This window comes from Pseudomonas californiensis, assembly GCF_021147775.1.
Lineage (GTDB): Bacteria > Pseudomonadota > Gammaproteobacteria > Pseudomonadales > Pseudomonadaceae > Aquipseudomonas > Aquipseudomonas californiensis.
In genome coordinates this window covers 1-57671 of record NZ_JAGTPK010000026.1, presented here as the reverse complement: position 1 = coordinate 57671, position 57671 = coordinate 1, and the positions used below count along the sequence as shown (strand labels likewise).

At 59.6% G+C, this 57671-nt stretch carries 50 protein-coding genes and 2 pseudogenes (1 of these 52 running past the window's edge); 23 read left to right on the top strand and 29 right to left on the bottom strand.

From position 1 onward, the window contains the following. The 12 genes from KDX37_RS21330 to KDX37_RS21275 form a co-directional block, all read right to left on the bottom strand. Window positions 1-220 carry the beginning of an amino acid ABC transporter permease gene (locus tag KDX37_RS21330; protein ID WP_231655007.1) on the bottom strand. 446 nt of this gene lie to the left of the window's left edge, so only the first 220 of its 666 coding nucleotides appear in the window; its start codon is at window positions 218-220; its stop codon lies beyond the left edge, outside the window. Next, window positions 213-2012, bottom strand: a complete 1800-nt coding sequence (lhpI, locus tag KDX37_RS21325; RefSeq protein ID WP_231655006.1) for a cis-3-hydroxy-L-proline dehydratase — start codon at window positions 2010-2012, stop codon at window positions 213-215. Before lhpI ends, KDX37_RS21330 begins: the two co-directional genes overlap by 8 nt. A gap of 10 nt (window positions 2013-2022) precedes the next feature. Further along, window positions 2023-2841, bottom strand: coding sequence for an ABC transporter substrate-binding protein (locus tag KDX37_RS21320; protein ID WP_231655005.1), 819 nt, complete (start codon window positions 2839-2841; stop codon window positions 2023-2025). Between the two features lie 256 nt (window positions 2842-3097). Further along, window positions 3098-3847 (bottom strand): AraC family transcriptional regulator, encoded by a 750-nt coding sequence (locus KDX37_RS21315; protein WP_231655004.1) that lies wholly within the window; start codon window positions 3845-3847, stop codon window positions 3098-3100. 74 nt (window positions 3848-3921) lie between these two features. Continuing rightward, window positions 3922-5178 carry an NAD(P)/FAD-dependent oxidoreductase gene (locus KDX37_RS21310; RefSeq protein WP_231655024.1) on the bottom strand — a complete coding sequence of 419 codons (1257 nt, stop codon included), beginning with the start codon at window positions 5176-5178 and terminating at the stop codon, window positions 3922-3924. Window positions 5179-5186: 8 nt separating this feature from the next. Then, the gene (locus KDX37_RS21305; RefSeq protein ID WP_231655003.1) at window positions 5187-5426 is read right to left on the bottom strand and encodes a (2Fe-2S)-binding protein; all 240 of its coding nucleotides are present in this window, start codon (window positions 5424-5426) and stop codon (window positions 5187-5189) included. Next, entirely contained in the window at window positions 5419-6537 is a 1119-nt protein-coding gene (locus tag KDX37_RS21300) for an NAD(P)/FAD-dependent oxidoreductase (protein ID WP_231655002.1), read from the bottom strand. Before KDX37_RS21300 ends, KDX37_RS21305 begins: the two co-directional genes overlap by 8 nt. Next, window positions 6534-7466, bottom strand: a complete 933-nt coding sequence (locus KDX37_RS21295) for a 4-hydroxyproline epimerase (RefSeq protein WP_231655001.1) — start codon at window positions 7464-7466, stop codon at window positions 6534-6536. Before KDX37_RS21295 ends, KDX37_RS21300 begins: the two co-directional genes overlap by 4 nt. Window positions 7467-7576: 110 nt before the next feature. Further along, window positions 7577-8248: a GntR family transcriptional regulator gene (locus KDX37_RS21290; protein WP_231655000.1), complete on the bottom strand. Its 672-nt coding sequence runs from the start codon at window positions 8246-8248 to the stop codon at window positions 7577-7579. Between the two features lie 122 nt (window positions 8249-8370). Then, complete coding sequence (locus tag KDX37_RS21285; protein WP_231654999.1) at window positions 8371-8532, bottom strand: DUF2986 domain-containing protein; 162 nt, start codon at window positions 8530-8532, stop codon at window positions 8371-8373. 73 nt (window positions 8533-8605) lie between these two features. Further along, complete coding sequence (locus tag KDX37_RS21280; protein ID WP_231654998.1) at window positions 8606-9502, bottom strand: EamA family transporter; 897 nt, start codon at window positions 9500-9502, stop codon at window positions 8606-8608. Between the two features lie 57 nt (window positions 9503-9559). Then, window positions 9560-10774 (bottom strand): MFS transporter, encoded by a 1215-nt coding sequence (locus tag KDX37_RS21275; RefSeq protein WP_231654997.1) that lies wholly within the window; start codon window positions 10772-10774, stop codon window positions 9560-9562. A 131-nt stretch (window positions 10775-10905) separates the two neighbouring features. On the opposite strand from KDX37_RS21275, the gene KDX37_RS21270 reads away from it, so the two are divergent. Then, window positions 10906-11364: a winged helix-turn-helix transcriptional regulator gene (locus tag KDX37_RS21270; RefSeq protein ID WP_231654996.1), complete on the top strand. Its 459-nt coding sequence runs from the start codon at window positions 10906-10908 to the stop codon at window positions 11362-11364. 196 nt (window positions 11365-11560) lie between these two features. Beyond that, complete coding sequence (locus KDX37_RS21265; RefSeq protein WP_231654995.1) at window positions 11561-12703, top strand: aminotransferase class V-fold PLP-dependent enzyme; 1143 nt, start codon at window positions 11561-11563, stop codon at window positions 12701-12703. 41 nt (window positions 12704-12744) lie between these two features. Here KDX37_RS21265 and KDX37_RS21260 read toward each other — a convergent pair whose 3' ends face one another. After that, window positions 12745-14832: a hybrid sensor histidine kinase/response regulator gene (locus KDX37_RS21260; RefSeq protein WP_231654994.1), complete on the bottom strand. Its 2088-nt coding sequence runs from the start codon at window positions 14830-14832 to the stop codon at window positions 12745-12747. 362 nt (window positions 14833-15194) lie between these two features. Then, entirely contained in the window at window positions 15195-16646 is a 1452-nt protein-coding gene (locus KDX37_RS21255) for an NCS1 family nucleobase:cation symporter-1 (RefSeq protein ID WP_231654993.1), read from the bottom strand. Between the two features lie 359 nt (window positions 16647-17005). Here KDX37_RS21255 and KDX37_RS21250 point away from each other — a divergent pair, with 359 nt between their 5' ends. Together KDX37_RS21250 and KDX37_RS21245 are read left to right on the top strand one after the other, a co-directional pair. After that, the gene (locus tag KDX37_RS21250) at window positions 17006-17725 is read left to right on the top strand and encodes a GntR family transcriptional regulator (protein WP_231655023.1); all 720 of its coding nucleotides are present in this window, start codon (window positions 17006-17008) and stop codon (window positions 17723-17725) included. A 12-nt stretch (window positions 17726-17737) separates the two neighbouring features. Continuing rightward, window positions 17738-18469 carry an aspartate/glutamate racemase family protein gene (locus tag KDX37_RS21245; protein WP_231654992.1) on the top strand — a complete coding sequence of 244 codons (732 nt, stop codon included), beginning with the start codon at window positions 17738-17740 and terminating at the stop codon, window positions 18467-18469. A 48-nt stretch (window positions 18470-18517) separates the two neighbouring features. On the opposite strand, the gene KDX37_RS21240 is transcribed toward KDX37_RS21245, so the two are convergent. The 3 genes from KDX37_RS21240 to KDX37_RS21230 form a co-directional block, all read right to left on the bottom strand. Continuing rightward, the gene (locus KDX37_RS21240; RefSeq protein WP_231654991.1) at window positions 18518-18742 is read right to left on the bottom strand and encodes a PLD nuclease N-terminal domain-containing protein; all 225 of its coding nucleotides are present in this window, start codon (window positions 18740-18742) and stop codon (window positions 18518-18520) included. A gap of 17 nt (window positions 18743-18759) precedes the next feature. After that, window positions 18760-19989: a zinc-dependent alcohol dehydrogenase gene (locus KDX37_RS21235; protein WP_231654990.1), complete on the bottom strand. Its 1230-nt coding sequence runs from the start codon at window positions 19987-19989 to the stop codon at window positions 18760-18762. Between the two features lie 284 nt (window positions 19990-20273). Beyond that, window positions 20274-21179, bottom strand: a complete 906-nt coding sequence (locus KDX37_RS21230; RefSeq protein WP_231654989.1) for a LysR family transcriptional regulator — start codon at window positions 21177-21179, stop codon at window positions 20274-20276. Between the two features lie 106 nt (window positions 21180-21285). Between KDX37_RS21230 and epsC the strand changes: the two genes are divergently transcribed. From epsC to KDX37_RS21205, 5 genes are read left to right on the top strand one after another with little or no spacing between them, the layout of a single operon-like run. After that, window positions 21286-22050 (top strand): serine O-acetyltransferase EpsC, encoded by a 765-nt coding sequence (epsC, locus tag KDX37_RS21225; protein ID WP_231654988.1) that lies wholly within the window; start codon window positions 21286-21288, stop codon window positions 22048-22050. Window positions 22051-22067: 17 nt separating this feature from the next. Further along, a complete protein-coding gene (locus KDX37_RS21220) occupies window positions 22068-22958 on the top strand; it encodes a VOC family protein (protein WP_231654987.1) in 891 nt (296 codons plus the stop codon). A 14-nt stretch (window positions 22959-22972) separates the two neighbouring features. After that, entirely contained in the window at window positions 22973-23866 is an 894-nt protein-coding gene (locus KDX37_RS21215; RefSeq protein ID WP_231654986.1) for an NAD(P)-dependent oxidoreductase, read from the top strand. Further along, window positions 23866-25383: an aldehyde dehydrogenase family protein gene (locus KDX37_RS21210; protein ID WP_231654985.1), complete on the top strand. Its 1518-nt coding sequence runs from the start codon at window positions 23866-23868 to the stop codon at window positions 25381-25383. Before KDX37_RS21215 ends, KDX37_RS21210 begins: the two co-directional genes overlap by 1 nt. A gap of 5 nt (window positions 25384-25388) precedes the next feature. Continuing rightward, window positions 25389-26546, top strand: a complete 1158-nt coding sequence (locus KDX37_RS21205; RefSeq protein WP_231654984.1) for a M20 aminoacylase family protein — start codon at window positions 25389-25391, stop codon at window positions 26544-26546. Between the two features lie 352 nt (window positions 26547-26898). Here KDX37_RS21205 and KDX37_RS21200 read toward each other — a convergent pair whose 3' ends face one another. Further along, complete coding sequence (locus KDX37_RS21200) at window positions 26899-27825, bottom strand: LysR family transcriptional regulator (RefSeq protein ID WP_231654983.1); 927 nt, start codon at window positions 27823-27825, stop codon at window positions 26899-26901. 151 nt (window positions 27826-27976) lie between these two features. Between KDX37_RS21200 and KDX37_RS21195 the strand changes: the two genes are divergently transcribed. Further along, window positions 27977-28759: a YqcI/YcgG family protein gene (locus tag KDX37_RS21195; protein WP_231654982.1), complete on the top strand. Its 783-nt coding sequence runs from the start codon at window positions 27977-27979 to the stop codon at window positions 28757-28759. A 5-nt stretch (window positions 28760-28764) separates the two neighbouring features. Further along, on the top strand, window positions 28765-29397 hold the full coding sequence (locus KDX37_RS21190) for a LysE family translocator (protein WP_231654981.1): 633 nt from the start codon (window positions 28765-28767) through the stop codon (window positions 29395-29397). Window positions 29398-29443: 46 nt separating this feature from the next. Here KDX37_RS21190 and KDX37_RS21185 read toward each other — a convergent pair whose 3' ends face one another. After that, the gene (locus tag KDX37_RS21185) at window positions 29444-30820 is read right to left on the bottom strand and encodes an L-serine ammonia-lyase (RefSeq protein WP_231654980.1); all 1377 of its coding nucleotides are present in this window, start codon (window positions 30818-30820) and stop codon (window positions 29444-29446) included. 127 nt (window positions 30821-30947) lie between these two features. On the opposite strand from KDX37_RS21185, the gene KDX37_RS21180 reads away from it, so the two are divergent. Next, entirely contained in the window at window positions 30948-31853 is a 906-nt protein-coding gene (locus KDX37_RS21180) for a LysR substrate-binding domain-containing protein (RefSeq protein ID WP_231654979.1), read from the top strand. 492 nt (window positions 31854-32345) lie between these two features. Here KDX37_RS21180 and KDX37_RS21175 read toward each other — a convergent pair whose 3' ends face one another. The 3 genes and pseudogenes from KDX37_RS21175 to KDX37_RS21165 all read right to left on the bottom strand — a co-directional run bounded on the left by KDX37_RS21175 (window position 32346) and on the right by KDX37_RS21165 (window position 36778). Then, complete coding sequence (locus KDX37_RS21175; RefSeq protein ID WP_231654978.1) at window positions 32346-33674, bottom strand: DUF3100 domain-containing protein; 1329 nt, start codon at window positions 33672-33674, stop codon at window positions 32346-32348. 404 nt (window positions 33675-34078) lie between these two features. Then, window positions 34079-35482 (bottom strand): 2-oxoadipate dioxygenase/decarboxylase HglS, encoded by a 1404-nt coding sequence (gene hglS / locus KDX37_RS21170; protein WP_231654977.1) that lies wholly within the window; start codon window positions 35480-35482, stop codon window positions 34079-34081. Between the two features lie 49 nt (window positions 35483-35531). After that, a pseudogene (locus tag KDX37_RS21165) lies at window positions 35532-36778 on the bottom strand (2-aminoadipate transaminase). 317 nt (window positions 36779-37095) lie between these two features. Here KDX37_RS21165 and amaB point away from each other — a divergent pair. Further along, window positions 37096-38586: an L-piperidine-6-carboxylate dehydrogenase gene (gene amaB, locus KDX37_RS21160; protein ID WP_231654976.1), complete on the top strand. Its 1491-nt coding sequence runs from the start codon at window positions 37096-37098 to the stop codon at window positions 38584-38586. Window positions 38587-38651: 65 nt separating this feature from the next. Next, window positions 38652-39938: an L-pipecolate oxidase gene (gene amaA, locus KDX37_RS21155; protein ID WP_231654975.1), complete on the top strand. Its 1287-nt coding sequence runs from the start codon at window positions 38652-38654 to the stop codon at window positions 39936-39938. A gap of 10 nt (window positions 39939-39948) precedes the next feature. On the opposite strand, the gene KDX37_RS21150 is transcribed toward amaA, so the two are convergent. Beyond that, window positions 39949-41322 (bottom strand): ATP-binding protein, encoded by a 1374-nt coding sequence (locus KDX37_RS21150; protein WP_231654974.1) that lies wholly within the window; start codon window positions 41320-41322, stop codon window positions 39949-39951. Then, entirely contained in the window at window positions 41319-41981 is a 663-nt protein-coding gene (locus tag KDX37_RS21145; RefSeq protein ID WP_231654973.1) for a response regulator, read from the bottom strand. Before KDX37_RS21145 ends, KDX37_RS21150 begins: the two co-directional genes overlap by 4 nt. Window positions 41982-42151: 170 nt before the next feature. Here KDX37_RS21145 and KDX37_RS21140 point away from each other — a divergent pair, with 170 nt between their 5' ends. The 9 genes from KDX37_RS21140 to KDX37_RS21100 all read left to right on the top strand — a co-directional run bounded on the left by KDX37_RS21140 (window position 42152) and on the right by KDX37_RS21100 (window position 51369). After that, complete coding sequence (locus tag KDX37_RS21140) at window positions 42152-42418, top strand: PepSY domain-containing protein (protein ID WP_231654972.1); 267 nt, start codon at window positions 42152-42154, stop codon at window positions 42416-42418. Then, window positions 42418-42966, top strand: a complete 549-nt coding sequence (locus KDX37_RS21135) for a cytochrome b/b6 domain-containing protein (RefSeq protein WP_231654971.1) — start codon at window positions 42418-42420, stop codon at window positions 42964-42966. Before KDX37_RS21140 ends, KDX37_RS21135 begins: the two co-directional genes overlap by 1 nt. Window positions 42967-43012: 46 nt before the next feature. Then, window positions 43013-44311, top strand: a complete 1299-nt coding sequence (locus tag KDX37_RS21130; protein ID WP_231654970.1) for a sialidase family protein — start codon at window positions 43013-43015, stop codon at window positions 44309-44311. Then, on the top strand, window positions 44308-44928 hold the full coding sequence (locus tag KDX37_RS21125; protein WP_231654969.1) for a hypothetical protein: 621 nt from the start codon (window positions 44308-44310) through the stop codon (window positions 44926-44928). Before KDX37_RS21130 ends, KDX37_RS21125 begins: the two co-directional genes overlap by 4 nt. Window positions 44929-44938: 10 nt before the next feature. Continuing rightward, entirely contained in the window at window positions 44939-46972 is a 2034-nt protein-coding gene (locus KDX37_RS21120; RefSeq protein ID WP_231654968.1) for an LTA synthase family protein, read from the top strand. A gap of 72 nt (window positions 46973-47044) precedes the next feature. Continuing rightward, on the top strand, window positions 47045-47320 hold the full coding sequence (locus KDX37_RS21115; protein ID WP_231654967.1) for a metal/formaldehyde-sensitive transcriptional repressor: 276 nt from the start codon (window positions 47045-47047) through the stop codon (window positions 47318-47320). A gap of 11 nt (window positions 47321-47331) precedes the next feature. After that, window positions 47332-48285, top strand: a complete 954-nt coding sequence (gene dmeF, locus KDX37_RS21110) for a CDF family Co(II)/Ni(II) efflux transporter DmeF (RefSeq protein ID WP_231654966.1) — start codon at window positions 47332-47334, stop codon at window positions 48283-48285. A 235-nt stretch (window positions 48286-48520) separates the two neighbouring features. Further along, window positions 48521-49135 (top strand): biliverdin-producing heme oxygenase, encoded by a 615-nt coding sequence (locus KDX37_RS21105; RefSeq protein WP_231655022.1) that lies wholly within the window; start codon window positions 48521-48523, stop codon window positions 49133-49135. Continuing rightward, window positions 49132-51369: an ATP-binding protein gene (locus tag KDX37_RS21100; protein WP_231654961.1), complete on the top strand. Its 2238-nt coding sequence runs from the start codon at window positions 49132-49134 to the stop codon at window positions 51367-51369. The genes KDX37_RS21105 and KDX37_RS21100 overlap by 4 nt, the downstream gene beginning before the upstream one ends. Before the next feature lie 39 nt (window positions 51370-51408). On the opposite strand, the gene KDX37_RS21095 is transcribed toward KDX37_RS21100, so the two are convergent. From KDX37_RS21095 to KDX37_RS21075, 5 genes and pseudogenes are all read right to left on the bottom strand, one after another. Then, window positions 51409-52212: a hypothetical protein gene (locus KDX37_RS21095; RefSeq protein ID WP_231654951.1), complete on the bottom strand. Its 804-nt coding sequence runs from the start codon at window positions 52210-52212 to the stop codon at window positions 51409-51411. A gap of 437 nt (window positions 52213-52649) precedes the next feature. Continuing rightward, window positions 52650-53894, bottom strand: a complete 1245-nt coding sequence (locus KDX37_RS21090; RefSeq protein ID WP_231654949.1) for a hypothetical protein — start codon at window positions 53892-53894, stop codon at window positions 52650-52652. Next, window positions 53891-54511, bottom strand: a complete 621-nt coding sequence (locus KDX37_RS21085; protein WP_231654946.1) for a hypothetical protein — start codon at window positions 54509-54511, stop codon at window positions 53891-53893. Before KDX37_RS21085 ends, KDX37_RS21090 begins: the two co-directional genes overlap by 4 nt. 64 nt (window positions 54512-54575) lie before the next feature. After that, the gene (locus KDX37_RS21080; protein WP_231654944.1) at window positions 54576-56882 is read right to left on the bottom strand and encodes a hypothetical protein; all 2307 of its coding nucleotides are present in this window, start codon (window positions 56880-56882) and stop codon (window positions 54576-54578) included. A gap of 269 nt (window positions 56883-57151) precedes the next feature. After that, window positions 57152-57671: pseudogene (locus tag KDX37_RS21075) on the bottom strand (type VI secretion system tip protein VgrG); the annotation flags it as partial.

The window sequence follows — 57671 nt, the reverse complement described above, 5'->3', positions numbered from 1 at the left end:
TCTGAAACAACGACGGTGTGTTACGGGCAATCGACACCCAGCCGTCGCCGATGCCGCGCAGCACGGGGCTTGGGGCTGAGCGCATCACGGTCAGTGCCAGCGCAATCAGCACGCCAAAAATCATCGACAGGGCGGCGGTCTCGAACGTCACCCACGCGCCCTGCAACATGTCCGGCAAGGCGCGCAACGCTGCTCGCCACTGGAAGGTGTAATCAAACATGGGCGGGATTCTCCGGAAGGGAAGCTGCGGTCAGCCAGGCAGGCAACCGACCACTGACGGTGGCGGAGCAGGCACTTTCGACGCATTCGGCGAGGCTGGCGAAGTGCACGCTGCGCCCCACCAGACCGGGTGCGTAGTGGGCGTATTTGCCTGAGTTGGTCATCAAGCTGTGGACGTCTGTCGGGATTACCGGCTCACCGAGCATGCACCAGCAAGTGTCGGTGACCAGGGTTGCGCCGAACGTTTCGAGCACGGCGATGTGGCCTGCCGCCCGAGCCAGTTCCAGCACCGCGCGGCCGCAGGTGATTGCCAGTACGACGTCAGGGTGTTTGTCGCGGCCCTGGCATAGCTGAGCCAGACGCGCGAATTCAGTCAGCGAGAAATGCGGGTTGCCCAGCGAGATCATTCTCACGGCTGGGTCACGCGCGCTGTTCAACAGCAGCCAACTGCCCATCAGCTCCACCGGCGCGATCCGGATGCCGGTGAGCATGCCGCGCAACGCAGCCACTTGGCTGTCGTCCCTGGCTTCCGGGGTCACGCCGGCGATGTGAAACAAAGGCGCAGCGCTGGTGGTGGCAAAAGCCGCACCGAAGGCTTTCAGGTCGTCCAGACTCGGACGATGCTCTTGCAGGCCGGTAATCAACGGGATACGTGTGCCGCACATTGCGCCAATGTGATAACCCAGCAGCGGGTAGAAGCTGTCGTCGATGCCCTGCATGGTGGGCACTTCGAGCAACAGTTGCGCTGCGCGCTGGTCCGGCAGGTGGCAGCCGATCAAGGGCGCCCGCCCGGTCAGGGCGATGCAGATGTCCAGATAATCGGGGTACTTCAACGTGCGCGCGCCGAGCACGCTGTTGGCGTACACCACCGCATTGGACTCGGCCCAGACGATCTGCTCGCCCAGGCCTGGTGCGCTGTCCAGCAGGTAAGGAGCGCAGGTGAAGCTCTGTTGCGCGCCCATTGCCATGTAGGCGTCGCCCAAGGCACTGGCGGGTTCGCCCAAGGCGGGATCAATGCCCAGTTCGCGCCAGCGCCGCTGGTCGACCGAGATGGAATTGAGGGTGGTGGGCACGCTGACTTTTGCGCCCCACTGCACCAGTTGTTCGGCAAAGCGCAGGCTGGCCGGGCCGGTGTAGATACAGCCGTCGATGTGCGCCTGAGTGATGTTGATCAACTGGCTGGCGCCTTGCAGCCGGGCCATGCGCAGAACGATGTGCATGGCCACCTGTGCGGCCTTGCCGTGCGTGCCGTCGAGCAGTTCGCGGTCGCGGTCGCTGAGGGCTACGCACGGTTCAGTCTCGAATGGTGGCTCGGCAAGCAGGCCTGGCCCGTGGTCATGGGTCGCCTGCCAGTCATCTTCAGGCGCTTGCGAATAGAGATTCAGGTGGGTGCCTTCAAGCCGTGCCCAGGCCTGATCGCGCAAACTGGCGAACGCTTCCCGACCGATGCACAGCACCGGCAGGGAGCGCGTGAAGAAGTACTGCGCGACCAGCACACCGAGGGTCAGGATTTCATCCGCTTCAGCCAACACCAGTGCCGAAGGTGCGTGGCCGTTGCTGATCAATTCCATCATCACGCTGCTGCCGGTGCACGAGCCGCGTCCGCTGGGAATCGCCAGGACACGGCCCGCCAGGCATCGGCCGCTGAGCGGATGGTGCCGGTCGATGACCTCGCCGCTGACCGGATCGACACCGCCCCAGAAACTCAGGCCGGTGTCGGCGAACAGCAACTCACCTTGCGCGCAGCCTTCGATCAGGCTGCGTCCGGTCACGGCGGCTGGCGCGCTGGGCATCCCTGTCACCTCAGTAGTAGACGTTCGGCACGGTCAGATTGGCCGGCGCAATCTCGGTGCCGACCCACTTCACGAACAGCTCGTTGTAGCGACCGCTGCGCACCTGTTGATTGACGAACAGATTGAGGTAATTGATCAGACCGTACTCGCTGCGCTTGGCACCCAGCGATACGTAATCGATGACGTACGGGGCGTTGCCCGCGACCTTGAGGTTTTTGTATTTGCCGGATTTCAGGGTGGCAGCCGCAACAGTGTTGGTCACCACAGTGGCCTGAATGTGGCCTTGGGCAACGGCCAGAATGGTGTCGTTCTGCGACTGATAGGCGCGGAAGCTGCCGCTGCCCCAGTTCTTCACATCTTTCTCCAGGGCGATGGCTTCGTAGGTGCCGCTGGTGTTGCCCAGCGCCTTGCCTTTCAGGTCATCGAAGCTGTTGATGCCGGTGTCATCACGGGTCAGCACTACCATCTGAAACGCGAAGTACGGAATGCTCAGGCCAACGGTCTTGGCGCGTTCCAGCGTATCGGACGTGGAGGCCACGATGACGTCGGCACGGCCTGAGATCAGTGCTGGAATGCGGTCAGGGAAGGGCGTCTCGACGACTTCAGCGTCGACGCCGAGGACTTTAGCCAGGTCATTGCAGTAGTCGACGTCGAAACCGGCAGGCTTGTTGGCGCTGTCGCGAAAGCCCATTGGCGGGAAGTCCAGCGTTACCGCGCAACGCAGTTTGCCAGAGCCAATGATGTCATCCAGTTTGTCAGCCTGGGCGGTTGCGATGAAGCCGGTACTGAGCACAGCGCTGAGGGCTACGGCAAAAGCGGGGTTTTTCATAGAAGCCTCGGAGTCGAGTGAGTGCTGCAAAGTTTATAAGGGATTTCGTATACGATATTTTATTTGCAATGGCCGTGCCTGTTTTCAACGGAACGCTTGCGATTGTTTGCGAGCCTTGCGGCACAAGGCGCTCAGGACGTTACCGCTTCACGAGTGAACACCGAGTGCTCCCGGATCGCAGGTGAGCGGTGTTACATAACGGAGCAGGGGCAGCGCGCACTGCGCGTTAACGGAACACTTGTGCATCCGGCAGGCATCAGCGATGACTGTCGCGATACTGGCTGGGGGAAAGGTGGGTCAGCGCGCGGAACTGGCGGCTGAATGCGCTGTGATCGGTGTAACCGCAGCGCAGGGCAATATCGGTGATCGGCAGGTCTTCATCGCGCAGTAACCGTGAGGCCTCCTCAAGACGCGCTTTATGGATCAATTGCCGAGGCGTGAGCTGGAAGATCCTTTTGCAGTGACGCTCCAGTTGTGCCACTGACAGGCCTGCAATGGCCGTCAGTTCGGCAAGGCTGATCGGGCGGCTGAAATGCGCGCGAATGTGCGCGTCCACTGCGGCCAGTTTCTGAAAAGCAGGGTGGCTGGATTGTGGCAGCTGCAGGTCGCGGGAAATACCCGCCAGGCCGACGATCCGGCCCTGTTCATCCTGCAGAGCGATCTTGTGGGTCAGGCACCATACCGGCTGGTTGCCGTAATACAGGTGCAGCTCCAGTTGATCGGCCAGTTCGCGGCCGCTGCTGAGCACTTTGCGGTCCTGTTCGGTGTACAGCGCACCGAAGCGGGCCGGAAACACCTGGTCGGCGGTCAGCCCCAGCAGTTCCTGGCTGGTCTTGAAACCACAACGTTTGGCAAGGGTGCTGTTGACGAAGGCATAGCGGGCGGCATCGTCCTTGATAAAGAACACCACATCGGCGAGTGCATCGAGGAGTGGTGCCAGTGGTTGCAGGCTGCCGAGCAGGGTCGGCAACTGACAGGGGTTGGCGGTGGCGAGGGCGGCAAGCATGAGGTCGGACGTCCGTGGGTGACGCTCGGGATCATAGAGCGCCTGCGTCGTTGCGCAAAGCCCCAACGGAGCATTCAGCCCGGCGCGTTATCGTCGACGCACAGCAGCGTTTCAATGCGGGCCGGGCTGAACGGCGGACGGGGGGCCGAGGGTTGCCAGCCAAACAGCTGCGCAGTCGCCGCGCCACAGATGCGTCCCTGGCAGGCGCCCATGCCGCAGCGGCTGGCCAGTTTGGCTTCACGCCAGTTGCTGTGCCCATGCAGTGATGCATAAGGCACGTCCTCGCAGCGACAGACCAGTGTGTCAGGTGCAGCCAGTGTATTGAGCACAGGGCTCAGGGCGAACGCGCGATTGAGCGCATTGGCAAAACCCTGCCAGCGCTCACGTTGCGGCCAGAGTCGTTGCGCGGCTGCCTGTTCGCCGACGGCGGCAAACCCGGCAATGCGGCCTTCCACCAGCGCCAGTTCGCTGCCGCCAAAACCTGTGCATTCACCTGCCGCAAAGTGGTCGGGCAGGCTGGTCGCCTGCAAGCCATCCACGGCGATCGCCTGACCCTGCAGCGCGCAGCCCAGCGCCTGACCGAGCTGAGTATTGGGGATCAGGCCAAAGCCACAGGCCAGTCGTGCACAGGCCAGCTCGACAAGTTTGCCTTGCTGCATCAACCGCACGCCTTCCAGTCGATCACTGCCGAGGGCGGCGACCACATGGCTGGCAGTTCGATAGGTGCTGTCGAACAGCTGGATCGCCTGCGCCAGCTTGGTCGGCCAGCGCAGCAACTGCGTGGTAAACCCGCCGACAGCGCGGGCCGTGGCCTGTTCGGCGATGCGTACTACCTGAGCAGCGTTTTTCCTGACGGTTGCAGCGCTGGCGAGCAGTAACGGCCCGCTGCCGGCGATCACTACCTGCTGCCCAGCCACCGACAAGCCGCCTTTGATCAGCGCCTGCAACCCTCCGGCACCTGTAACGCCCGGCAGAGTCCAGCCAGGAAAAGGCAGTAACAGCTCGCGGGCACCGGTGCACAGAATCAGCTTTTGATACCCGATGAGCCAGCCATGCTGGTCGTTTTCCACCAGCAATTGGCGGTCTGCGGGGCGAGCAATCACGCGGGTGCTGCAATGCACCTGCACATTCGCGCAGGCCAGCAATTGCTCGCGCAATTGCCGGGCCTGCGTCGGCAAATGGGCCTGAGGGCCGTCGCGCCAGATCTGGCCGCCGGGTAGCGGGTTGTCATCCAGCAGCACGATACGCGCGCCGCTGGGTGCGGCAGCCAGTGCGGCGCTCATGCCCGCAGGGCCAGCACCGATGATCAGCAAGTCAACCTGCTCGTTCATTGTCTTGTTCATGTCAGCAGCGTCCGTACCTGCATGCCGTCCTGGCAGAGGGTCTGGCACGCCAGGCGGCGCACGCCATCGACCGTCACCCGGCATTCCTGGCAGATGCCCATGCCGCACAAGGGCGCCCGGCGCTGGCCACTGACCGAGGTGCGGCTGCAGCCGTCATCGCCGAGCGCAAGCGCCGCAGCAAGGTTGGTGCCTTTGGCGACTCGCAGGGGTCTGCCATCAAGCGTCAATTCAGGCATGCTGCGTGTCTCCGAGAAAACGTTGCGGTGAATAGGGCATGGCCGACAAATCTGGCAACGACTCGTTGAACAGCTGTGCCACCAGCAGATCAGCCGAAGCGGGGGCGGTCGTGACGCCCAGCCCTTCATGACCTACAGCCAGCCAGAGGCCCGGCCGTTGCGGGTGTTCACCCACCAGGGGCAGGCCATCTGGGCTGGCGGCGCGAAAGCCGGTCCAGGCCCGGATCACGTTCAGGTCAGTAAGGCCGGGAACATACTCGGCCGCACGCTTGAGCATGCGTGAAAGCATCCAGCTTTCCACTTCCGGGTCGGTGGTGCCGAACTGTCGAGACGCACCGATGAATAATTGGCCGGTCGGGCGTGGTTGAATATTGCAGGCCGTGGAAGGGCCGCTGGCGTTGTGCGCGCTGGTGACATAACCGAGCTCCACCAGAGTGTGGGTGATCTGTTCAGGGTAGCGGTCGGTAATCGCCAAATGACCTTTTTTGGGCTCGATAGGCAGTTCGGCGCAAAGCTGAGTGGCCTGAATGCCGTTGGCGAGGATTACCAGATCGGCGCTCAGCCATTGCCCGTCGGTGAGGCGCACACGGTTGCCGTCAACTTCCGCCACCGTGGCTCGCTGCTGCCGAATCAACGCGTGATCGAGCATCCAGCGTGCCGTGGCCGGTGCGTACAGAATACCGTCGCCCTTGATCAGCAGACCGCCTTCCAGGCCTTCGCGCAGTTGCGGTTCGCGCTCGCGCAGGGCTTTGCCGGTGACCAGTTCGCAGTCCTCATCGTGTTCGCGCAGCACGGCATACTTTTGCTCAGCAACAGCCATTTCTTGTGCATTGGCCGCCAGCCAGAGTGTGCCATTGGTGCGGTAAGCACACTCTTCAGGCAGGTTTCTGGCCAGCTCGCGCCAGCGCTTCAACGAATATTGGCTCAGTGCCAGTTCATCCAGATTATCGTCCAGCACCAGCAAATGGCCCATGCCGGCAGCGGTAGCGCCGGGCAGACCCGCGTCTACCACCAGCACGCTCAGGCCTCGTGCGGCGAGGGCCTGGGCGCATGCTGCCCCGACGATGCCTGCACCGATCACAATGGCGTCGGCCACTGAGCCCTGTTTCACAAGCGAATGCCCCAGGCGAACGGGTCATCCTGTTCAAGAATCAGCGTGGCTTCGGCGCTGATGTGCGCGCGACCACGAATGGTCGGCACGATACGCCCGTCGAGGGTTTCGTAGGAGCCCTCGAACTGGCTGCCGATCACGCTGGCCTGGCGCCAGATTTCGCCTGCTTCAAGCTTGCCGTCAGCCGCAAGGCACGCGAGTTTTGCGCTGGTACCGGTACCGCATGGCGAGCGGTCGTAGGCTTTGCCAGGGCAGAGTACAAAGTTGCGACTGTCGGCGTCTTCATCCGCAGCAAACAGCTCGATATGGTCAATCAGGCCGCCGTCTTCGCCGCGAATTCCCTGATCTTCCAGCGCAGTCTGGACTGCTACGGTATAGGCAGTGAGCGCGTCGAGGTTGTCACCGCTGACCGCCAGGCCGCACTCGCCGATCAGAAAAAACCAGTTGCCGCCCCAGGCGATGTCGCCAACCACCTGGCCGATACCCGGCACCTGCAGTGCGACGTCCTTGCGGTAGCGGTAAGCGGGTACGTTGCGTACGCTGACCGAGCCGTCTTCATGCAGGGTGGCTTGCACCGTGCCTACGGGCGTCTCGACCGCGTGTACGCCCGGGCCGATGCTGCCCATATGGGCCAGCGACGTGATCAGGCCGATGGTGCCATGACCACACATGCCCAGATAACCGGTGTTGTTGAAGAAGATCACTCCGGCACATGCCTTCGGATCGACCGGCGCGCAGAGCAGGGCGCCGACCAGCACATCGCTGCCACGCGGTTCCAGAACGCACGCGGCGCGCCATGCATCGTGCTGCTCGGCCAGCAGTTGCTTGCGTTCGGCCATGCTGCCATTGCCCAGTTCAGGAAAACCTTCGATAACCAGGCGCGTGGGTTCACCGCCAGTGTGCGAATCAATAACGCGGATGCGTGTCATGGGAGGCCACTCATAGGGTCAGACAAGTGACACAAGAGTGGCGTGGATAACGCCTGAGATCTTGAGCTATTTACCGGGCATCAATGACGAAATCGGCACAGTGACGTTTTTCAGCGAGCGCTGGGCAGGTGTTCGAACAGGGTCTGACAGACCCCGGCGATGTGTTGGTCCAGCAGGCTGACAGCTTGCTCGACATCACCGTCACGACAGGCCTGGAGAATTTCCCGGTGCTCATGATCAGCGCGCTCCTTGCCCGCCGACAGGCTCATCTGCATGCGCAGATAGCGCTCGAGCTTGTCGTTGACCGAACGAATCATGCTGACCAGAAACGGCCGTTGCGCGGGCTCGTACAGGCAGGCGTGCAGCTCCCAGTTCAATTCGGCCCAGCGGCCCACATCGTTTTCGCCGATGAACTCCTGACAAATGCTCTCGGCGCGGGTGAACGTCGCCTCGGTCATGTTGGGGATGGCCAGGCGCAGTACCTTGTCTTCGAGCAGCATGCGCACTTCAAACATTTGCGCCAGTTCGGACTCTGAAACCCGCGTGACCATGGCGCCCCGGTTGCGCTGGAACATCACCAGACCTTCGGCCTCAAGGCGCTTGAGTGCTTCGCGTACCGGGATCTTGCTGACATTGAACTGTCGAGCGATGTCGTCCTGGCGGATGGGCTCATCTTCGGCGAAATGCCCGGCGACAATTGCATCGCGCAGGTGCCGGGTAATGATTTCCGACGTTGACGGAGAGTTGCCCAGATCAGGCGCATTGAGTTTGGTTTGGGCCACGATGCTTGGTCATTCAGGCTGGATAGAGCGTATATGGTATACAGTTTTGAAGTGTCTCGGAGCGCATTTACCGCTCATGACCAACGACCGCCTGTCACAGAGGGGTCGTCAGCCGATGTTGATCAGCTTTCAGCAGCAGTGACTACTACGTCTTCAGGCTCGGCCGCCAGCTTCAGTCGGTCGGCTTTGCTGATGTAGCGATTCTTGTTTTGCGGCGCCAGTTTTGCTGCGGCTTTTTTGGCGTTGGCCTTCAACAGCTGATTTATTTTCTTGCGACGGTTCATGGTGTTTGCTCAGCGTATAAGTGTGCTGATGGTATCAGCTTGCAAGGGCAAACCCGACCTCTGCGCTGCATCATCAGCTCGAAGGCTGGACCGGCTGATTGAACAGTGCGCGACGGATACGCTCGCCGTACAGGCCGACGCCCAGCCCTGCCACGATGAGCACGACCGCCACGACCTTGTTCAAAGACATCTCCTCGTTGAAGATCATCGCCGATCCGAGCATGCCGAAGACAGGGACCAGCAGCGACAAGGGTGCCACCGTGGACACCGGGTAACGCTTGAGCAGCGAGTTCCAGATCCAGTAACCGAAAAGCGTGTTGGGGTAGACCTGGAACAGGATCGACACCACGGCCCGATAATCGAGTTGATTGACCAGCGTGATATAGCCGGCCGAGCCTTTCACCCAGTATTCAAGCAGGAACAGCGGGATGGGCGAAAAAGCACTGGACCATATCAGGAACGCGAAAACCTGCTGGGTTCTCGCTCTCTTGTTGATCACGTTGGCGACGCTCCAGGCCATTGCCCCCAGTAGCACCAGCATCAGGCCTGTTGTGGTCACGCTGCCGTCAGCCACGGAAAGGATACTCAGCAAGCCACCCAATGCGATCAGGGTGCCTGCGATCTGATAACGCGATATCGCTTCGCGGAACACCCACGAGCCCAGCAGAATGGTGAAGAACGCACTGAACTGCAGAACCAGCGACGCGATGCCCGCTGAAAGACCCGCTTGAATGCCGAGGTTGACCACACCCCATAAGCCGATGCCGAAAATAAGCCCGTAGCCGATGATGTAGCGCCACTGCACATCAGGTTTGGGGATGAAGAAGATCGCCGGCAGTGCACACAACGTAAAGCGGATACCGGCCAGAATCAGCGGGTCGACCGTGGCCAGTCCCAGTTTGATCACCGAGAAGTTCAGGCCCCATATGGCGGTGATCAGGATGGCGAGAAGCAGGTGTCCGGTTTTCATGAGGGTCTTCCTTGTCAGGTCCGAAATGTCTGGGCAAGGGCGGATGAGCAGCGAAATTCAGCGTGCCGGGACGTAGGATGTCAGGTACCACAGCGTCAGGGCGCACACACTGATCAGCGCGCCCAGCGCACTGACCGCAGGCCAGCCCCACAGCGCATAAACCTGGGTGCCGGCGACCGCGCCCAGCGCACTGCCGGCCGAGTAGAAACACATGTAAGCGCCGATCAAGCGGCTTTGGGCATCGGGCCTGGCAGCCAAAATCAGGCTTTGGTTGGTGACGTGCACCGCCTGTACTGCGAAATCGAGAATTATCACTCCAGCGACCAAGCTGATCAACGACGTTTCGGCAAACGAAACCGGCAGCCAGGAAAGCGCCAACAATACGAGCGACAGGCAGGTGACGCGCTGCCCCAGGCCCTGATCGACCCAGCGTCCTGCTCTTCTGGCCGCCAGTGCGCCGGCAACACCGGCCAGCCCGAACAGCCCGATAGCCGTATGTGATAGCGACAGCGGCGAGGCGCTCAATGGCAACGCCATCGACGTCCACAGCATCGAGAAGGCTGCAAAGGTCAATAACCCCAGCAAGCCTCTTACCCACAGCAGTCGCTCGGTTTTGAACAGATCAAAGAGCGATTTGATGAGGCTCGGATAGGAGGGCCGTTGCCGCGGCGATACGGTGGCAGGCGCCACTTTCCATAGAACCGCCGCCAGGGTCAGCATCAACCCCGACGACACAAAATAAACGGCACGCCAACCGGCCATATCTGCAATTACGCCCGAGGCGAGGCGTGCGAGGAGTATGCCCAGCACAATTGCGCTGGTGACGGTCCCCACCGCTTCCCCACGTTGAGACGGAGTTGCGAGTGCAGCGGCATAAGCGACAAGAACCTGAACCACGACCGCCAGCAAGCCAACCACGATCATGGCGCCCAACAGTGCAAGCCATTGCTGCGCCGCGCCAGCCAACGCGAGTGCAGCCGTCGACAACAACACCAGGCTCAGTATCAATTTTTTGCGCTGCACCAGATCCCCGAGCGGCACGATCAACAACAGGCCCGACGCATAGCCGATCTGAGTCGCGGTCACGACCATGCCTATCGTTGCGTGGGCAACATCCAGGCTCCGTGCCATTGATTCGAGCAGCGGTTGAGCGAAGTACACATTGGCAACGGCCAGGCCAGCTGTAGCACAGAGCAGCCAGGTGAAGGCTGGCGTCAGCCCGCCAGGCTCCGCGCAGTAAACGTCAGTTGCCAGATCGACATCCGCTTTCATATGCATTTCCATGGGGATAAACTGGTTGCGTTTAGAAACCTGTTTTGAATTGTTATCTGGATCGGTTTTAAAATGCCACCACATTCTCGGGTGTGGGACCGAAGCTGACTCCTCTGGTGAAAGGTAAGACGATGGCCGAAGACGCCCAGCAGCAAAGCAGCCCGTGCCCTGTGGCAAGAGCTCTGGAAGTAATAGGAGATCGCTGGTCTTTGATGATCGTTCGCGATGCTTTTGACGATGTTCGTCGGTTCAGCGAATTTCAGAAGAAGTTGGGCGTGGCCAGAAATATTCTCGCTTCACGGCTCAAGGCCTTGGTTGAAACGGGTATTTTCGACATTCGGCCGGCGTCCGACGGCAGCGCGTACAAAGAATACGTCCTGACTGACCAGGGGCGGGAAATCTTCCCGGTCATTGTCTGCTTGAGGCAGTGGGGTGAGCATTTCATGTTTCAGCCTGGCGAGACGCGCTCCGTGCTGCTGGACAACGAATCCGGCCAGCCGCTGCCCACCATCGAGGTGCGCTCAGCGAGCGGCCAGCCGCTGGGTCCGGCAGATTGTCACAAGGTCTGGCGTGTCGATGGCCAGTTATGAGGCCTGACCCGCCACGAGTCTGGCGACGGGCCCGGTACAAGGTCGGATGTGTCGGGCGGCAGATCCATCACGGACTTATTGGAAAGCGCTGCCAATCGCCTGTAAAAAACCAGCTAATGCCTTATGTGTCAGGTTGTTCGGAATCATCTGCCGCAGGGCGGTGATAGAGTTTTTCTCCAATCCGAAGGGGGCGAATATGAACTGGGAAGACGTGAGGCAGGCATACCCTGCCCAGACACCATTGATGAACTTCAACAACGCTGCGGTCAGTCCCTCGCCCAAAGTGGTACAGGAGGCGGTCCACGAATGCCTGCGCATGATTTCCCAGAACCCCGACTTCAACATGTGGAGCAATCTGGACACCCGTTTGCCTGAAACCAAGCGCAGGTTGAGTGTGTTCGCCGACTGCCTGCCCGAAGAAGTTGCGCTCAATCGCAACGCGTCAGAAGGGCTGGCCACCGTCATTTTCGGCATCCCTCTGGTGGCGGGTGACGAGGTGTTGACCTGCCCGTGGGATTACCCCAGCGCCATTACTGCCCTGGCCCAACGCAGCCACCGGGAAGGTATCCAGGTCGCGCAGGTCGACTTCGGTCTGATGGATGACGACGAAGCTGTTATTGCCGCCTATACCCAGGCGATCACACCGCGCACCCGCGTGATGCTGCTGACGCACATGATTCACTGGACGGGCAAGGTGTTGCCGGTCAAAAAACTGTGCGAGCTGGCGCGCCAGCACGGGATTATCACCCTGGTGGATGCCGCGCAGAGCTTCGCTCATTTGCCGTTGAGCTTTCGGGACATCGGGTGTGATTATCTGGTGGCGAGCCTGCACAAATGGCTGGGCGCTCCGGCTGGCAACGGTATCCTCATCGTGCGTCAGCCTCTTATCAAGAGCACGTATCCGTTGCTGGGAACGTTCGACCTGAACCCCGAAGGCATCGAAAAGTTCGACCATTGGAACCTTGGCACTTACAACTCTGCGATGCAGGCCGCGATTCCGGTCGCGATGGATTTCTACAGCCAGATCGGCGTCGAAAAATTTCATGCACGCTTGCGCCATCTTTCCCGTTATTGGGTGGATCAGGCGCGGAGCATTCCCGGCTTTACCCTGCATACGCGGACCGAGGACGAGAACCTCGGGGCCGTGGTGTTGTTCTCCATTGAAGGCATGTCGTCTCTGACGCTGGAAAAGACACTTCGTCAGGAGCACGACATCCACGTCAAATATCGCAAGGTCGGCGAATTGTCCGGAATGCGCGTATCTCCTCACGTTTACATGACCGAGCGTGAACTGGATGCATTCGTGGGCGTGCTTCGAATGGTCGTGGCGCGCGGCTGACGCGCTGCATCCCGAATACTCTCAGCGCAGCAGCATTGGTATCAGATACCGGTGCCCTGTTGTCGAGAAGTGGTGACGGTCGAACCCACCAGCCCCTTCACGCGACCCGCCAGTGCTTCCAGGCCGAACGGTTTGGTCAGCACTTGCGTGCACGGCTGCAGGTGACAGCCGTCCAGCACTGATGTCTTGGCGTAACCCGTGATAAACAGCGTTGGCAGACCGGGTCGTTTGTCGCGTGCTGCGTCAGCCATTTCCCGGCCGTTCATGCCGCCAGGCAGCCCGACATCGGTGATAAGCAGGTCGATGCGCGTGTCCGATTGCAGAACCTGCAGACCGCCTTGCGCGTCGGCTGCTTCGATACAGGTGTAACCAAGACCGACGATGACCTCGGCGACGAGCATCCGCACCGATGGCTCGTCGTCGACGACCAGTACCGTCTCCCCGGCGCTGGGTGGCGGCTCGTTCGTCACGACCACCTCCGGGACGGCTAATACCGTATCCACCGCATGACGAGGCAAGTGCATGACGACGCTGGTGCCTTTGCCCTGCGCCGACTCGACTTTGATCTGCCCGCCGGACTGACGAACGAAGCCATACACCATGGACAGGCCAAGCCCTGTTCCCGCACCAATCGGTTTGGTGGTGAAGAACGGTTCAAACGCCTTGGCAGCCACTTCCGGGCTCATGCCGGTGCCGTTGTCTGTCACCCGAATGCTCAGGTGATCTCCCGGCGCGACGCCATGATCCGGGTCGATGCATTCATCAAGCGACAGGTTCGCGGTTTCTATAATGATCCGCCCACCGTTGGGCATGGCATCGCGGGCGTTCAGGCACAGGTTCAACAGTGAGCTTTCGAGCTGGGCGTGATCGATCAGCGCGGGCCAAAGATCATCATGGGCAACCACTTGTATCTCTATCGCCGGGCCGACGGTACGAGCAATCAACTCCTTCATGTCCAGAATCAACGCATTGACGTCAGTCACTTCGGGCGACAGGGTCTGGCGGCGGGAGAAGGCCAACAGGCGATGGGTGAGCGAAGCAGCACGACGCACGGCCCCCTGTGCGACAGAGACGTAGCGCTCGACATCTGCCGCCCGGCCTTGGGCGAGCCGCTTGGTAATCAGTTCGAGGCTGCCAGAAATACCGGCGAGCAAGTTATTGAAATCGTGAGCGATACCGCCGGTCAACTGCCCAACCGCGTCCATCTTCTGTGAGTGACGCAGTGCCTCTTCAATCTGTTCGCGCTCACGGACGGCCTGTTCGATGCGTTGCTCCAGCGTCTGATTGAGCTCGCGTACCGACTCTTCGGCAAGTTTGCGCGCCGTTACATCCATGGATGAGCCGATCAGACCGATGACTTCACCCTTGTCATCGAGCAGCGGTGCCTTGATCGACAGCCATGTGGCAGCCGAACCGTCCGGCAGGTTGACTGCCTCTTCGATCTGTTCGCCCACCCTGCTGTTCATGATCCGGCGGTCGGTTTCCATGATGGTGCGCGCCTGGGACTTGTCGTCGAGAAACTCGAGGTCCGTCTTGCCGACGAAATACTCGGGCGGCTTGCCAATCAGGTCGGCGGTGCCCTTGTTGGCGACCAGCATCCGTCCTTCGAGATCCTTGGCGTAAACCACGCCAGGCACGGCAGCGGTAAATATTTCGAGCAGGGAATTGAGACGGTCCCGCTCTGCTTCGGCGCTGCGTCGAGCATCAATATCCAGCAGCACGCCCGGGCACCGAGTCGGATTGCCGTGAGCATCACGTTCAATACGGCCGCTTGCTTCGACCCATCGATAGGCGCCATCGCTCTGAAGTACCCGGTAATCGCACCGGTAGGAGTTGCTGCTCCTAAGCGCATCACTGATGGCCTGCTCGACTCTGGCAAGATCGTCCGGGTGAATGGAGGACATGACCACCTCGAGTGGCAAGCCTTCGCGGCAGCGTTCTGCAGACAAACCGAAAGAGCGCGCAAACCACTCATCGGCAATCAATCGATCAGCTGCGGCATCCCACACCCACGTGCCTACCAGAGCGCCTGAGTCCAGCGCCAACTGCAGCCGTTCGGAGGTCTCCTGGACGGGAGACCTCGATAAATCCGAATTTGTCTGGCGGTAGCCGGGCACATCACTGTTCATACTGTTGACTCATCCAGGCGCTGGGTTCGCAAAGTCACAGTCATAAGGCAATCTTGACGCTGAAAAGTTGTATCGAGTTGAACGCTTTTATTCGATCAAGCACTAACGGAGTCAGTGACAGTCCATCATCTTATAGCGTCGCTCCAAAAATGATATTAAAACAGTATCAAATTCTCGTGGGGCAGGACTTGCGCGGTCTGCAGAGATGCGTCGAGAGGGATTTTGTAGCGCAGGAGGACATTCAGTCTGAGTGCTGAGGGCAATCCGGTGAGGGTTTTGAGCCGGTAATCGACGACACGGGGGCCTTGCAAAGCACGACTGGATCAGTATCGATCCAGTCTGCTGATTTGATTGACCCGCTATCAGCTCTGTACGACAGGTGCGGCCATATTGGCAGCCTGAACCGGTGCCCAGCGCGTCATCGCATAAAACAGCGCGCCGCCCAGAATACAGCCCGTGAACCAGGCGAAGTTGGCGATCGGCTGAAACCACTCGATAAAGGTGAAGCACAGCCCGACCAGCGCGGTCAGTACCAGCGCTTTCACCGCGACCCAGTTCACGCCGTTGGTGTACCAGTAACGACCACTCGGGGTGTCGTTGAACAGGGCGTCCACGTCGATCTGCTGTTTCTTGATCAGGTAGTAGTCCACCAGAAGGATGCCGAACAACGGGCCAATGCAGGCGGCAAGTACATCCAGGGTGTAGTGGATGACTTCCGGGTTGTTGAACAGGTTCCATGGCGTAATGAAGATCGAGGCCACGGCGGCAATCATGCCGCCCGCGCGCCAGCTGATACGGCTGGGTGCCACGTTGGCGAAATCGAAAGCCGGGGAGACGAAGTTGGCCACGATATTGATGCCGACCGTGGCGGTGACAAAGGTAAAGGCGCCCAGCAGCACGGCCGTGGTGTTGTCGATGCGTGCCACGGTAGCAATCGGGTCGTGGATCATTTCACCAAAAATCGGCAGTGTCCCGGAAACGATCACCACGGTGACCAGCGAAAAGGCCAGAAAGTTGATCGGCAAACCCCAGAAGTTGCCACGGCGCACGTCCGCCATGCTGCGGCAGTAACGGCTGAAGTCTCCGAAGTTCAGGGTCGGCCCGGAGAAGTACGACACTACCAGAGCGATGGCCATGACCACTTGCCCAAACGCTGCCCAGCCTGACAATTCCTTTTCAGCCAGGGTAAAGCTGATGTTGTCCCAGCCTGCACGCCAGACGATCCAGCCCGCCAGCGCGAACATCACTGCGTAGACTGCCGGGCCTGCCCAGTCGATAAAGCGTCTGATCGACTCCATACCGGTCCAGAATACCGCCGCCTGGACAACCCACAGCGCCAGAAAGCCAAACCAGCCAAGCCAGGAAAGGCCGAGAAAGGTCACGCTCTGGTAGGCAGCCAGTTCAGGAAAAAAGCGCAGTACCACGATGACCAGTGCGCTCGACGCCAGGTAAGTCTGAATGCCGTACCACGCGACTGCGATCAGGCCGCGAATGATGGCGGGAATGTTCGCGCCAAACACCCCGAATGCCAGTCGGCAGATCACCGGATACGGCACGGCAGCTTGCTGGCTGGGCTTTGCGACCAGATTGGCGATGACTTGAATGATGCAGATACCGACCAACAGGGCGATCAGAACCTGCCAACTGGCCAGACCCAGTGCAAACAGGCTGGCAGCAAAGACATAACCGCCGACGCTGTGCACGTCGCTCATCCAGAACGCCAGAATGTTGTACCAGGTCCATTTCTGCGGGACCGGTCCCAAATCATGGTTGTGCAGGCGCGGGCTGTATCCGGCCGGACGTTGATCTTCCATTGCGTGGCTCCCTCTGTTGAGTTGTTGCTTTATCGGGGTACGATCATTATTTTTTTGTATACGATCGTGTACGCAAGACATGTGCCATTCGCTTTTTTTTTCAGAGGGTTTGGCGTCGCAGCCCTTATGGGTCAGGCATCCAGACGCAAGAACCTGACAGGTCAGTCAAAGATGCCAGTGGCGGTCTTGTGCACGTAAACAGGGCGCTTTTGCCCGTTAACGGTGCGCCTGATTCGGTGCAAGTCCAGCCAGTGGCCCCAGGCATATCGATATTGCGCTATTCACTGACGGATACATCGGGCACTATTCTTGTATACGATCTGATTCACCCGAGCGATGTGATGCCCATGCCCCTATCAATGCCACGATCTGCCAGCGCACCTTTATTCTTGACGCCCGATGCCGATGAGAAAGGCCGCGACGAACAGATCTACCAGCACGTACTGGAAGCCATCGTCGAGCATCGTCTCGCTCCCGGCACCCGTTTGCCTGAAGACGCACTGGCCGAAGTGTTCGAGATCAGCCGTACCGGCATTCGCAAGGTCTTGCAGCGCCTGGCGCTGGAACGTCTGGTGACGTTACGGCCCAAGCGTGGCGCCGAAGTCGCCCAGCCTTCGGCGCAGGAAGCTCAGGATGTACTGGGCGCCCGGCAGTTGATCGAACCGGCGTTGATGGATTGCATCGCAGAGCGGGTCAGCGGCCAGCGTCTCGAGGCGCTGCGCACGCTCTGCGACAAGGAGCATGAGGCACAGAATGCCGGGCACCACAGCCAGGCGATTCAGCTGTCAGCGCGGTTTCACGTGCAGTTGGCTGCACTGGCAGGCAACCAGGTGTTGACCGAGCAGGTCGCGCACCTGACCACGCGTTCGTCGCTGATCGTGGCGGTCTACGGTTCCCGTCGTAGCGTGGGGTGTGACTGCGGCGAGCATGTGGACTTGCTGACACTGCTTGAAACCGGGCAGGGCGAAGCTGCACGGGCCTGGATGGCCGAACATTTGCGTCGGATCCGCGCCAGTCTCCAGGTCGACGAGCCGGTCAGCGAAACAGTGGATTTTCACAGCATTTTCAAACGGCGCTAATCAGGAGGCCCGGTGCGTATTCAACTGATCAACCCTAACACCAGCGACGCGATGACCCACAAGATGGGGCTGGCGGCGCAGGCCGTGGCGCGTCCCGGTACGACCATCATCGCGTGCAGCCCCGCCGATGGTCCGGTGTCCATCGAAGGTCATTTTGATGAGGCGATTGCCACGCTTGGCGTACTGGATGAAGTGCGCAAGGGTCGTGAGCAGCAGGTCGACGCGCACATCATTGCCTGCTTCGGCGACCCAGGTCTGCTGGCCGCTCGCGAATGTGCCAGCGCGCCGGTGATCGGCATTGCCGAGGCTGCCTTTCATATGGCCAGTCTTGTTTCTACACGGTTTGCGGTGGTCACGACGCTGACCCGCACCCGCATCATTGCTGAGCACTTGCTGCAGCGTTACGGTTTCGCCGGGCTGTGCACGTCGGTGCGCTGTATTGATCTGCCAGTGCTGGCGCTTGAAGAAAGCGGCCCTGAGTTGATCGAGTGCATGGCCGAGCAGGCCCTGCGCGCGCGTGATGAAGAGGGCGCAGGTGCCATCGTGCTGGGCTGCGGCGGCATGGCTGATCTGGGTCGCCAACTGAGCGAAGCCACAGGTCTGCCGGTGATTGACGGCGTCGCAGCAGCGGTCAAGCTTGCAGAGTCCCTGGTGGATCTCGGATTGACCACCAGCAAACACGGCGATCTTGCTGACCCGATTGGCAAGCCGTTCAAGGGTCGGTTTGCCTACCTCGGTCGCTGATCCACACGCGCAGGCCTGGCGTAGACGTCAGGCCATATGCCCGGACTCCTAGCCCTTGCTGTGCTCGTTGGATGTCGGCGGCTCGACCACACCACGCGGGCCGCTTACGCCCCAGATGGCGGCGCCGATGACCGGCAATGCCAGTATCAGCAGTGCCCAGCCAGCCTTGGTTCCTGCCGACTTGGTTGACCGCGAAACGCTATAGATCACCCAGACGTCCAGTAACAGAACAACAACCGCCGTGGCGATCCAGAACACCATGTACGCTTCCATCTTGTGCCTCCTTTTTGTCAAACCGCCGGGACGCCCGCCAGTGTTTGCGTTTCCGTCTCGGGTAACGTGATCGTGCTGCTGCCCGGCGTCAGAATGACCTTGCGACAGTCTTCTTCTTTCTTGTCGAAAATCTTGTAGCCCATGGCGGCATCCTCCAGCGAAAGCCGGTGGGTAATGATCGCCTCGGGGGCGAGTCGACCCGCCTCGATGTGCTCCAGCAACTCGGGCATGAAGCGTTGCACGTGGGTCTGGCCCATCTTGAAGGTCAGGCCCTTGTCGAAGGCGTCACCGAACATGAAACCGTGAATGAAGCCTGCGTAAACGCCGGGTACGCTGACCACGCCGCCGCGCCTGACCGTCGCGATGCACTGGCGCAGGGCCTTGCCGCTGCTGCCTTCCAGCTTCAACGTGGCAAGTACCGTTTCAGTGGTGCTGCCCTTGGCTTCGAAGCCGACTGCGTCGACCACACCGTCCACGCCGCGCATGCCGGGCGTCTGGCGAATGATGGTGTCGGCGGGGTCATCGTCTTCATCGAAATTGATCGGGATCACGCCGTAAGTGCGCTGCGCATAGGCCAGTCGGTAAGGATGATGATCGACCATGAAAATCCGCTCGGCACCCAGCATTCGGGCGCACGCCGCGCTCATCAGTCCGACCGGGCCTGCGCCGTAGATGGCCACGCTTGACCCTTGGCCGATACCGGCGTTGGTCACCGCCTGCCAGGCAGTAGGGAGGATGTCGGAAAGGAACAGGACCTTCTCGTCAGCCAGCGTGCCGGGCACTTTGAAGGGGCCGACATTGGCTTTGGGTACCCTTACGTATTCGGCCTGCCCGCCGGGAACGCCACCGTACAGATGACTGAAGCCGAACAGGGCGGCACCTGGCGGTATGGACTTTTTATTGAGGATCGCACCGCGTCCGGTATTGGTGGTTTCGCAGGCGGCAAACAGGTCCTGATTGCAGAAGAAACACGAACCACAGGCGATCACGAACGGAATTACCACCCGGTCGCCGCGCTGCACGTTGGTCACTGCAGAGCCGGTTTCCTCGACGATGCCCATGAACTCGTGGCCGAAGATGTCGCCGTGTTCCACAGTCGGAATCTTGCCGCGATACAAGTGCAGGTCAGAGCCGCATATGGCCGTTGCCGTTACGCGCAGGATGATGTCATCGGCTTGCTCTATTACCGGGTCCGGCACCGTGTCGACTTTGACATTGTGTGCGCCGTGGTAGGTCAACGCTCTCATGGGGAGTCCTCAGCGTGATCGAGAAATATTGTCTGTCACTTCAGATGAGCGGCGAGGCGTTGTGTTGGTTCAGCGTTTTTTAAACAGGCTGGACTAGCGGTAATGTGCAGGTCGGCGAGGCCTGGACGAGGCGCAGAGTGGCCCGGCGACAGTTGGCCGAAGTGTCTGCCGAGGAGAGCGCCGCTGAAGAAAAGCGAGCAGCGCTTGTACAAGAGTGCGCGCTTTCGGCTGCCTGCAGGCAGAGCGACCTGGCGTTGAGACTCTGGCTGGCCGGTGCTGTGGGATCAGTTCCTGAACGCGGTCATGTCCTGCAACAGCATGCCCATCAAGCGGCTGGCGCCGACGCTGAGCTGGCGACCCAATCGGCTGATCAGATGGGTTTGTGGGCTGCTGAACACTTCATGCTGCAACGGCAGCGCCAGCAGTTTGCCGGTCTTGACCTCATCTTCCACGACAAAGGTCGGCAGCAGCGTGACGCCGCCCTGCATGGCGAAATGCTTGAGCATGGCGAAGGTGCTGCAGGTCAGGGTCGGCTGAACCGTGATCCCCAACTGGTGTTCAGCTTCGAGCAGAATCTGCCGAATACCGTAGGACACGGCTGGCAACGCCAGTCGATAGTCGTCCAGTGCTTTCAATTCGATGGGGCCCGCCTGCTCGGCCAGCGGATGGCCCGGCGCGGTGATCACGCACACCGGCTGGCGCTGATGTGCATGTGAGCGGATTTTTGGATCGGCGGCCGGGTTGAACACCAGCCCGATGTGCGCTTCGTCTTCAACGACCTGACGAATCACCTCGTTGCTGCCGCAAACGTTCACGATCAGCTCGATACGCGGATACAGCGCCGAAAACTTCGCCAGCGGTTGCGCCAGGCTTTCCAGAAAGCCTTCCCCGGACACCAGTGTCACCGAGCCGCTGTGCAGGCCACGCAAGGCTTGAATGGAATCCAGCAGGACTTCCTGCTGGGTCAAGCGTTGCCGGTAATACGCCAGCACCTTGTCACCCGCCTCGGTGGGCTTGACGCCACGGCGATGCCGCTCAAGCAGTGGCGAGCCCAGCTCCTGTTCCAGTTGCGCGATCTGGCGGCTGACCGCCGAAGGCGCCACGTTGAGAAAGTCTGCAGCTGCTCGAACGCTGCCCAGTCTGACGGCCTCGAAGAAATACAGAATCCGACGATCTTGCACCAGGCTCATGGGTTTTCCTGTGTTGCGATAAAGGCAACATAAATTCAATTTGGGGATTATTGCTGAGAGGGGAGAGCGCTGTCCATACTCGAACCATCAGCACAGAGGACAGCGTATGAAGGATCTTTGGCAGCGTTTACGGCAACAGGCCCAGCAGCTTGGAGAGCGAAACCCGGCGCTGCGCCTCTACACGCAGCTGCGCATCGATGGTCACTCAACCTTTGAATCCGCGCTGGCCTCCAACCTGGCTCATCAGCTGCTGGAAAAAGCCTGCGGAGTGGACCTGCAGGACTGGTTCAACGGCATCCTTCAAGCGCACCCGCTGATTGCCGAATCGGCAGCGGCAGATATCAACCATCTGGTTGTCGTCAACCCGGCGTGTCCCGATCACCTGACGGCTTTTCTGACCTTTCGCGGCATTCAGGCCGTGCAGGCCTACCGTATCGCTCATGCGTTGTGGAACGACGGTGACGTGCAGAGTGCCGTTCTGTTGCAGAACTGGTCAGCGAATACCTGGGCCATTGATATTCACCCGGCGGCCCGGCTTGGCAAAGCGTTGTTCGTCGACCACGGCATCGGCCTGGTGATCGGTGAAACCGCTGTGGTCGAAGACGAGGTCAGTCTCTGGCACGGCGTGACGCTGGGCAGCACGCTCAGTGAAGCCGGTGATCGTCATCCGAAAATCCGCCGGGGCGCACTGGTCTGCGCAGGCGCCACAGTGCTGGGCAACATCGAGGTGGGCGAGCGCGCCATCGTGGCGGCCGGGGCGGTGGTGCTCAAGCCGGTCGAGGCGGGCACTGTTGTAGCCGGTTCACCTGCGAGAGTGATTGGCAGCGCACCGGCGTCGCTTGCCACCTTCACCAGCAAATCACAAAACTGACTCAGGGAAGCCCGCACATGACAGCTGTTGCCCAGTTTCCACAAGGTATCGACCATCCATTGGTCACCGTTCGTGACCATGCCGCTGCACTTGAGCTGTATCGCAGGATGGGCTTCGCGCCGTCGCCGGTCAGCTATCACCCCTGGGGCAGTGTGACGTCGCTGATGATGTTCAAAAGCAACTTCATCGAGTTGATCGGTATTCACGATCGCTCCCGGTTCGGTACGGGGTCGGTCAACGGTTTCTGCTTCGGGCGCCAGTTGGGCGAGTTTCTCGACCGGGGCGAAGAAGGCGTTTCGCTGGTGGCGCTGCACAGCAAGGACGCCGACGCTGATTATGCGCGGCTTGTTGACGCCGGTCTGAGCAGCCAGGGCCGTATCGATTTCCGACGCGCCATGACCCTGCCTGACGGTCGCCCTGATGAGGCCGTGGTATCGCTGGGGTTGTTCATTGATCCAGAACTGCCCGACGCCTCCAACTTTATCTGTCACCAACACCGCCCCGAATTGATTTGGGTGCCCGGCTGGCAGCAGCATCCCAACGCCGTCGATGGCATTTTCAGCATCACCTATCTGGCAGATCCTGCGCAGCTTGAGCCTCGTTGGCGAGCGTTGTATGGCGACGCGGTGACCTGGCGCGACAACGTGCTGTTGGCCGATACCCGTTGTGGCGTGCTGCGCGCCATGGATGCTGCTGCGGCCGCGCTGCATTACCCCGGCATGCCGTTGCCACGCGTGAACCGTGAACGGGCGCATGCCATCGCCATCGGCCTGCACACGGCGAGCCTGGACACACTGCGCACAATCCTTGAAGACAATCAGGTCGCGCATCAGCAAGTGCCGGGCCGCGTCATGGTCCAGCCCGAAGCGGCTGGCAACGTCATCCTTGAATTCGTACAAAACCTCTAATCGAGAAGCAGAACATGACTTTGAAGACAGGTGTAATCGGGCTGGGCAACATGGGCGGCGGTATGGCGGCGACGCTGGCGAGCAAAGGTTTTGACGTCAGCGGCTTTGACCTCTCGCAGGCTGCATTGAGCCAGGCTGAAAGCAAAGGCGTGAAGCCTGTGGCTGACCGCAAAGCGCTGATCCAGAGCGTCGACGTTCTGATCCTGTCGCTGCCCAAGGCCGAGCATGTCGAGTCGGTCTGCCTCGGCGCTGACGGCATTCGTGAACTGGGCCGTGCAGGGCTGATCGTGGTCGATACGACCACCTCGACCCCGGAAATGAGCCGCAAGGTCGCCGCCGAGCTGGCCAAGTCCGGCATCGCATTCATTGACGCGCCTGTGTCCGGCGGCCCTAAAGGTGCTGCGACCGGCACCATGTCGATGGTCATCGGCGCCGAGGATGCCGATCTGGCCCGCGCCATGCCCGTACTTGAAGGCATGAGTGGCGTCCGGGTTCACGTGGGCCAGTGCGGTGCAGGCAACGTGGCCAAGATCGCCAACAACATGCTGACGGCGTGTCACTTGATCAGCACTGCCGAGGCGGTCGCGATGGCGGCGAAGGCAGGTGTCGATCCCGAAAAGCTTTTGCAGGGCCTGAATGCCGGCTCCGGCCGCAGCGGCGCTACACAGGTGATGTTCCCCAACTGGGTGCTCAACAAGGCCTACGACTCAGGGTTCACCATGGGCCTGATGCGCAAGGACGTGGGCCTGGCCAGCGATCTGGCGGATAGCCTGGACATGGACCTGCCGCTGTCGCGTGTCGTCGCGCAACTGTGGAAAGCCAGCAGCGAAACCCTGGCAGACAAAGAAGACTTCTGCGCCATCGTGCAACGCACCGATGCCCACCTCTACGGTCACGGAGACAAGTGATGAACACTGCAAAAATCCTCGAATTGATGCGTCCTTACTGGGGCGATCGCAGCGTCGTCGCCAGCTACGTGGGCGGTGAGTTCATCGAAGGCCACGGCGCGCCGGTCGAAGTACGCAACGCGCATGACGACAGTCTGTTGCTGAGCTTTCCAGACGCCGACGAATCACTGGTCCAAGTGGCTGACAAGGCCGCCAAAGCGGCTCAGCAGCAATGGTGGGCACTGACCGCCCAGGCGCGTGGTCGGGCGATGTATCAGGTCGGCAGTCTGATTCGCGATGAGCTGGAAAATCTGGCGCAGGTCGAATCCCTGACGGCCAACAAGCCGATCCGTGACGCCCGTGTGGAAGTGCTCAAGGTCGCCGAAATGTTCGAGTACTACGCCGGGTGGGCCGACAAGCTGCACGGCGAGGTCATTCCGGTGCCGACCACGCACCTGAACTACGTCACTTACGAGCCACTGGGTACGGTGCTGCAGATTACTCCGTGGAACGCGCCGATCTTTACCTGCGGTTGGCAGATCGCCCCGGCGATTGCTGCGGGTAACGCGGTCATCCTCAAGCCGTCCGAGCTGACGCCGCTGAGCTCGCTGATCGTCGGTGTACTGATCGAGCGTGCGGGCGTACCCAAAGGGCTGGTCAACGTCATTGCCGGGTTCGGTCATTCCATCGGCCAGTCCTTCATCGCCAAGGCCGATATCCGCAAGGTGGTGTTTGTCGGCTCGCCTGCAACCGGCCGCCACATCGCCGTGGCAGCGGCGCAACGCTGTATCCCTGCGGTATTGGAGCTGGGCGGCAAGTCAGCCAATATCGTGTTTGAGGACGCAGACCTTGAGGTCGCTTTGCGCGGCGCTCAGGCAGCAATCTTCTCCGGGGCCGGGCAGAGCTGCGTGTCCGGTTCGCGCCTGTTGGTACAGGAATCGATCTTCGAGAAATTCACCAACGCTTTGGCAGTGGCCGCCACTCAGTTCAAGGTCGGCGACCCGAGCGATCCGGAAACCCAGATCGGCCCGATCAACAACGCCAAGCAGTACAACCATGTCAAAACCATGGTCGAAGGTGCGTTGAAAGAGGGTGCGAAGCTGGTCGGGCAACAGGCTGATCCGATCCCCGACAAGCCGGGCTATTACATCAATCCGACCGTACTGGCGGGCAGCAACGAGCTGTATTGCGCGCAGGAAGAAATCTTCGGTCCAGTGGTCGTGGCGATCCCGTTCAAGGACGAGGAGGACGCAATCCGCATCGCCAATGACAGCCGTTTCGGCCTGGCCGGTGGTGTCTGGACCCGCGACGTGGGTCGCGCACACCGGGTGGCGAAGCAAGTGCGCGCCGGGACGTTCTGGGTCAATGGTTACAAAACCATTCACGTCAGCTCGCCGTTCGGCGGCTACGGTGAAAGTGGCTATGGCCGCTCCTCGGGCCTGGATGCCTTGCGTGAGTACAGCGAAGTGAAAAGCGTGTGGGTCGAAACGGCGGCCAAGCCTGCCGCCAGTTTTGGCTACGGCGCGAGCCTGGAGTAAATGACATGACCATTTCCAAAGCATTGATTGACGAAGCCACGGTCTGGCGCCGGACGATTCACGCGGCGCCTGAGCTTGGGTTTCAAGAGTTGCAGACCTCGGACAAAGTCGCCGGGCTGCTGGCGGGCTTCGGTATCGAAGTCCATCGTGGGCTCGGTGGCACCGGCGTGGTTGGCACCTTGCGCACGGGCGACGGACCAACTATCGGCATCCGCGCCGACATGGACGCGTTGCCGATTCAGGAACTGGGCGACAGCGTGCACAAGTCGGCTCACAAAGGCTGCATGCACGCCTGTGGACATGACGGGCATACGGCGATTCTGCTCGCCACCGCTCGTCACCTCGCCGAAACCCGCCGGTTTCAAGGCACGGTGCATTTCGTCTTCCAGCCTGCCGAGGAGAACCTCGGGGGGGCGCAACGCATGATCGAAGATGGCTTGTTCGAGCGTTTTCCGATGGATGCGATCTACGGGCTGCACAACTGGCCGGGCGTGCCAGCGGGCAAAGTGGTGATCAACCCCGGTGCCATGATGGCGTCTCTGGATACTTTTGAAATAACCCTGACCGGCAAAGGCAGCCACGCCGCGATGCCGGACAAGGGCAATGACCCGATTGTCGCCGCTGCCGAACTGGTGCTGGGCCTGCAAACCATCGTCTCCAGGCGTCTTTCGCCGCTGGATTCAGCGGTAGTCAGCATCACCCAGTTCAACGCTGGTGAAGCCATCAATGTCATCCCGGAAACAGCGGTACTGCGTGGCACCGTACGCTGCCTGCAAACGCCGGTGCGCGAGAAGGTCCAGCAGTTGATCGGCGAATTCGTCGAGCGTCTGCCGACCGCCTTCGGAGTGCGCGGGGAGCTGGTCTACAACGTCGGTTATCCGGTCACCGAAAACAACGTCGAAGCGGCCGCAACCATACGCCGTGCCGCCGTCACGGCAGTGGGCGAGGCCAACGTGCAGTGGGGCTGCAACCCATCGATGGCCTCCGAGGACTTTGCCTTCATGCTGCACGCTTTGCCAGGCGCGTACATCTGGATGGGCGTTGACGGAGAAAAACCCTCGGCGGCCCTGCACAACCCGTACTACGACTTCAACGACCAGGTCATCGAGCCCGGCGTGAAAGTCTGGACTGCACTGGTGGAGCAGTGTCTGCCTGTGGGCTGAATCTATGCGTGTTCGGGTGATGTGGTTGCACCCTTGGGGGAGCTTGCTCGCGAAGGCTGGCTCTCAGGGAATATATCTCGGGCAGCTCAATCGGCATCCATGCCGACTGCCCCCCGGATCAGCGCCAGAGCTCAGCCTGAACCTTGCGTCGCGTTCGACGGTGTGGCGGCTATCGGGGTAGAAAGGCGCGGTTTGTTTTTGGCTATGCCATGGCTGGGCTTTTTCGATTCTGATCGCTGAGCTCAGCCGCTATTGCGCCGACATTTTCAGGTCACATGCCTCTTCGTCAGCAAACGGAACGCGACCCGGTGGGCTATCGTACGGCCTCGAGCAAGATTTGGCGAAATTCACCTCAGGTGGCTGTCAGCAGATAGGCGTGGATTCTGGAAATGTCGGGCAGGCAGGTCAGCAAATGGTCGCGCAGCTCCATCACGCGTTGACGCTTGAAGCTGTCCTGCAGCCAGACCAGATAGTACGCATCACCCGTTCCGACCGCGCAATTGAACGGCAAGTACACCTGTCCTTCGTAAAGATCACTGGCGACCAGATACAGGTCCCCGATGGACACGCCGTGGCCCCTGACCGCAGCAGTAATACCCTGATCGAGCGTGTCGAAGACCTTGCCAGTGTCCAGATTGACCTGATCGTTCAACCCCATTCGCTTGAGCCAGCGGCGCCAGTCCCGGCGGTCTGTCGAGGGGTGAATAAGGTCAGCAGATTTCAGGTTCTCAGGCCCCCAGGGCTGATCGCCCAGCGTTTGGGCCGAGCAGATCGGGATCAGCCATTCATCGAAGAGTTTGCAGGCATCGACGTTGTCACCGAAGTTGCCATTGCCCAGCAGAATTGCGCAGTCATAGGGTTCGGCATAAAAGTCGACGCTGTCGAAGTCCATCCAAACGCTGGAAAGCTGCACGGGCAGGGCAGTACCGGGCTTATTGAACCCTTCGAGCGCGTGCAGCAACCACCTCATGGTCAGTGTGGAGGGGGCCTTGAGCCTGAGATGGGTGCCCTTGCCGCGAAACGGCTGGCAAGCGTCCTCGATGATCCGAAAGCCGATCTTGAGCTGACTGGACAGGTGCCTCCCTTCGTCACTGAGCGAAATCTTCGGGCCGTTGCGTTCGAAAAGCCTGCACCCCAGCGATTCTTCAAGCGTCCGAATGTGCCGGCTGATTGCACTCTGGGTCAGCGACAACTCTTGCGCAGCCTTGGTGAACGAACATGATCGAGCCGCCACCTCGAAGGCCCTGAGCGCGTAAAGCGGGGGGATACGTTCAGTCATGCCAACATTCATCATGATTATTTGTCATGGTAGGGTACCTCTTTTTCCCTTTTTAAACTCGCCCGCGTCCCTTCAAGCTTGTCGGCTCATCACTGTCAGGAAAGAACAAAAGCACCCAGGCAGTGTTTATCGGCTTTGTGCGAGAGGGATTATGCTGCCTACGTCTGGAACGCTGGTGTGTCAAACGGAACTCAGGCGCGTGCTGGGCATTGAAGCTGCACCTGTGGCTCAATGGATGGCACATGCCTATCAGCAGTTTGAGAACATTCTCAGTGACAAGGGTTTTCCGTGTCTGTTCGGGCGCAGAGCCAACAAGTCCGGCAGTTGCCTGCTGTTGTTCATATCCCGTGATGAGGAACGTGCGCAGCTTCGCGATGGCATGCAGGCGTATGTGAAGTTCATTCACAGTACGGCACTGCAAAAGCGGCTGTTCAGTCCGCTGATTATCCTTTTCGAAAAAAACGATTTCTCGAGTCTGGCTCACGAACAGGCGTATGCCTGGTCATTGCTTCAGCAACTGCATGACGACGACCCAGCCCCGTGGCCTGCGAATGCCAGCAAAAACCCCGAAACGCCTGAGTGGACCTACCACTTCGACGGGGTTTCATTCTTTATCAACATGAGTTTCCCCGGCCACACCGCCATGAAGAGCCGTTCACTGGGCGAACACATCGTATTTGTCGTCAATCCGCGGGAAAACTTCGATGAAGTAGCCAGCGCTGAGGATGAGAGCGGTCGCAGGATCAGACAGAAGATTCGTCAGCGAATCGCCGAATATAACGATGGTGTCGTGCCTGAAACCCTGGGTTTTTTCGGCGACCGCAACAGCCTTGAGTGGAAGCAATATCAGCTGCATGAATCGGGTGGTCTGGCATTGGACCGCTGCCCGCTGCATATCAAGGTCGACAAGACCCAAGCCCTGAGAGAGCGTTGAGTGTTATGGATATTTCATTGCTGCTGATCTACATGTTCAGCGTGTTCATGCTGATCATCACGCCAGGCCCCGTCGTCGCGTTGATCATCAACACCAGCCTGGTGTCCGGTCCGCGGCGCGCGATGCTGACGGCGCTGGGCACCAACTGGGCATCGCTGGTGCTGGTGATGGTCGCCGCATTGATTCTGACCGGGACGTTGTCGATCAGCGAGCGCATGCTCAACTGGATCAGTCTGGTCGGCTGCTTTTTCATCGTCTGGTTGGCGGCTGATGCCCTGAAGCACTCCTTTCGAAATGCGCCTGTCTTCAATGGTCCGTCCGCACCTGTGGTCACAAAGCACAGTGGGCTTGTAACAGGTTTTCTGATCGGTATTTCCAACCCGAAAGACATCATCTTTTTCGTGTCTTTCTTTCCGCAGTTCATCCATGTAACCGAGTCGTTCAAAGGCAGTATTGCCCTGTTGTCGGTACTTTGGATCATCATCGATCTGTCGATTCTGTTCGCGTACATCTTCCTGATGCGACGGAAGCTGGCGATGAAATACAAGCGCAAGATCGAGATTGCTTCGAGCCTGACCTTGCTGCTGGTCGCGCTGGGCGGGATTTTTTATTCGGGTTCAGCGTTGTTCCATGGCTGAGTCATGTCCGGGCGGCGATCTCCCGCCGCCCTTGTAACCGCAAAGGTCAGCACTCGATCAGGTTGACCGCCAGACCACCGCGCGAGGTTTCCTTGTACTTGTCGTGCATATCTGCGCCTGTGTCGCGCATGGTGCGGATGGCGTGGTCCAGCGAGATGTGATGCTCGCCGTCACCGCGCAACGCCATCTGCGCTGCGTTGATCGCCTTCACGGCGGCAATCGCGTTGCGCTCGATGCATGGGATCTGAACCAGCCCGCCCACCGGATCACAGGTCAGGCCGAGGTTATGTTCGAGGCCGATTTCTGCTGCGTTCTCGACCTGCTCCGGCGTCGCGCCCAGAATCTCTGCAAGCCCGGCGGCGGCCATCGCGCAGGCAGAACCCACTTCGCCCTGGCAACCGACTTCGGCACCTGAAATCGATGCATTCTTTTTACACAGAATGCCCACGGCCGCCGCGCTCAAAAAGAAGCGCACCACGTCGTCTTCGTTGGCAGTGGGTTTGAATTTCATGAAGTAATGCAGCACCGCTGGCACGATGCCCGCCGCGCCATTGGTGGGGGCGGTTACCATGCGCCCGCCTGCGGCGTTTTCTTCGTTCACGGCGAGTGCGAACAGGTTGACCCACTCCATTGCGCTGAGGGTCGAGCCGATCACGTTCGGGTTGTCCAGGTTCTGCAGGCTCTGGTGCAGACGGTACGCACGACGGCGTACATTCAAGCCGCCGGGCAGAATGCCGGTTTCGGTCAGCCCCTTGTCGACGCAGGCCTGCATGGCGGCCCAGATAACCATGATTTTAGAGCGTATCTCTTCTTCGCTGCGCCAGACCTTTTCGTTGGCCATCATCAGTTCGGAAATGCTCATACCGTGGGTCTTGCACAGTTTCAACAACTGCGCGCCGCTGAAGAAATCATAAGGCAGCACGGTGGTATCGCTGTCCAGCACACCGCTGGCTGCCTGTTCGGCGTCAATCACGAAACCGCCGCCCACTGAATAGTAGGTCTGTTCAAACAGTTCGCCAGTCTTGCCATAGGCACACAGTGTCATGCCGTTGGGGTGATACGGCAGGCTTTCGTTGAGCAGGCACATGTCGCGATCCCAGACGAAGTTGATCGACTGCTCGCCCGCCAGCAGCAGATTGCCGTCGGCCAGCAGTGCGTCAATGCGCTGATTGACCTGGCTGGGGTCGATCTGATCAGGCCACTCGCCCATCAGGCCCATGACGGTGGCACGGTCGCTGCCATGACCAATGCCCGTCGCCGACAGAGAACCGTACAATCGAACTTCTATCCGTTCTACGCTATGCAGGCGATCCTGATTGCGTAGCTCGGTCACGAACAGCGCCCCGGCCCGCATTGGCCCTACCGTGTGAGAACTGGACGGCCCGATGCCGATTTTGAACATGTCGAAGACGCTGATGGCCATCACGGAGGTCCTTCAAGTGAGATGATGCACAGGAGTTCAAGACTCCTTTTTCTGGTCTTCATCTTTGGCTTCCCCTGTTGAAACGACAAACGATTGTTCCTATGCAACGCTTTAGCGGAACTCCTCAATGAGTAGAATCTTCAACGCACAGATGCACGCCTGGTTACAGGTCTTCGCCTGTGCGGCCCGACACCTTTCCTTTACGCGCTGCGCCGAGGAACTGCACGTAACGCCCGGTGCGATCAGTCAGCAGATGCGTCAGCTCGAAGAGCGTCTTGGTTTTGCGCTGTTCCATCGGGTTGGCCGCGGGCTTGAGCTGACCGCCGAAGGGCAGCGTCTGGCGGTAGTGGCCAACGAAGTACAAAGCCGCATCAGCGACGAACTTCGTCTGCTGTATTCCGGGCGCATCGGCGGGGTATTCAAGCTGCGCTGTATCCCGTCGTTTCTCAGCAAATGGCTGATGCCGCGCCTGCCACGGCTGCAGGCGGCTTTTCCGGACATTCAACTGCGGATCATTGCCGAGGACAGCAGCGGCTCCTTGCGTGATGACGATTTCGACCTTGCGATTGATCTCAACGACGGCAGCTATCCGGGGCTCATGACCACGCCGCTGCTTGAAGAAGAGCTGTTCCCGGTCTGCTCGCCGGGCCTGCTGGAAGGCCGGCCACCGCTGGATACGCCCAGCCAACTGGTGCACTTTCCATTGCTGCACGACATTACGGCCTGGCGCGGCAGTTACGAATACGCCGAATGGGAGTTCTACCTGACGGCCATCGGTGCGGACGGCATCGACGTGCGCCGCGGTCACACCTTCAACCGCAACCACCTGACCATCGACGCTGCGCGCATGGGCATGGGCGTGGCCATCGCGCGCAAGGCTCTTATTACCGATGAGCTGGAGCAGGGCCTGCTGATCGTCCCGTTCGGCCACCCGATCAAGGCCCGCAAGAAATACGTACTTGCCTACCGCGAGGGCGCCCTCAATACCCCGGCACGCCGCGCCGTGCATGACTGGCTGGTCAACGAAGCGTGAGTGAGTGAAGGCGCAAATGAGTCAGCCTGTGTTCCCCCGTTCAGGTTTGGATTACACAGGCAGCATCTCGACACAGTGTCACTGAAGATATCAGCCCAATATCAAGTTCAAGAACCAGGATCATAAACAATTCAGGCGACAGCACGCCCAAAAACAAACAACGCTTTTTTATCGCGATAGTCGCCACACCACAGAGTGCGACGCAAGGTGCAGGCTGAGTTCTGGCGCTGAGCCGGGGGGCAATCGGCATGGATGCCGATTGAGCTGCACCGGGCCATGGATGGCCCGTTGCAGCGACCGCCGGATCAGTGTCAGAACGAAGGAATCCGCCGCAGGCGGACCCAACCGGAGCCTGGGGCTTTGCCCACTTTGGCCCCATCAAAGTGGGTCGCCGAGGGGCGAAAAGGTGACCTGAGTCGAATGCACAGGTCACTGAATCCACAGCCCAAGCGCTCCCGAACGTTCAAAAGTGCTGATCGCTCCATCATCAAATCAATGAAACATCTCGGCAATCAACACCGCACCGATGAACGTACCAAAGTTGGCAAGAAACGACACCAGCACGATGCGCCAGCCCAGGCGGCGAAAGGCTGGCAAGTCCTTGGCAATCGACAGACCGGCAAACGTCAGCATCGGCGTGATGACCGCCAACAGATTGATCGAACTGGTCAACCGCGCAATCTCCGCCGCCCATGGGCAGGCCGGGGAGGTCAGAAACATCGCCACCAGCGACACCATGCACACGGCAGGCACCTTGCGGCGAATCAGGCTGCATAGTGCTTCGCCCACAAACGCACAGAAAATCATGATGCCCATGCCTGTAAAGGCATCAGCCGACAGGGTCTTATAACCCACATAGTTGGCAATCAACGCCAGCGCACCGGCAGCCAGCCACGCACTGATCTTGCCCGACCAGCCCAGTTCCGGCACGTCCAGCGACACGTCGGAATGGCGAAGCCCTTCGTCGCTGAGGGACGCCTTGGTGGTGCGGCCGATCAGCGGCTCCAGTACGCGATAACCCCATACTGCAAGGGGCAGGGAAATGAACAGCGTGAAGTAGGTGCCGATGGTGGTGGTGATCAGGTTGGAGGCGGCAGCCAGGGTCATGACTTCCTTGGCGACTTCCGGCGTTTGTTGCGCGGCAATCGCGCCTGCGGCTGCGGCCATCATGCTGCCCGAGCCGATCCCCGACCCCATGGCCAATGAGTTGGGATGGAAGATCCCGAGGCTGGCGATAAAGCCGGCCACGATGGCAATGAACAACGCGCCGAACAGCGTGCCGGTCAGGTATTCGGCCAGTACGCCACGACCTTCCGGAGAGTCCATGCCATAGCGCTCACCGATGATCGCAAGGCTAGGCTCGCGGCCTACCGAAAAGGTCGCGCCAATCGCTTCGCGCTTGATGCCCAGCATCAGGGCCACGGGCAGACCGAGAATCACCGTGCCGACGAAGTGGCCAAACTCCTGAAACAGCAGCGCCCATCCCGAGGCGAACACCACCGGCAACGAACCGCCAACCACCAGCCCGAGTTTGGCGATAAAGATCAGCAGGGCAGGTTGCAGGATGGATGCCGAGCGCAGTTGCGTGCCGTGGTCGATGCCGATTGCACCCGGCATTCGACGGCTGGCAATGCCGATCATTGCACCCAGCAGCAATGCCCAGACCATTGGCAGCAGTACCACCTTGCCGGGGCCCAGCGGGATACTGATAGCGCCGATCGATTCGGCAACAATGAGGATGATGGCGGCCCAGAGATACAGTTTCACTGTTGATGAAACGCCCTGTTTATCGCCCGCCACTGCAGCGTGTGAGTTTTGCATGATGATCCCCTTGCCTGCTGAACGGCCTTTTTCAGACCTTATCAATCGTTATTTTGTTTTTCAGGTAGGCGCGGTCAGGCGCCAGGGCAGCGTTGAAAGTCCATGGGTCCATGGAGGCCTTATGGGGCCGACTGTTTTTATGAGGTGCGGGGTGAGCCGGACCCAGGCTGCTTCGAGCCATTTTGCGTAATGCACAGGCGACGTATCGATGGGCAAACCCTTTGAATACGGCACCCAAAGCCTTCAGGCTCTGTCGCAGTATGCATAGCGGCAGGTTGCACACCAATATTGCGAATTTTATTTATCGTTGCGTTAAACAGAACACAGAAAAGGGCAGGTCTACCGCGAAATCGCAGTGCACCAGCGGCGCGCTCATCGTCTGCTGAGCGCGCGTTTGTCGGCTGTCAGCGAGAGAGCTGAGCCAGGCCCAGCGCTTTGGCGCAGTCGTCCAGGGAACGCTGTTGGGTGTTGGCGTACAGCTTGAGTTCATCCAGGGTCGAGCGGCCCAGCGCCTGTTCGAAGTCCTGCTGATTCGAGTGAGTGGCGTAATGCGTTTGTGCATTGTCGCCCAGGTTGGACTGGAAGATGCCCGCGGCGCTGACCGGCAGAAAGTCTTCGTACACCAGCGGTTCGAACTGCACCTGACCCGCCTCGATCAGTTGTTCCAGATCGGTGGCACCAGCGCTGTTGTGAGAGGTGACGCTGCCGGCTGTTATCGGGAAATAGCGGAAGTAGGCGAGGCCTTGGCGGCGCATGTCGCTGTAGTTGTCGGGGAACGCCTGAAAAGCTTTTTCCAATAGCGCGGCGTAGCGCACCGCGTTGGCTTCATTGGGGAACTCGCCAAGTGCCTCGCGTGCTTCGCTCAGCAAGTGGTCATACAGTTCGCGGCCTTTGGGCGTCAAGGCTGCGCCACGCTGTTCGATCTCACCGAAGCGCGCCGAGTGGCTGCCGGACTCTTCGAGACCCTGACCCACAAACGTGATCGGCTCCTCAAGTGCCTTGAAACTGGTCTGGCGCAGCAGGATCGGACACTCGCGGCGTGGCGGGCCTTCGACCACGGCCTTGGGGGTGATGCCTTTGCCGGGCATGCCCGCTTGAACGGTATCGATGTCCAGTGTGCGCGGCGTCAAGTGATTGATGTGCGGACCACGAAACGCCACCACGTCGGCAATCAGACGATGCTGAGCGTTCAGTTGCTTGTATTCGTCCAGTGTCACGGTGGCGGTGTTGTGCCAGCGGAAGGTTTCCAGCGCCTGCTGCACAAACATGGCTGCGTCGGATGCGCTCAGGCCGCCGTCTGCTTCGTGCTTTTCGATCAGCTCGATGGTCTTGGACGTGAAAATCGTGCGCTTGCTCAGCACCGAGCTGGCAAATTCACGCAGGCTGTCGCTCTCGATCAGTTCCAGACGCAGCAGGGAGGTGAATACGCGAAACGGGCTGACCTGCAAGGCCTGCTCATGCACTGCGCGAAAGGCGGTAGAGTGCACCGGCACGCCTGCTGAACTCAGGTCGTAATAGCCGACCGGCTGCATGCCCATCACGCCAAACAGACGCGCAAGAGTGGCCAGTTCCAGCGCGGTGCCGACCCGGATCGCACCGTGGCGCTCCATGTCCAGACGCGATATTTCACCGGTCTGACGCAGGCTGCCCAGCAGGCGGTCGTCCTGCTTCATGACCCGATCATTGACCTCTGCAACCAGCGCCATCAACGTGCCGTAAAGCGGTACTTCTTCCTTGTACATCTGCGACATGGCACGGGAAAAGTCGGCGCGGATGTCGTCAGGGTTGGCAAAGGGTGCAGTGCTCATCAGGATGGTTTCTCCATACACAATTCAATCAACAGCGTGTAGCACGCCTTCAGGTCAGTGCTGCCAGGCAACGCTCGAATATATCCAGGCCTTCGTTCAATATCTCAGGCTCTATGGTCAGCGGGATCAGCAGACGGATGATGTGTCGCGATTTACCGCTGGGCATCAAGAGTAGCCCCGCGTCTCTGGCTGTACTGAGCAGCTCGGCAAGTTGTCGTGTCGCGGGTGTGCCGTCCGGATTGACCAGCTCGATGCCGCGCATGCAGCCGACACCGGTCAGCCTGCCGAGGTATGGCGACAGCTGGTTTGCCTGCCAAGCGTTATAGCGCGTCACGATGGCGTTTTCCTGCTGCTCACCCCAGGACGACAGGTTGGCGTCGGTCATCTGTGCCAGCGAGGCCAGGCCAGCCGCACAGCCGATCGGGTTGCCGGAATACGTGCCGCCCAGCCCACCTTTGGGCAGGTTGTCTAGCAGTGGCTTGCGACCCACCACCGCGCCCAGCGGGATACCGCCTGCGATGCTTTTTCCGAGCAGGATCAGATCCGGCTCGATACCCAGGCGACTGAATGCAAAGCGCTGCCCGGTACGGCCGAAGCCGGACTGGATTTCATCGGCGATCAGAATAATTCTTTTGTCGTCGCAAAATGCCCGCAAGGCTGGGCAAAGTCCGGCTCCTTGGCCAGGAAACCACCTTCGCCCTGCACCGGCTCAAAAATGAAGCACGCCACGTCGTTGACGTCGATCTCGACACTGAACAGCCGATCCATGGCCTTGAGCGCCTGCTCGGTCGTGACGCCGTTATCCTTGCTGGGGAACGGGATATGGAACACCGGACCGGGCAGCACGCCGACCTTCTGTTTGTAGGGCGCGACCTTGCCATTGAGGTTGAGGGTGGCCAGGGTTCGCCCATGAAAGCCACCGTCGAAGGCAATCACGGCACTACGGCCCGTGGCGCCGCGCACAATCTTCAAGGCGTTCTCGGCCGCTTCGGCGCCGCTGTTGGTCAGCATGCCGCTCAATGGATAGCTCACCGGCACGAACTGTGCGAGCTGGTTCATGAACCGGATGTACGGGTCATGCGGGGTGGCGTTGAAGCAGTAATGCGTCAGTTTTTGCGCCTGATCCTGGATCGCCTTGACTACCGCCGGGTTGCAGTGCCCCAGATTGAGCACGCCAATGCCGCCGACAAAGTCGATATAACGCTTGCCGGTGGTATCCCAGACCTCAGCGTTGCGGCCGTGGGACAGGGTCATGGTGTGGACAAACGAAATGGATTCGCTGATGTGCTCGCTCATTGGTACTGCCCCGAGGTGACAAAGGGGTTTGGCGAGCTGTTGGCAGTGGCGAAGAGGAAGGCGATAGGCAGCGGCATGATCGATCCTGCGGCGGTGACGTTTTGCGCTATCTAAGCGAACAACAGACCTGGCTCGCAAACGAAATAAAATCACCGGATCATTCCAATAATTCCGGTTGGAGCGGTTTTATAGGCCTTTAATGGCTGAAAGTTCATTCCTAAAAGGAATCATGTTTTTCAAAAACGTCGTTTGTGAGCAGGCTCCGAGTGGATCAATATCAGCGTTATCAATGATTTCAACCTGACAGGAGAATCAGCATGGTTGCCGAGTTGTTAGCAAGCCTGGGCGTGGCGAAAAGTGCCTATACCGACGGGTCCTATCCGGTTTTCACGCCCATCGATGGCAGCCAGATTGCCTCGGTCACGCTGGAAGGCAAGGCACAGGTTCAGGCGCGTATCGACACGGCCCACAGCGCGTTTCTGAAATGGCGAACCGTACCGGCCCCACGTCGTGGCGAGCTGGTGCGCATCTTTGGTGAAGTGCTGCGGGAGCACAAGGCGCAACTGGGCGAACTAGTGTCGGTCGAAGCGGGCAAGATCACTCAGGAAGGTCTGGGTGAAGTCCAGGAAATGATCGACATCTGCGACTTCGCTGTTGGCCTGTCGCGTCAGTTGTACGGTCTGACCATTGCGTCCGAGCGTCCCGGTCACCACATGCGTGAAACCTGGCACCCGCTGGGTGTGGTCGGCGTGATCAGTGCGTTCAACTTCCCGGTCGCAGTCTGGGCGTGGAACACCACGCTGGCGCTGGTGTGCGGTAACCCGGTGATCTGGAAACCGTCGGAAAAAACACCGCTGACTGCGCTCGCCTCACAGGCGCTGTTCGACAAGGCACTGAAGATTTTTGGCGATGCGCCGGAAGGCCTCGCGCAACTGGTGATTGGTGACCGTGATGCTGGCGAAGCGCTGGTGGACGATCCACGAGTGCCGCTGATCAGCGCCACCGGCAGTACTCGCATGGGCCGCGAAGTCGGTCCGCGTGTGGCGGCTCGCTTCGGTCGCAGCATCCTGGAACTGGGTGGCAACAACGCAATGATTCTGGCGCCCAGCGCTGACCTGGACCTCGCGGTGCGCGGGATTCTGTTCAGCGCAGTTGGCACTGCCGGTCAGCGCTGCACCACCTTGCGTCGCTTGATCGTGCACCGCTCGATCAAGGATGAAGTGGTGTCACGCGTCAAGGCGGCGTACGCCAAGGTGCGCGTCGGTGACCCGCGTGAAGGCAACCTGATCGGTCCGCTGATTGATCAGCACGCGTTCTCGGCGATGCAGAACGCGCTGACCAAGGCGCGTGACGAAGGTGGTCAGGTGTTTGGCGGCGAACGTCAGTTGCAGGACAAATACCCGAATGGCTATTACGTCACGCCGGCGATTGCTGAAATGCCAGGGCAGAGCGACGTGGTTCGTCATGAAACCTTCGCCCCGATTCTTTACGTGCTGACCTATGACGATTTTGAAGAAGCGCTGCGCTTGAACAACGAAGTGCCGCAAGGCCTGTCGTCCTGCATTTTTACCACCGACCTGCGCGAAGCCGAGGCATTCCAGAGTGCGGCAGGCAGTGACTGCGGCATCGCCAACGTCAATATCGGCACCAGCGGCGCAGAAATCGGCGGCGCGTTTGGCGGCGAGAAAGAAACCGGTGGTGGTCGCGAGTCGGGCTCTGATTCATGGCGCGCCTACATGCGTCGGCAAACCAACACCGTCAACTATTCCCGTGAGCTGCCACTGGCTCAAGGCATCGTTTTTGACTGACAGGCATTGAACCGGGCCTGCATTGCGGGCCTGATCGGGTTATCGGGCATGGCTGGAGTTTTTCGATGGCGCACTTTCGTGAAGGGTGTCTTTGGGAGCAGTTGACCCCGCAGCGTCCGGTCAGCCCAAGGCTGACCGGCGAGCGGACAGCCGATGTCTGTATTATCGGTGCGGGTTTTACCGGTCTGTCAGCCGCACTTCGCTTGCTCGAAGGCGGTAAGTCAGTGTGTGTGGTCGAGGCCCATCAGGTCGGCCACGGAGGTTCCGGGCGTAACGTCGGGCTGGTCAACGCCGGGACCTGGGTTGCGCCGGACGAGTTGGAAAAAACCCTGGGCAGCGTCGAGGCCAGCCGTCTCAACACGGCACTGGGAGCTGCGCCTGCCTTGGTGTTTGAGACCATCGACAAGTATTCCATCGACTGCCAGGAGACGCGCACCGGCAACCTGCACATGGCCCACAACGCCAAAGGGCTGGCTGATCTGCGCAGCCGTGCCGAGCAATGGCAGCGACGCGGTGCCAACGTCGAGTTGCTGACCGGCAAGGCCTGTGACGATGCGTGTGGCACCGACAAGGCCGCTGGCGCGTTGCTCGATCATCGCGCTGGTACGGTCAATCCGATGGCGTATGTCTCGGGCATGGCACTCACGATGCTGAACCGGGGCGGGCAGTTGTTTGGCGAGTCGCCGGTCAACGGTCTGCAACGCACTGCCGATGGCTGGAAGGTATCCACCGCGTTGGGCAGTGTGCGCGCCGAGCAAGTGATCATTGCTTCCAATGCCTACACCGAAGGCGAGTGGACCGACATCAAGGATCACATGTTTGCCGGTTATTACTATCAGGTCGCATCACAGCCGCTCAGCGGGGCCGAGCAGGCGCAGATCCTGAAGGGCGGCCAGGGTTCGTGGGACACGCGAACAGTGCTGAGCAGTATTCGTCGCGATGCGCACGGTCGTCTGGTGCTGGGCAGCCTCGGTAATGCAGGCAATTACCCGCTATGGTTCCTCAGGCAGTGGGCCGACCGTATTCAGCAGCATTACTTCCCGCAGTTGGGGCGGGTGCAATGGGAAAGCACCTGGACGGGCCGGATCGGCTTCACACCCGACCATCTGCTCAGGCTGTTCGAGCCCGCGCCGGGCTTATTGGCGGCCACCGGCTTCAACGGCCGAGGTGTCACCACCGGTACGCTGGTGGGCAAATGTTTCGCCGATTATCTGCTGACCAATGACGCCGAGGCGCTGCCGGTGAATTTCTCCGGCAACAAGAAGGTGTCGGGCAGTTCGCTGCGCACGCTGGCTTATGACGCCGGGTTCACTCTGTATCACGCTGGGCAATGCCTGCGGGTCGTACTCTGACGCAAACGGTTCAGGCGCTGCGGCTCTTGAGTCGCAGTTCGGCACACAGCCCGCCTTGCGCCGAGTTGCGCAAGTGCAGGCTGCTGTCGAGCTTGCGCACGATCATGTCGACAATGGCCAGGCCCAGCCCTGCGCCGTTGCTATTGCCCTGACTGTAAAAACGCTCGAACAGCCGCGCTTTCTGTTGTTCGTCGATGCCAGGGCCTGCGTCCTCGACCGAGACATGCGCGCTGCCGTCTTCCTGAGGGCGCAGCTGTACTCGGATCTCGCTCGCGGGCGGTGCAAAATTCAGCGCGTTGGTCAGCAGGTTTTGCAGGGCGATGGTGATGGCCGCGGGGTCGCTGTTGATCAGGCATTCATCGCTGGCTTCGAACACCAGATCGACACGCTTTTCCAGGGCCAGCGGCGTCAGCTCGGCCATCTCTTCGCGTACCAGCGTATTCAGTTCGAAAGTTTTCAACTGGCTGTCCTCGAGGCGCGGTTCGAGCCGCGCCATGGTCAGCAACTGACTGGCCAGACGAGCCGCGCGGTCAACGCCGTGGACCAGAAAGTCCAGTGCTTCCAGACGTTGTTCCGGGCTTTCGGCCTGGCGGGCGTTCTGGGCGTGGATGCGCAGGATGGTCAGCGGTGTGCGCAGCTCGTGGGCGGCATCGGCGATGAAACGGCGTTCGCGGTCCAGCACGCTGTCGATCTGGGTCAACAGACGATTGAGGGCGTACTGCATGGGCTCCAGCTCTCTGGGCAGCGGCGACACATTCAGTGGTTCAAGGCTTTCGGCATCGCGTTTGCGAATGACTTTGGCCATCAGTTGCAGCGGGCGCAGACCCCAGCCGATGGCGAGCCAGATCGCCACGATCAGCAAAGGTACGCCCAACAGCGTCGGCCAGACCGTGTGGCTGACGATGCGCTGAATCAGGTCCTGACGCACGTCATCACGCTCGCCCACCCAGATCAGGAAACCCTGCTGTGGATCGGCCAACAGAAAGCCGCACCATTCATGGTCGTTCTCGATCAGGTCGTGGGAGCCTTCTTCACTGGGCGGCGCAGCCAGCAGCGGCGCTTCTGTCGAGCGTACCAGCAGTTCACCTGAGGTGCGCCAGACCTGAAAGGTCAGGCGTGTTTCATAGGGGTGGGCGACGCCACTGGTGCCCACCCGGCTCATGGCTTCATCGAACGCCTGATAGAGTTTGTCCAGGTCCTGTTCGCCAGCAGCGCGCTGGCGCAGCACGCCCTGCAGGAGGCGCGCACTCTGGGCCAGTTGCGCGTCGTAGACCTCCTCGATTTCGTGGTGGCTGTCACGCAGCACCAGCAGGCTGATGATCAGGTCACCCAACAGCAACAGCACCAGTACGGGAACCAGAATGCGCGTGCGGACCGAGTTCATGCCTTAAGCTCCAGCAAGTAGCCGACGCCACGTACGGTGCGGATCAACTCGGTAGAGAGCTTTTTGCGCAGGTTGTGGATCAGTACTTCCAGCGTGTTGCTTTCGACCTTGTCCTGCCAACCGTACAGCGTATTGGACAGGCGCTCACGGGTAACGACCTTGCCTGGACGGATCATCAACTGGTGCAGCAACTGGTACTCCATCGGCGTCATCAGCACCTCGCTGCCCTTGAAGCTGACCTGCTGCGACGCCGGATCGAGGCTGATACCGGCGTGTTCGAGCAGCGGCTGGGCGCGGCCCTGACTGCGGCGCAACAGGGCACGCACACGAGCCTTGAGCTCATCGACATCGAACGGCTTGATCAGGTAATCATCGGCCCCGGCATCCAGCCCGGCGATGCGGTCTGCGGTGCCGTCACGTGCGGTAATGATCAACACCGGCAAGGCCAGTTCTTCGGCACGCAACTGGCGCAGCAGGTCGAAGCCGTCCATGCGTGGCAGGCCGAGGTCGAGCAGCAGCAGATCGAACGGTTCGCTGCGCAATGCATGCAGTGCGCTGACGCCGTCCTCGAGCCAGTCGAGTGTGTAGCCCTCGTTATTCAAGGCCACGCGGATCCCTTGGCCAATGGCTCGATCATCCTCGACAAGAAGCAGACGCATAAACGTGTTGACCAGTGAGAGTGGCTGAGAAAGGCGCCATCATGCAGCTCGAGCGTGGCCCCGCGAAGTGTCAGGTGTTCGGGAAGATGTTACCAGCTGTTGCGTATTAAGCTTTTCCTAAGACTGGTTTCGCACAGTAGGCACTCCTTAACTGCCTGCGAGTATTTCTCATGCGTAAAGTCCTGCTGATTTCCCTGTTACTGGCCAGCCCGTTGGCGCTGGCCGGGCCGCAATGCACCACTGCCGAAAAATCCCAATGGCAGGATCAGGCCAAGTTTCAGGAGCAACTCAAGGCTCAGGGTTACGAGATCAGCAAGTTCAAAGTCACTGACGGCAATTGCTACGAGATCTATGGCTTCGACAAGGACAAGCGCAAAGTCGAGATCTACCACGATCCGGTCACGGGTAAAGCGGTGAAGACCGAGATCAAGGGCTGATGAGTCGAGGTTCCCTGCGTCTTTGGGACCCGCTGGTCAGGCTGTTTCATGTCTCGATCGCGGGGGTCTTCATCGCCAATTACTTCTTCAATGAAGCCGGTGATGACTGGCACGTCTGGCTGGGCTACTACGCCGTTGCTTGGCTGGTCGTGCGAGTGGTGTGGGGATTCGTCGGGCCAACCAGCGCCCGCTGGAGTGATTTCTGGCCGAGCCGGGCGCGCTTGAGTGCACATGTCCGGGCATTGGCAAGCCGCAGACCGGTCCACCGGCTCGGCCATTCACCGCTCGGTGCGCTGGTCATGGTGCTGATGATGTCGATGATTTTCGGCATGGGGCTAACCGGCTGGATGATGCAGGAAGTCGATGCCCTGTGGGGTGCCGACTGGCCGTTGCAGATCCACGAAACGCTGGCCAATACCTTGTGTGCGTTGGTGGTGCTGCACATGGCAGCGGCGATTTTCGAGAGCTTTCAAGTGCGCGACAACCTGCCGCTGTCGATGCTCACAGGGAAACGACGTCCACTGCCGGACACTGAACACCGACCCTGAGCGTCGCGTGAACCGCTCTCTTTCTTTCCCACGGTGATACCTCTCCATGGCTCTTATTTCCCGAAACCTGGCTGCATGGAGCGCAGGCCTGATTGTCGTGTTTGTTTTCATCAGCGCATGGCTCAGCCATCCGCTGCATCAGATTTCCGGATTTGCCATCAGCGCCGCGCCGCCCGGTACGCCCAGTATTGCGCCCAAGGCCAACTACACGTCGCGTTTTGCGTCTTCCAATCTGGACGACTTCGTTCATTCGTCGGCGGTCACCGCATTGCCGGGCGGCGACCTGATGGCGGTGTGGTTTGCCGGCTCGCGTGAAGGGGCCGGGGATGTCGAGATCCGCACATCACGCTACGACGCGGCGACAGAAGAGTGGGGTGGCGAGCAGGTACTGGCGACCCGCGAGTCGACGCAGTCCGGCACCGGCAAATACATCCGCAAGCTGGGCAACCCAGTGGTCGCTTTGGCTCCGGATAACCGGATGTGGCTGTTTTATGTGTCAGTGTCGGTGGGTGGCTGGGCGGGCAGTTCGGTCAATGCGATGGTGTCCAGCGACATGGGCGCTACCTGGTCGCCTGCGCGCCAGTTAGTCACCTCACCGTTTCTCAACATCAGTACGCTGGTGCGCGGCGCGCCGGTTTTCCATGCTGACGGCTCGATAGGTCTGCCGGTGTATCACGAGTTTCTCGGCAAGTTCGCAGAGTACCTGTACCTGAGTGCGGACGGCGAAGTGATCGACAAGTTTCGGATCAGTCGCGGCACCAACTCGCTGCAACCTACCGTAGTACCGCTGGACGGCCAGCGGGCTGTTGCGCTACTGCGTTACGCGGGCGAGACCTTCCATCGGGTACTGGCCAGCCGGACGGAAGACGGCGGCAAAACCTGGAGCGAGCCGCGTCCATTGACGCCGAGCAACCCCAATTCGTCGCTGGCCGCTGTCGGCGTGCCAGGCAGAGGCCTGCTGGTGGCGTTGAATGACCTGCGCGAGGGCCGCTTCAAACTCAGCCTCTACGGCACCGACGAACAGATGAACGTTTGGCGGCCGCTGATCGATCTGGACAAGTCGCCCGATCCGCTGGGCACACCGTTCTCGCTGGAGGCCTACAAGGCAGTGATCGGGGAGGGCTTTCGCAGCTCCAGCGGGGCACGTCGACAGCCGATGGAAGCTGCGTTCCTGAGCAATCTGGACCAGCGCGTCTGTTCGCCTCAAGGCTGTGATTTCGAATACGAATACCCGTATTTCATTCGCAGCCCGGACGGGCTCTATCACCTCGTGTATTCGTGGAATAACACCTTCATCAAACATGTCAGCTTCAACGAGGCCTGGCTGGCGGAGCAGCTGTTATGACCGCATTGGGATTCGCTCATCTGGCGTTCGCCTGGACTTTGTTCGTGCTGCTGGCACCGCTGACGTCCTCTTTATGGTGGCGATGCGGCCTGTTGGCAGCCACCTCGGCGTTGAGCGTGGTGACGGTCGACGGCCTGACCCTGGCGGCCTACGCCCGCAGTCTGACCGACGATCTGGCGATCAGCAGTCTGGTTCTGCTTGGCTGGCTGACCCTGCGACGGCTGGGTGTGCTCAAACCCGTCGCCGCGAACCAGCGCCTGGGGATGTTGCTGGTGTTCGCTGCGCTGGCCTTGACGTTGTACCCGGCCACACTCGGCTTGACGTATTTCGACCCTTACCGCTGGGGCTATAACCCGAGGCCGATGATCATCATCGTGGCCATGATCGCGCTGGCATTGCTGGCGCTGCGTAGCACGTTGGGCGTGGTCATGCTGGCTGTCGCCACGCTGGCCTTCACCTTCCGCCTCAAGCCCTCGGAAAACTACTGGGACTACCTCATCGACCCGCTGCTGGCGCTGTATTGCTGTGGCGCGTTGCTGGTGTGGGGTGTTCGTTTTGTGTATCGCCAGGCTGCGGGGCGTCGTCGTCCGGCGGCCCTGGCGGCTGGCAACGTATAGAGGATTGACGATGAGTGGGCTGCAATCACGACGCTTACGCTTCTGGCTGGGCGCTGTCGTGCTGGTGTTTATGGTGTCGGCCGTGCTGAGGGGCGTATTTTTCTTCGGTTTTTCGGGTGTTGAACCGGGCAGGTTGTTCAGCGATGGCGACGTGCTGCAAACGTTGGGGATCGGCCTGCGCTTCGACCTGCGTCTCGCGTTGCTGATCCTGTTGCCGGTGGCGGCGCTGCTCTGGCTGCCGCGCTGGAACATGCTCAGCGTACCGGCTTTGCGTCGCGTGGCGAGGTGCTACCTGATCTTGGCGCTGGCGGTACTGACCATGATCCATATCGTGGATTTTGGTCATTACGCCTACCTCGGTGTTCGTTTGAATGCCAGCGTGATGCGCTATCTGGAAGACGCGCAGATTTCCCGCGACATGCTCTGGCAAACTTACCCGGTCGTGCAGATCGGTCTCGCCTGGCTCGCGCTGGTGCTGCTGACCGGCTGGATGCTGCTGAAGCTTGAGCGGGGCACGCTCGGTCGCCCGGCGTCTGCGGTCAGTCGCTGGTCTGCGACCTGGGTTTCGGTGTTGGTGGTGTGTGCGACGTTTCTGGGGCTGCTGGGTCGTGTCGAAAACCTCAATCTGGAAAACCCGGTCCCGTTGCGCTGGAGCGATGCGTTTTTCTCCGGCAACAGCCAGGTGGCCGCGCTGGGGCTCAACCCTGCACTGTTTCTCTATGACACGCTCAAGGTGGCCCAGTCGCGCTACGACGAAGAGCTGGTCCGTCAGCATTACAACGTGATTGCACACTATCTGGGCGTCGACCAGCCTGATGCACAGGCGGCCAACTTCAAGCGCCAACAGGCGGTACAGCCGTATCGGCTGGCAGGTGACCGGCCACCGAACGTGATGTTCGTGATGCTCGAATCACTGGGCACCAGTGCGGTCGGTGCGTATGGCAACCCGCTCAATCCAACGCCGAATCTGGATCGTCTGGCCAGGCAAAGCTGGTTCTTCAAACACTTCTATGTGCCCGTCACCGGGACCGCCAAGACCGTCTGGGCGAGCATTACCGGGGTGCCTGACGTGACGCGTCAGGAGACGGCCACCCGCCATCCATTGTTGACGCGCCAACACACGATCATCAACGACTTCAAAGGCTATGAGAAGCTGTACATGATCGGCGGCAACTCGGGCTGGGCCAACATGAACGCGCTGATTCGGCGCAGTATCGACGGCATTCGTCTTTACGACGAGCGCGACTGGAAGTCGCCTCAGGTGGATGTATGGGGCATCTCTGATCTGGACCTGTTCAAGGAGAGCGATCAGATCCTGCGCGCACTGCCTGCCAACAGACCGTTCTTCGCCTATGTGCAGACGGCCGGCAATCACCGACCGTTCACCATCCCCAGGGACAACGACGGGTTTCAGGTGAGCGACAAGACCCTGGCGCAGGTTCAGGCCGCGGGCTCGCGTAGCGTCGAGCAGTACAACGCCGTGCGTCTGCTGGACTTCAATATCGGGCGGCTGATGGAGCTGGCCAAGGCGGGCGGTTATTACGAGAACACCATTTTTGTGCTGTTCGGAGATCACAACACGCGCATCAGCCAGATCCCACACATGGCGCCTGCGTTCGAACAGTTGGGGCTGGAGAGCAACAACGTGCCGCTGCTGATTCACGCGCCCGGCCTGTTGGGTTCGCGCACGGTTGATGAGGCTGTTGGCCTGGCGGACCTGTTGCCGACGCTTGCTGGCATGACCGGCATGCCGTTCAACAACGGCGCAATGGGTCGAGATATTCAGCAGCCGGCCCCTGAAGGCGAGCGTGTCGTGCCGCTGGTGCTGCGTGAGGGGACCTTCCCGCTGATCGGCGGTGTGACACGCCATCACCTGCTGCAAATGGAACACGACGGCAGTTCCCCGACGCTGCACGACCTGTCTTCGACCACGCCACTGGACAATGTCGCCGAGCAGAATCCCGAGGAGTTCAAGCGCCTGCGTGACCTGACCCGAGGGCTGCATGAAACGTCGCGGATGATGCTGTACCAGAACGTGCGGTGATCGCGACTGGCGCGTTTGCATGTCAACCGGCATGCGCTTACGATGCTCTCATTATAGGTAGGGGGGTATGGTATGGCGCACTTGCATGATGACAAGGACAACCTGCTCAAGCGGGTCCGGCGCATCGCAGGTCAGGTTCAGGCGATTGAGCGAGGCATCGAGAGCGAGACCGACTGTGCGAAGACTTTGCACTTGGTCGCGGCCACGCGTGGCGCGATCAACGGGCTGCTTGACCAGATCATCGAAGCGCACGCCCGTGAGCATGTAGCGCACCCCGATTTGAGTGACGAAGCGCGGGCGCAGGGCCTGGACGAGTTGCTTGAAGCCATCCGTCGGTACTCCAAATGAGGGCGGGCGCAATGAACCATGAACATCACGCGTCTCCGGCCTCGCTGACCCACCAGCACGTGTTCCTCGGCGCGTCCCATGACCGCAACGCGCGGCGTACGCTGTGGGTTGTGGCGCTGACGTTTGCCATGATGGTGATCGAAGTCGTGGCGGGTTATGTCACCGGTTCCATGGCTTTGCTTGCTGATGGCCTGCACATGGCAACCCATGCAGGAGCATTGGGTATTGCCGCCGGTGCCTACGCTTTCGCCCGTCGCAACGCGCACAACCGCCGCTTCAGTTTCGGCACCGGCAAGGTGGGTGATCTGGCGGGCTTCGCCTCGGCGTTGATTCTGGCCATGGTGTCGCTGTGGATCGGTGTCGAGTCAGTGATTCGCCTGTTCCAGCCCACCGCAGTAGCTTTTGGCGAAGCTGCGGTAATTGCGGTCATTGGTCTGGGTGTGAACATTTTGAGCGCGGTGCTGCTCTCTGGTGGCCATGCACATGCACATGCGCATGATCATCACGGTCATCACGGTCATGACCACCATGACCATCATGCTGGCGATAACAACCTGCGCTCGGCCTATGTCCATGTCCTGGCCGATGCGTTGACGTCGGTGCTCGCCATCGTCGCGTTGCTGGCCGGACGGTATCTGGGCTGGGTCTGGCTGGACCCGCTCATGGGTATTGTTGGAGCTTTCGTCATTGCCCGTTGGGCCATCGGCCTGATAAAGACCAGCAGTACTGTGCTGCTGGACGTGACCGACGAGCACGTGGCACAGGAAATTCGTGATGCCGTCGAGGCAAATGGTGACGCGACCCTTACCGATCTGCATGTCTGGCGGGTGGGTCCGCAGGCGTGCGCAGCGATTGTCAGTGTACTGGCTGATATTAAAGTGCCTGCCAATGTGATCCGGGATCGCCTGGCGCACGTACATGAGGTCGCGCATCTGACCCTCGAATATCGGGCAAGGGGCGACTGAATCAACTTTACTGAATGCATGAGCTGATCCATGTCACGCATTTTTCGTAGCCAGACAGCAAAAGTTGCGTGTCTGGCTACGTTGTCGTGACGTGATGTGTACCCTGTTGAAGTCAGGTGTTTCATCGGGAATGTCTAAGAAAGGCCTACCCGCTTTCGCTTACAGTCTGTATTTTGTCCAACTATTTTTCGCCCGGACGCCTTTCTGTCCATCGTATCTTCGAGAGACTTACTGGATGCCGGCAAAGTTTTCCTGTTTGAACCCGCCGAAGTTGCTCGACGCACTTCGAGCTGAAACGACTCAGCTTCACGTCCAACTCGAAAAACGAATGCCGTTTTTCTCCGCAACTCTGAACAGCGCTCTTTACCTGCGTTTGATGCAAGCCTACTACGGCTTTTATGCGCCACTTGAGGCGGCCTTGCTCGCCAGCGCGTTGACTCCCGTCGAACTAGCAAAACACGAACGGGTCAAAACCCCGGTGCTTGCGAAAGACTTGATCGCGCTTGGCATGACTGCGCACGACATCAAGCAGCTGCCACATTGCACCCGCTTGCCGACAATTGACTCTGCTGGCGCCTGCCTTGGCGTTATGTACGTGCTTGAAGGTGCCACGCTGGGCGGACAAGTGTTGCGGCGCGAGATCCATAAGTCTCTTGGCCTGGATGAACAGAGCGGCGCGGCGTTTCTTGATGTTTACGGCAGCCATACCGGTTCACGCTGGAAAGTATTTCTCGAACACTTGAACGCTGTGCCAAGTGACACTGTTTTCAATGAGGCCGCCACGCGTGCGGCTCAATCCACATTTGCATGTTTCGAGCACTGGCTCGACGGTCAAGAGGTACTGTTATGAGCCAACTCGACAAGGACTCGTTTGAAGTCCTCTTGGCTAACTGTGCGGATGAGCCCATCCAGTTTCCGGGTGCCATCCAGCCGCATGGAGTGTTGTTTACCTTGCAGGAGCCGGACCTCACTGTAATGCAGGTCAGCGCCAATGTGCAGACTGTGCTGGGTCATGCTCCAGAGCAAATCCTCGGGCAGCCGCTCGATCAAGTGCTGGGTGCCGGCTGGGCTGGTGTCATAAAAAGCGCCAGTGCTCATGATTCATTCATTGACGCACCCCGTCTGCTGATCACCGTCAATGGCATCGAATTTGAAGCCATGATGCACCGCAGTGAAGGTGTGCTGGTCCTGGAACTCGAGATTCAGGACAAGGACGCCCAGGCGGTCAGCTACATCGAGCGCACTGGCAACCTGGGGCGCATGCTGCGTCAGTTGCACGCTGCCAGGGATTTGCAGACGCTATACGAAATCAGCGTCCGTGAAGTACAGAAGATGACCGGCTATGACCGGGTGTTGATCTATCGCTTTGAAGAGGAAGGCCACGGCCAGGTCATTGCCGAGGCATCGTCGCCGTCAATGGAACTGTTCAACGGTCTGTTCTTCCCGGCCTCCGATATTCCCGAGCAGGCCCGTGAACTGTATCGCCGTAACTGGTTGCGGATCATCCCGGACGCCGACTACACGCCGGTACCGCTGTTGCCGCAGCGGCGACCGGACACTCATCAGCAACTGGACCTGAGCTTCTCGACGTTGCGCAGCGTTTCGCCCATTCACTGTCAGTACATGAAGAACATGGGCGTGCTGTCTTCGATGAGCGTTTCGCTGATTCAGGGCGACAAACTGTGGGGCCTGATCAGTTGCGGCCATCGCACGCCGCTGTACGTTTCTCATGAGCTGCGCAGTGCCTGCCAGGCACTCGGCCAGGTACTGTCGCTGCAAATCAGCGCGATGGAAGCGCTGGAAATCAGCCGTCAGCGTGAGACCAAGCTCCAGACTCTGGAGCTGTTGCACCAGTCCATGGTCGCCTCCGAAGACAACGTATTCGAAGGCCTGGCTCAGCAGCCTGGACTGCTGATGGAACTGGTCGGCGCGACGGGCGTAGCGATCATTGAAGACCGGCAACTGCACTGTTATGGCGTGTGCCCCGAGCCTGCGGATATCAGGGCACTGCATCAGTGGATCATGTCGAGCGGCGAACCGGTTTTTTCCAGCCATCACCTGTCGAGCGCTTTTGCTCCAGCCGAGGCTTATCAGTCCATCGCCAGCGGTGTTCTGGCCATGAGCCTGCCCAAGCCTGTGGCCAACGGCGTGCTGTGGTTCCGTCCCGAGGTCAAGGAAAGCATCGAGTGGAGCGGTAATCCGGACAAACCGATGGATCTGGAGGGCTATGATTCGGGCCAGCAGTTGCGGCCGCGCACTTCCTTCGAGATCTGGAAGGTCGAAATGACCGGGATCGCCAACAAGTGGAGCCATGGCGATATCTTTGCCGCCAATGACCTGCGTCGCTCAGCGCTCGAGGACGATCTGGCCCGCCAGGTAAGACGCGAGCAGAGTGCGGTGCGTGCCCGTGATGAACTGGTGGCGGTCGTGTCCCACGACTTGCGCAACCCGATGACCGTCATCTCAATGTTGTGCGGCATGATGCAGAAGTCATTCAGCTCCGATGGTCCGCACACGTCCCGACGCATCTCATCGGCCATCGATACCATGCAGCAGGCGGCAAGCCGCATGAACGTGCTGCTGGAAGATTTGCTCGACACCTCGAAAATCGAAGCCGGACGCTACACCATCACGCCTCAGCCGCTGGAAGTCAGTCAGATTTTCGAAGAGGCCTACACCTTGCTGGCGCCGTTGGCGATGGACAAGTCCATCGAGATCTCCTTCGACGCCGAACCGGACCTCAAGGTCAAGGCAGACCCTGAGCGCTTGTTCCAGGTACTCTCCAACCTGATCGGCAATGCCATCAAGTTCACTCCCAAGCTCGGCAAGATCGGTGTGGCGGCAGTGTGCGTGGGTGATGAGATCGTCTTCACCGTACGTGACTCAGGTGAAGGCATCCCGGCAGACCAGCTGCCGCACATATTCGAGCGCTATTGGACCGTCAAGGAAGGCAACCCGACCGGTACCGGCCTGGGCCTCTACATCTCGCAGGGCATTATCAAAGCCCATGGTGGTGTACTGGGCGCGAGCAGTGAAGTAGGGCAGGGCAGCGAATTCCGTTTCACAGTGCCCGTCGCCGAGTGACAAAAACGTTCGAATCAGGCTTGAAGGTCGCTCGACTGCTCAAGCCTGATCCGGGTCGAACGACAGGACGTAGTCGTCGGCCCTGGGTGTGATCTGAATGTTTCTGGCTTCCAGCGCCCGGTAGTATTCCTCGATGGTCAGCGCGCTGCTCAAACGTGCCTTGATGATGCACGGCTGTTGCTGCCAGGGATAACGGCGCAACTGTTCGCTGAGTTGCTTTTCTCCGCCTGTTTTCCAGCCGGTTATGGATTGATCACGCCAGCGGCGGGGGTTGCGTCCGGTCTTGGCGTCGTGGGCGGCGGTGACAGGGTCGAGGTGACGGCTCTGTTCCAGCACAGGCAGATCGGGCAGGGGTTGAGTGACGTCCATGTAGCGTTGCAGGCAATCCCAGAACGCCAGCGCATTAGGCTTGTCGAGGCCCAGCGCATGCACTTTGACGGCCAGGCACACCTTGTTGGATGAATAACGGTGATACAGCCACAGTGCATAATCACTGGACCCATGGCCGCTAGGCGCGCGCATCAATACCGGGTCAAATTCTTCGAATGGCGCCACATACAGCGGCCGGAACCGCCGCTTGAACCGCACCATCCCGTCCACGCGATTGAATTCGCTGCCGTCGTGCCGGCTTTTCACACTGTACAGCCATAGCAGGCAATCCCAACCGATTGCGCCCATGAAGTAGAGGGCGGTGCCGAGCCAGAAACCGATGTGCATGTCGCTGGAGCCCCAAAGGGTTCCTTTTAGCCAGAGGACGATGGCTGCGGAGAGCACCAAGCCGGTTATTTGCAGCGGATGGAGAAACCTCAATTGACACATGTAGAGCGTCATTGAGCTGAACATCAGTACTACTGATATGAATGAGATGAAAAAAGTCAGCCCTCCAGTGTGGTTATACCCGAGTTCTAATCGGACAGGATGAAGAACGCCTAAACCCCAGCACAGCCACAATAGCGAGAAGCTGAGTGTCTTCATGATAAACAGCACGTGCGGAATCCGTCCCGAGTTTTGAAAACGCCACCGGTACGCGTCGCAATAGACTTCAGTAGAATAGCCAGCCGCCTGCTGCCGCTCATAGACACTGTGCTCATCTGCCTCAAGCTGAGTGGTGACTTCCATCACTGGCTCCAGTCCCGCGCAGTGGCCTGAAGCAAGGTGGGTATTGAATAACCCGTTGCGATTTAATGCGCTTCTCCATTTTGGATTGGGTAATTTGTCGGCACTGGTGCTGCGGTACGCGCTGGCGGCGTAGTGATCGCTATACGTTCTCATGCTGATCACTACGCCTGATCCGGGTCGAACGACAGGACGTAGTCGTCGGCCCTGGGTGTGATCTGAATGTTTCTGGCTTCCAGCGCCCGGTAGTATTCCTCGATGGTCAGCGCGCCGCTCAAACGTGCCTTGATGATGCACGGCTGTTGCTGCCAGGGATAACGGCGCAACTGTTCGCTGAGTTGCTTTTCTCCGCCTGTTTTCCAGCCGGTTATGGATTGATCACGCCAGCGGCGGGGGTTGCGTCCGGTCTGGGCGTCGTGGGCGGCGGTGACGGGGTCGAGGTGGCGACTTTGTTCCAGCACAGGGAGGTCGGGCAGGGGTTGAGTGACGTCCATATAGCGCTGCAGGCAATCCCAGAACGCCAGCGCATTAGGCTTGTCGAGGCCCAGCGCATGCACCTTGACGGCCAGGCACACTTTGTTGGATGAATAACGGTGATACAACCACAGCGCATAATCGCTGGACCCATGGCCGCTAGGCGCGCGCATCAATACTGGGTCAAATTCTTCGAATGGCGCCACATACAGCGGCCGGAATCGCCGCTTGAACCGCACCATCCCGTCCACGCGATTGAATTCGCTGCCGTCGTGTCTGCTTTTCATGCTGTACAGCCATAGCAGGCAATCCCAACCGATTGCGCCCATGAAGTAGAGGAAGGCGCCGAGCCAGAAACCGATATGCATGTCGCTGGAGCCCCAAAGGGTTCCTTTTAGCCAGAGAACGGTGATGGCTGAGATCACCAAACCTCCTGATTGAAGATAATGCACCCCTCTTCTGCTAGTCATGTAGAGGGCTAATGAGGTGAACATAAAAACTGCTGTCGAGAATGCGATCGACGTCATGAGTTCTGTGCTGATATCTCCATATCCGAGTGCCGGTTTGACTTGAAAAAATATACCTAAACTCCAAGGAAGCCACGAGTAAGGAATGCACAAGATATTCAGGATGAATAATATATGCGGAACTTTTTCTGAGTTTTGAAATCGCCAGCGTCGTGCATCGCAATAGACTTCTGGTTTGTCACTGGCTAGTTGCTGCCGTTGATGGATATTGTGTTCATCCGCCTCAAGCTGAGTAGTGACTTCCATCACTGGCTCCAGTCCCGCGCAGTAGCCTGAAGCAAGGTGGGTATTGAATAGCCCGTTGCGATTCAGCGCGCTGATCCATTTTGGATTGGGTAATGTTTCGGTGCTGGTACTGCGGTAGGCATTGGCGGCGTAGTAGGTATCGGTTTCGGCAGGGGAAATCATACGTTTTGCTCGTGGGTTGCTATTAGCCAGTACAGCGGTGCTTCGTCTGCAAGTGCATCTTCAGTTGGCAAGCGACGATGATTAGGAGAGAAAGGTTTCCAATTCTCAATAGTAGGCTGCGGAAGGATCAGCGGTGCACTGTTTGGCTCAGTACTTAGCTCGACCTGCAAGCTGACCTTTAGCCCTTCCGTGACTCGAAGACGATCCCGTTGCTGCACGTTAAGCACCGGTGTTTCAAAAAAAGATGGAAGCACATAAAGCATGCTGTCAATCCCTAGCGAAACAGCTACCAGTTTGGGTGAGCCTGTTGTTTGTCTGCGGTACTGACGGGTAGCTAATACTTGGCCGGTGTCTAGGCTTGAGCAGAACTCCTGCCCGGCCAGTTGGAACTGCTGTCCCTGATGACCGAACATCGATAGTAGCGGTGAATGAACAATGACCACCCAGTCGTTATCTTCGAGGGCTCGTCGCTCGGGCCGGGTCGTTTGTGAGTAGCCGTTGTCGGATTCCACTTGCGCACGTCGCCCATCGGCCAGCGTTACCACCTTTAATTGCTCGGTAGTGGCTTCATTTCTCCAATCCTTCAGACGCATGGAGGTGATAGTAGGTTTGCCCAATAGCCCTACCAGTTGTTGGTAGGCAATGACTGGATTACTTAAGTGATTAAAGTTTTCATTGTTGTCAGCGACTGGAGTCTGGTTGCCGGAAAATTTTAGGCCGAACGGACCATTTCGTATCAATAGCTTGATGTCGCTGTCGGATAGTAGATTTGCAACGATTGAGCCTCCGATAGTTACCGCCACACCTATAAGCAGAGCCAAGGGGTTTATGGTTAGGCCAAGAGCATAAGCCCCCCAAATTCCGCTGCCCAAAGCAGTAAAAAAAATAGGCGGCTGATAGGGCGTATCTGCCTTTTTCAAGTGCTTTGAAAGCGTCCAATATGCTGAGTAATGCTCCTACCCCGGTAGCTATACCACCAATAGCCCTTAGCAGAGGTAACTTTGGACTGCCCGTTTGTTTTTCCAGATTATTTGCCCATTGAATAGATATTTTTGATATGTCAATGCGTGGCGTATTAAGAAAGTTTGCGGTTGTACCACCAAAAAGAAGTTTGCTATGATTCCCGATTGCGGCTCCCAAATCTAAAAATGCGCTTACAACTCCAAAGTTTCCACGAAAAGATTCCTGAGTCTTAAAGCTTTCTACCTGCACCACCAAGTTATAAACCGCAAACCCCAGCATTAACGTAGGCACTGCCTTGGTCTTTTCCAGCGCCTGACCGGCCTGACTCAATCCCGCGCGAAACCGGCTGTAGCGCGAAAGTTCGGGGTGGCCACTGGGCAGTGCGATCACGGTCAGGTTGCGTACCAGGGGTTGGTTTGTGTAACTGCCTTTGGCACTGGTGCTACCCAGTTTTTCGCCATCGAGGCTGTGCAGTGAGGCGTAGCGGTAGTTTTTGCGGGTCAGTTCGGCGCGTTCTGTTTGGGTCAGTCCGTTGCTCAGTCCACCGCCCTGCACGCCGATTACCGTGAAGCCCTGGTCCATGGCGTCGCCAAAGGTAGTAAGCCGAACACCCACGAGTTTTCGTGAGAGTGCCGACAGCGTCTTGAAGCTGGGGGCGAAGACCCGGTCGAGTTTGATGTTCTGAGCGTCTTGCGCAAGTCGGCTGAGTTGGGCCACGACACTGGCGCCTAAAATATCCAGCAGGTCGCCCATGAAGTACGCGAAACTTTTGCCTGCACTGGCCCAGTCCACTTCGCCCATGATTTGTGCGCTGAGCATCAGGGTACTGAGGCCCATGGCCTCCGGGGCAGGGGGCAGGTTCTTGTCGCTCAGTATCTGCAGGCGCTTGACCGGCTCCGGCAACTGCCCTTCACTATTGGCCAGCAGCAGCGCACCCAGAGGATGCTCTGCACGCAGAATGCCCTGCACCAGTGTGTCAATCATCTTGCGTAGCGCCGGGAGCTCTTTGCCGGTAAACATCGCATCGGCTTTTGCTGGCAGTTGAGCGCAAGCATTGAGCGCTTCGGTCAATAGGCTGTAGGGCTCGAGCAACGCTTCATCGTGACGATGGGTCCAGTCCAGCAACACGGTGGTCAGCTTCTTGTCGAGAAGCCCTGCCAGGCGCACAAGGTGAGTCGTCAGCTGCGAGCGGCAGGTTTTACGGTCCTGCTCGAAAACGGCCTCGTGCAGTTTGGGCAGGTCTATTTCGCTTTTCAAACTCGACAGTGGTCCGTCCAGAATGCTGTACAGCACCTGCGCGTAACGGCCGTATGTGTGATAGGGCACGAGGGCATTGAGGGTTTGCAGGTAGGTGGCGCAGTGACGTATCTGTGCCATGGCGTGGCGCACGGCAAACAGCGGATCGTCGAGGATGACCCCGACCAGATGCTTGTTGCCTTGCAGGTTATAGCGGTCGAGCAGATCGGCACCGGCCTCTGTTTCAGGAAGGGCGCTCGGCGGTGGATGCTTCATGTGGCTTGCCAGTTGTTCCTGGCGCATCTGCAAGCGCTTGATCAGCATCTGGTCGTCGAAGCCTGAGAACTCCGGGGTAAAGTCCAGCGGGTCTTCGAGGGCGCTTTCGATGTTGAAGTCCCGGGCCCTGAGCCCGGTCTTGATCCGCACCATCGGCAGGCTCGGGTTGCTCTGCGTGGTTTTCCAGTGGTCGGAGGCGACGACCGCAGCGTCCCAGGCCCTTGCGATGTTCTGGCAGCGGGCGCGGACGCGAGCCGGATCGGCTTCCAGCCATTTTATGTAGTCCCACGTCCAGGGCACCTCGCTGTACGCCATCAGAAACTGGTCAGCGACGAAGCGGCTCTGCAACAACATTGGCACCAGCATCACGTGCTGCGCTACACCGACCGAATCTCGTTGATCGGCGTTGGTGTTTTGTTCGGCAGTGGCTCGCCAGTGGCTGACGTCGACCTCAAACAATTGGCCTTGGCCGTCGGTTTCCAGCTCTCGCCACAGTACATTCTTGCGAAACACATACAGCCGACCTCGTCGCGGGACGCCACCGCGAGGCGACTGGCTGTCCGTGTCGTAGCCGGGCAGCCTGGCCATCGGCACGATCGCGATCAGGGTGTTGCGCTGAATGTTTTCTTCTTCCCGCGTGGCCCTGGTGTCGGTCAGCAGCGGGATATGCAATACGCCGCCGTCGGTCCGTTCGATCTGCAGGGCCAGGCGAGCGCGTTCGTCGTTCAGGTACTCGGCTTTCTTGCGGGTGCCCTGGCTGATCGGGTTATCACTGAGTTCGTTCATGCGTCGCGCTCCGGTGGCAGTACCTGCAGTTGGCTGCCCAGTTGCGGATCACCCCACACGTCGACGATCAACGTTTCAGGGCCTGGTCGTTCACTGGCGGGTGGTTTGATCGGGGTGGTCTGTAAAGCGGCGGTTCGTTGTCCGGCAGCCGAGCGCTCGGCAACCCGTGCAGGCGCAGGCCGCAAGGGCGCGGATGCTGTGCCGCTGCCTGGCGTGCCCTCCGAGTTCAACTTGATCTGCGGGCCGGACGCGGTAATGCCGCCGGCATCGATCTTGAAAAAGCTGTCGCCGACTTTGAAAGTGACTTCCATCCCGGCCTCGATCACCCACTGTTCGCCTGCGTCCATGCTGATTTCGTGGCCAGCCTCTGCCAGCAGGGCTGCACCCACCTTGATATGCCGCGTCCCGCCCACGCTGAGGTGATCATCAGCCTTGGCCTCGGTCAGCCGATCACCGTCGACGGTGCGGTGTTCCTGTGCCTTGAACTCGCTGTAGCTGTTGGCCTCGACCCGGTCA

Coding starts and splice junctions, on each gene's coding strand:
- lhpI (WP_231655006.1), bottom strand. CDS start 2,012: ATGCCCAGCGCGCCAGCCGCCGTGACCGGACGCAGCCTGATCGAAGGC.
- KDX37_RS21320 (WP_231655005.1), bottom strand. CDS start 2,841: ATGAAAAACCCCGCTTTTGCCGTAGCCCTCAGCGCTGTGCTCAGTACC.
- KDX37_RS21315 (WP_231655004.1), bottom strand. CDS start 3,847: ATGCTTGCCGCCCTCGCCACCGCCAACCCCTGTCAGTTGCCGACCCTG.
- KDX37_RS21310 (WP_231655024.1), bottom strand. CDS start 5,178: ATGAACGAGCAGGTTGACTTGCTGATCATCGGTGCTGGCCCTGCGGGC.
- KDX37_RS21305 (WP_231655003.1), bottom strand. CDS start 5,426: ATGCCTGAATTGACGCTTGATGGCAGACCCCTGCGAGTCGCCAAAGGC.
- KDX37_RS21295 (WP_231655001.1), bottom strand. CDS start 7,466: ATGACACGCATCCGCGTTATTGATTCGCACACTGGCGGTGAACCCACG.
- KDX37_RS21285 (WP_231654999.1), bottom strand. CDS start 8,532: ATGAACCGTCGCAAGAAAATAAATCAGCTGTTGAAGGCCAACGCCAAA.
- KDX37_RS21280 (WP_231654998.1), bottom strand. CDS start 9,502: ATGAAAACCGGACACCTGCTTCTCGCCATCCTGATCACCGCCATATGG.
- KDX37_RS21275 (WP_231654997.1), bottom strand. CDS start 10,774: ATGAAAGCGGATGTCGATCTGGCAACTGACGTTTACTGCGCGGAGCCT.
- KDX37_RS21270 (WP_231654996.1), top strand. CDS start 10,906: ATGGCCGAAGACGCCCAGCAGCAAAGCAGCCCGTGCCCTGTGGCAAGA.
- KDX37_RS21265 (WP_231654995.1), top strand. CDS start 11,561: ATGAACTGGGAAGACGTGAGGCAGGCATACCCTGCCCAGACACCATTG.
- KDX37_RS21260 (WP_231654994.1), bottom strand. CDS start 14,832: ATGAACAGTGATGTGCCCGGCTACCGCCAGACAAATTCGGATTTATCG.
- KDX37_RS21255 (WP_231654993.1), bottom strand. CDS start 16,646: ATGGAAGATCAACGTCCGGCCGGATACAGCCCGCGCCTGCACAACCAT.
- KDX37_RS21250 (WP_231655023.1), top strand. CDS start 17,006: ATGCCACGATCTGCCAGCGCACCTTTATTCTTGACGCCCGATGCCGAT.
- KDX37_RS21240 (WP_231654991.1), bottom strand. CDS start 18,742: ATGGAAGCGTACATGGTGTTCTGGATCGCCACGGCGGTTGTTGTTCTG.
- KDX37_RS21235 (WP_231654990.1), bottom strand. CDS start 19,989: ATGAGAGCGTTGACCTACCACGGCGCACACAATGTCAAAGTCGACACG.
- KDX37_RS21230 (WP_231654989.1), bottom strand. CDS start 21,179: ATGAGCCTGGTGCAAGATCGTCGGATTCTGTATTTCTTCGAGGCCGTC.
- epsC (WP_231654988.1), top strand. CDS start 21,286: ATGAAGGATCTTTGGCAGCGTTTACGGCAACAGGCCCAGCAGCTTGGA.
- KDX37_RS21220 (WP_231654987.1), top strand. CDS start 22,068: ATGACAGCTGTTGCCCAGTTTCCACAAGGTATCGACCATCCATTGGTC.
- KDX37_RS21215 (WP_231654986.1), top strand. CDS start 22,973: ATGACTTTGAAGACAGGTGTAATCGGGCTGGGCAACATGGGCGGCGGT.
- KDX37_RS21210 (WP_231654985.1), top strand. CDS start 23,866: ATGAACACTGCAAAAATCCTCGAATTGATGCGTCCTTACTGGGGCGAT.
- KDX37_RS21205 (WP_231654984.1), top strand. CDS start 25,389: ATGACCATTTCCAAAGCATTGATTGACGAAGCCACGGTCTGGCGCCGG.
- KDX37_RS21200 (WP_231654983.1), bottom strand. CDS start 27,825: ATGACTGAACGTATCCCCCCGCTTTACGCGCTCAGGGCCTTCGAGGTG.
- KDX37_RS21195 (WP_231654982.1), top strand. CDS start 27,977: ATGCTGCCTACGTCTGGAACGCTGGTGTGTCAAACGGAACTCAGGCGC.
- KDX37_RS21190 (WP_231654981.1), top strand. CDS start 28,765: ATGGATATTTCATTGCTGCTGATCTACATGTTCAGCGTGTTCATGCTG.
- KDX37_RS21185 (WP_231654980.1), bottom strand. CDS start 30,820: ATGGCCATCAGCGTCTTCGACATGTTCAAAATCGGCATCGGGCCGTCC.
- KDX37_RS21180 (WP_231654979.1), top strand. CDS start 30,948: ATGAGTAGAATCTTCAACGCACAGATGCACGCCTGGTTACAGGTCTTC.
- KDX37_RS21175 (WP_231654978.1), bottom strand. CDS start 33,674: ATGCAAAACTCACACGCTGCAGTGGCGGGCGATAAACAGGGCGTTTCA.
- hglS (WP_231654977.1), bottom strand. CDS start 35,482: ATGAGCACTGCACCCTTTGCCAACCCTGACGACATCCGCGCCGACTTT.
- amaB (WP_231654976.1), top strand. CDS start 37,096: ATGGTTGCCGAGTTGTTAGCAAGCCTGGGCGTGGCGAAAAGTGCCTAT.
- amaA (WP_231654975.1), top strand. CDS start 38,652: ATGGCGCACTTTCGTGAAGGGTGTCTTTGGGAGCAGTTGACCCCGCAG.
- KDX37_RS21150 (WP_231654974.1), bottom strand. CDS start 41,322: ATGAACTCGGTCCGCACGCGCATTCTGGTTCCCGTACTGGTGCTGTTG.
- KDX37_RS21145 (WP_231654973.1), bottom strand. CDS start 41,981: ATGCGTCTGCTTCTTGTCGAGGATGATCGAGCCATTGGCCAAGGGATC.
- KDX37_RS21140 (WP_231654972.1), top strand. CDS start 42,152: ATGCGTAAAGTCCTGCTGATTTCCCTGTTACTGGCCAGCCCGTTGGCG.
- KDX37_RS21135 (WP_231654971.1), top strand. CDS start 42,418: ATGAGTCGAGGTTCCCTGCGTCTTTGGGACCCGCTGGTCAGGCTGTTT.
- KDX37_RS21130 (WP_231654970.1), top strand. CDS start 43,013: ATGGCTCTTATTTCCCGAAACCTGGCTGCATGGAGCGCAGGCCTGATT.
- KDX37_RS21125 (WP_231654969.1), top strand. CDS start 44,308: ATGACCGCATTGGGATTCGCTCATCTGGCGTTCGCCTGGACTTTGTTC.
- KDX37_RS21120 (WP_231654968.1), top strand. CDS start 44,939: ATGAGTGGGCTGCAATCACGACGCTTACGCTTCTGGCTGGGCGCTGTC.
- KDX37_RS21115 (WP_231654967.1), top strand. CDS start 47,045: ATGGCGCACTTGCATGATGACAAGGACAACCTGCTCAAGCGGGTCCGG.
- dmeF (WP_231654966.1), top strand. CDS start 47,332: ATGAACCATGAACATCACGCGTCTCCGGCCTCGCTGACCCACCAGCAC.
- KDX37_RS21105 (WP_231655022.1), top strand. CDS start 48,521: ATGCCGGCAAAGTTTTCCTGTTTGAACCCGCCGAAGTTGCTCGACGCA.
- KDX37_RS21100 (WP_231654961.1), top strand. CDS start 49,132: ATGAGCCAACTCGACAAGGACTCGTTTGAAGTCCTCTTGGCTAACTGT.
- KDX37_RS21095 (WP_231654951.1), bottom strand. CDS start 52,212: ATGTTCAGCTCAATGACGCTCTACATGTGTCAATTGAGGTTTCTCCAT.
- KDX37_RS21090 (WP_231654949.1), bottom strand. CDS start 53,894: ATGATTTCCCCTGCCGAAACCGATACCTACTACGCCGCCAATGCCTAC.